The 57,199-nt window shown below is 70.9% G+C and carries 51 protein-coding genes, 1 tRNA gene, 1 other RNA gene and 3 pseudogenes (2 of these 56 only partly in view); 25 read left to right on the forward strand and 31 right to left on the reverse strand.

Annotation, left to right across the window (positions count from 1 at the left end):
- Positions 1–436, forward strand: partial view of a YciI family protein gene (locus tag ACFZBB_RS25045; protein WP_391126432.1) — the 3' portion only. 116 nt of this gene lie to the left of the window's left edge; only the last 436 of its 552 coding nucleotides appear in the window; the start codon falls outside the window, past its left edge; its stop codon occupies positions 434–436.
- A 75-nt stretch (positions 437–511) separates the two neighbouring features.
- Here the strand turns inward: ACFZBB_RS25045 and ACFZBB_RS25050 are convergent, their stop codons facing one another.
- The 3 genes from ACFZBB_RS25050 to ACFZBB_RS25060 form a co-directional block, all read right to left on the reverse strand.
- The gene (locus ACFZBB_RS25050; protein ID WP_391126434.1) at positions 512–1,132 is read right to left on the reverse strand and encodes a hypothetical protein; all 621 of its coding nucleotides are present in this window, start codon (positions 1,130–1,132) and stop codon (positions 512–514) included.
- 116 nt (positions 1,133–1,248) lie between these two features.
- On the reverse strand, positions 1,249–1,869 hold the full coding sequence (locus tag ACFZBB_RS25055) for a GNAT family N-acetyltransferase (RefSeq protein ID WP_391126437.1): 621 nt from the start codon (positions 1,867–1,869) through the stop codon (positions 1,249–1,251).
- A gap of 184 nt (positions 1,870–2,053) precedes the next feature.
- Positions 2,054–3,367 (reverse strand): ARMT1-like domain-containing protein, encoded by a 1,314-nt coding sequence (locus tag ACFZBB_RS25060; protein ID WP_391126440.1) that lies wholly within the window; start codon positions 3,365–3,367, stop codon positions 2,054–2,056.
- Between the two features lie 254 nt (positions 3,368–3,621).
- Here ACFZBB_RS25060 and ACFZBB_RS25065 point away from each other — a divergent pair, with 254 nt between their 5' ends.
- The 4 genes from ACFZBB_RS25065 (at position 3,622) to ACFZBB_RS25080 (ending at position 8,878) form a co-directional block, all read left to right on the forward strand.
- Complete coding sequence (locus ACFZBB_RS25065; RefSeq protein WP_391126443.1) at positions 3,622–4,503, forward strand: sensor domain-containing protein; 882 nt, start codon at positions 3,622–3,624, stop codon at positions 4,501–4,503.
- A 172-nt stretch (positions 4,504–4,675) separates the two neighbouring features.
- Positions 4,676–6,091, forward strand: a complete 1,416-nt coding sequence (locus tag ACFZBB_RS25070; protein WP_391126446.1) for a protein kinase — start codon at positions 4,676–4,678, stop codon at positions 6,089–6,091.
- 440 nt (positions 6,092–6,531) lie between these two features.
- Entirely contained in the window at positions 6,532–6,978 is a 447-nt protein-coding gene (locus ACFZBB_RS25075) for a universal stress protein (RefSeq protein WP_391126965.1), read from the forward strand.
- 97 nt (positions 6,979–7,075) lie between these two features.
- Positions 7,076–8,878 carry a prolyl oligopeptidase family serine peptidase gene (locus ACFZBB_RS25080; protein ID WP_391126449.1) on the forward strand — a complete coding sequence of 601 codons (1,803 nt, stop codon included), beginning with the start codon at positions 7,076–7,078 and terminating at the stop codon, positions 8,876–8,878.
- 270 nt (positions 8,879–9,148) lie between these two features.
- Here the strand turns inward: ACFZBB_RS25080 and ACFZBB_RS25085 are convergent, their stop codons facing one another.
- From ACFZBB_RS25085 to ffs, 10 genes are all read right to left on the reverse strand, one after another.
- The gene (locus ACFZBB_RS25085) at positions 9,149–10,036 is read right to left on the reverse strand and encodes an SURF1 family cytochrome oxidase biogenesis protein (protein WP_391126451.1); all 888 of its coding nucleotides are present in this window, start codon (positions 10,034–10,036) and stop codon (positions 9,149–9,151) included.
- A gap of 198 nt (positions 10,037–10,234) precedes the next feature.
- Positions 10,235–11,620 (reverse strand): hypothetical protein, encoded by a 1,386-nt coding sequence (locus ACFZBB_RS25090; RefSeq protein WP_391126454.1) that lies wholly within the window; start codon positions 11,618–11,620, stop codon positions 10,235–10,237.
- A complete protein-coding gene (locus ACFZBB_RS25095; RefSeq protein ID WP_391126457.1) occupies positions 11,617–12,294 on the reverse strand; it encodes a SigE family RNA polymerase sigma factor in 678 nt (225 codons plus the stop codon). Before ACFZBB_RS25095 ends, ACFZBB_RS25090 begins: the two co-directional genes overlap by 4 nt.
- A gap of 316 nt (positions 12,295–12,610) precedes the next feature.
- Positions 12,611–13,672: an aspartate-semialdehyde dehydrogenase gene (locus tag ACFZBB_RS25100; RefSeq protein WP_391126460.1), complete on the reverse strand. Its 1,062-nt coding sequence runs from the start codon at positions 13,670–13,672 to the stop codon at positions 12,611–12,613.
- Positions 13,669–14,991 (reverse strand): aspartate kinase, encoded by a 1,323-nt coding sequence (locus ACFZBB_RS25105; RefSeq protein ID WP_355335948.1) that lies wholly within the window; start codon positions 14,989–14,991, stop codon positions 13,669–13,671. The genes ACFZBB_RS25100 and ACFZBB_RS25105 overlap by 4 nt, the downstream gene beginning before the upstream one ends.
- 233 nt (positions 14,992–15,224) lie before the next feature.
- Positions 15,225–15,890 (reverse strand): DUF5063 domain-containing protein, encoded by a 666-nt coding sequence (locus tag ACFZBB_RS25110; protein ID WP_391126968.1) that lies wholly within the window; start codon positions 15,888–15,890, stop codon positions 15,225–15,227.
- 85 nt (positions 15,891–15,975) lie between these two features.
- Positions 15,976–16,575 carry a recombination mediator RecR gene (recR, locus tag ACFZBB_RS25115; RefSeq protein ID WP_355335946.1) on the reverse strand — a complete coding sequence of 200 codons (600 nt, stop codon included), beginning with the start codon at positions 16,573–16,575 and terminating at the stop codon, positions 15,976–15,978.
- 55 nt (positions 16,576–16,630) lie between these two features.
- The gene (locus ACFZBB_RS25120; RefSeq protein WP_391042507.1) at positions 16,631–16,963 is read right to left on the reverse strand and encodes a YbaB/EbfC family nucleoid-associated protein; all 333 of its coding nucleotides are present in this window, start codon (positions 16,961–16,963) and stop codon (positions 16,631–16,633) included.
- Positions 16,964–17,275: 312 nt separating this feature from the next.
- Entirely contained in the window at positions 17,276–19,618 is a 2,343-nt protein-coding gene (locus tag ACFZBB_RS25125) for a DNA polymerase III subunit gamma and tau (protein WP_391126464.1), read from the reverse strand.
- Positions 19,619–19,677: 59 nt separating this feature from the next.
- An RNA gene (ffs, locus tag ACFZBB_RS25130) (signal recognition particle sRNA small type) lies at positions 19,678–19,768 on the reverse strand.
- A gap of 76 nt (positions 19,769–19,844) precedes the next feature.
- On the opposite strand from ffs, the gene ACFZBB_RS25135 reads away from it, so the two are divergent.
- A tRNA-Ser gene (locus ACFZBB_RS25135) sits at positions 19,845–19,932 on the forward strand.
- 317 nt (positions 19,933–20,249) lie between these two features.
- Entirely contained in the window at positions 20,250–20,741 is a 492-nt protein-coding gene (locus ACFZBB_RS25140; protein ID WP_391126466.1) for a DUF4265 domain-containing protein, read from the forward strand.
- Between the two features lie 851 nt (positions 20,742–21,592).
- On the opposite strand, the gene ACFZBB_RS25145 is transcribed toward ACFZBB_RS25140, so the two are convergent.
- The 3 genes from ACFZBB_RS25145 to ACFZBB_RS25155 are packed head-to-tail and all read right to left on the reverse strand — an operon-like array spanning position 21,593 to position 24,974.
- The gene (locus ACFZBB_RS25145) at positions 21,593–22,258 is read right to left on the reverse strand and encodes a hypothetical protein (RefSeq protein WP_391126469.1); all 666 of its coding nucleotides are present in this window, start codon (positions 22,256–22,258) and stop codon (positions 21,593–21,595) included.
- Between the two features lie 35 nt (positions 22,259–22,293).
- On the reverse strand, positions 22,294–23,226 hold the full coding sequence (locus ACFZBB_RS25150; protein ID WP_391126472.1) for a hypothetical protein: 933 nt from the start codon (positions 23,224–23,226) through the stop codon (positions 22,294–22,296).
- Positions 23,223–24,974 carry a hypothetical protein gene (locus tag ACFZBB_RS25155; RefSeq protein WP_391126475.1) on the reverse strand — a complete coding sequence of 584 codons (1,752 nt, stop codon included), beginning with the start codon at positions 24,972–24,974 and terminating at the stop codon, positions 23,223–23,225. Before ACFZBB_RS25155 ends, ACFZBB_RS25150 begins: the two co-directional genes overlap by 4 nt.
- An 85-nt stretch (positions 24,975–25,059) precedes the next feature.
- Here ACFZBB_RS25155 and ACFZBB_RS25160 point away from each other — a divergent pair, with 85 nt between their 5' ends.
- The 5 genes and pseudogenes from ACFZBB_RS25160 to ACFZBB_RS25180 all read left to right on the forward strand — a co-directional run bounded on the left by ACFZBB_RS25160 (position 25,060) and on the right by ACFZBB_RS25180 (position 28,928).
- Positions 25,060–25,782 carry an NUDIX domain-containing protein gene (locus ACFZBB_RS25160; RefSeq protein WP_391126478.1) on the forward strand — a complete coding sequence of 241 codons (723 nt, stop codon included), beginning with the start codon at positions 25,060–25,062 and terminating at the stop codon, positions 25,780–25,782.
- An 851-nt stretch (positions 25,783–26,633) separates the two neighbouring features.
- Positions 26,634–27,143 (forward strand): HAD domain-containing protein, encoded by a 510-nt coding sequence (locus ACFZBB_RS25165; protein WP_391126481.1) that lies wholly within the window; start codon positions 26,634–26,636, stop codon positions 27,141–27,143.
- A gap of 88 nt (positions 27,144–27,231) precedes the next feature.
- Positions 27,232–27,618: pseudogene (locus tag ACFZBB_RS25170) on the forward strand (type II toxin-antitoxin system RelE/ParE family toxin).
- Entirely contained in the window at positions 27,615–27,947 is a 333-nt protein-coding gene (locus tag ACFZBB_RS25175) for a helix-turn-helix domain-containing protein (protein ID WP_391126485.1), read from the forward strand. The pseudogene ACFZBB_RS25170 and the gene ACFZBB_RS25175 overlap by 4 nt, the downstream one beginning before the upstream one ends.
- 588 nt (positions 27,948–28,535) lie before the next feature.
- A complete protein-coding gene (locus ACFZBB_RS25180) occupies positions 28,536–28,928 on the forward strand; it encodes a DUF4234 domain-containing protein (protein ID WP_391126488.1) in 393 nt (130 codons plus the stop codon).
- An 81-nt stretch (positions 28,929–29,009) separates the two neighbouring features.
- Here the strand turns inward: ACFZBB_RS25180 and ACFZBB_RS25185 are convergent, their stop codons facing one another.
- The 3 genes from ACFZBB_RS25185 to ACFZBB_RS25195 form a co-directional block, all read right to left on the reverse strand.
- Positions 29,010–29,912 (reverse strand): transcriptional regulator, encoded by a 903-nt coding sequence (locus ACFZBB_RS25185; RefSeq protein ID WP_391126491.1) that lies wholly within the window; start codon positions 29,910–29,912, stop codon positions 29,010–29,012.
- A 160-nt stretch (positions 29,913–30,072) separates the two neighbouring features.
- Positions 30,073–30,300 (reverse strand): cold shock domain-containing protein, encoded by a 228-nt coding sequence (locus tag ACFZBB_RS25190; protein ID WP_391126494.1) that lies wholly within the window; start codon positions 30,298–30,300, stop codon positions 30,073–30,075.
- 15 nt (positions 30,301–30,315) lie between these two features.
- The gene (locus ACFZBB_RS25195) at positions 30,316–30,951 is read right to left on the reverse strand and encodes a hypothetical protein (RefSeq protein WP_391126496.1); all 636 of its coding nucleotides are present in this window, start codon (positions 30,949–30,951) and stop codon (positions 30,316–30,318) included.
- A 519-nt stretch (positions 30,952–31,470) separates the two neighbouring features.
- Here ACFZBB_RS25195 and ACFZBB_RS25200 point away from each other — a divergent pair.
- Entirely contained in the window at positions 31,471–31,755 is a 285-nt protein-coding gene (locus ACFZBB_RS25200; protein ID WP_391126499.1) for a hypothetical protein, read from the forward strand.
- Positions 31,756–32,082: 327 nt separating this feature from the next.
- Here the strand turns inward: ACFZBB_RS25200 and ACFZBB_RS25205 are convergent, their stop codons facing one another.
- Positions 32,083–32,730, reverse strand: a complete 648-nt coding sequence (locus tag ACFZBB_RS25205) for a TetR/AcrR family transcriptional regulator C-terminal ligand-binding domain-containing protein (RefSeq protein WP_391126502.1) — start codon at positions 32,728–32,730, stop codon at positions 32,083–32,085.
- A gap of 229 nt (positions 32,731–32,959) precedes the next feature.
- On the opposite strand from ACFZBB_RS25205, the gene ACFZBB_RS25210 reads away from it, so the two are divergent.
- The 3 genes from ACFZBB_RS25210 (at position 32,960) to ACFZBB_RS25220 (ending at position 36,341) form a co-directional block, all read left to right on the forward strand.
- Entirely contained in the window at positions 32,960–34,216 is a 1,257-nt protein-coding gene (locus ACFZBB_RS25210) for an alpha/beta hydrolase fold domain-containing protein (RefSeq protein ID WP_391126505.1), read from the forward strand.
- A 14-nt stretch (positions 34,217–34,230) separates the two neighbouring features.
- Positions 34,231–35,325 (forward strand): zinc-binding dehydrogenase, encoded by a 1,095-nt coding sequence (locus ACFZBB_RS25215; RefSeq protein ID WP_391126508.1) that lies wholly within the window; start codon positions 34,231–34,233, stop codon positions 35,323–35,325.
- Between the two features lie 353 nt (positions 35,326–35,678).
- A complete protein-coding gene (locus ACFZBB_RS25220; RefSeq protein ID WP_391126511.1) occupies positions 35,679–36,341 on the forward strand; it encodes a hypothetical protein in 663 nt (220 codons plus the stop codon).
- Here the strand turns inward: ACFZBB_RS25220 and ACFZBB_RS25225 are convergent.
- Entirely contained in the window at positions 36,330–36,560 is a 231-nt protein-coding gene (locus tag ACFZBB_RS25225; RefSeq protein WP_391126514.1) for a hypothetical protein, read from the reverse strand. The genes ACFZBB_RS25220 and ACFZBB_RS25225 overlap by 12 nt on opposite strands.
- A 330-nt stretch (positions 36,561–36,890) precedes the next feature.
- On the opposite strand from ACFZBB_RS25225, the gene ACFZBB_RS25230 reads away from it, so the two are divergent.
- Entirely contained in the window at positions 36,891–37,277 is a 387-nt protein-coding gene (locus tag ACFZBB_RS25230) for a DUF4440 domain-containing protein (RefSeq protein ID WP_391126971.1), read from the forward strand.
- 212 nt (positions 37,278–37,489) lie between these two features.
- Here ACFZBB_RS25230 and ACFZBB_RS25235 read toward each other — a convergent pair whose 3' ends face one another.
- The 5 genes and pseudogenes from ACFZBB_RS25235 to ACFZBB_RS25255 form a co-directional block, all read right to left on the reverse strand.
- A complete protein-coding gene (locus tag ACFZBB_RS25235) occupies positions 37,490–37,630 on the reverse strand; it encodes a hypothetical protein (RefSeq protein ID WP_391126994.1) in 141 nt (46 codons plus the stop codon).
- Positions 37,631–37,710: 80 nt separating this feature from the next.
- Positions 37,711–37,962 (reverse strand): annotated as a pseudogene (locus ACFZBB_RS25240) (DIP1984 family protein); the annotation flags it as partial.
- Positions 37,963–38,063: 101 nt separating this feature from the next.
- On the reverse strand, positions 38,064–38,447 hold the full coding sequence (locus tag ACFZBB_RS25245) for a Rid family hydrolase (protein WP_391126517.1): 384 nt from the start codon (positions 38,445–38,447) through the stop codon (positions 38,064–38,066).
- Positions 38,444–39,571 (reverse strand): enolase C-terminal domain-like protein, encoded by a 1,128-nt coding sequence (locus ACFZBB_RS25250; protein ID WP_391126520.1) that lies wholly within the window; start codon positions 39,569–39,571, stop codon positions 38,444–38,446. Before ACFZBB_RS25250 ends, ACFZBB_RS25245 begins: the two co-directional genes overlap by 4 nt.
- A gap of 154 nt (positions 39,572–39,725) precedes the next feature.
- Positions 39,726–40,484, reverse strand: a pseudogene (locus tag ACFZBB_RS25255) (creatininase family protein); the annotation flags it as partial.
- A 41-nt stretch (positions 40,485–40,525) separates the two neighbouring features.
- Between ACFZBB_RS25255 and ACFZBB_RS25260 the strand changes: the two are divergent.
- Positions 40,526–41,497 (forward strand): ROK family protein, encoded by a 972-nt coding sequence (locus ACFZBB_RS25260; protein WP_391126523.1) that lies wholly within the window; start codon positions 40,526–40,528, stop codon positions 41,495–41,497.
- A 116-nt stretch (positions 41,498–41,613) separates the two neighbouring features.
- Here ACFZBB_RS25260 and ACFZBB_RS25265 read toward each other — a convergent pair whose 3' ends face one another.
- The 5 genes from ACFZBB_RS25265 to ACFZBB_RS25285 are packed head-to-tail and all read right to left on the reverse strand — an operon-like array spanning position 41,614 to position 46,868.
- Positions 41,614–42,438 carry an ATP-binding cassette domain-containing protein gene (locus tag ACFZBB_RS25265; protein ID WP_391126526.1) on the reverse strand — a complete coding sequence of 275 codons (825 nt, stop codon included), beginning with the start codon at positions 42,436–42,438 and terminating at the stop codon, positions 41,614–41,616.
- The gene (locus ACFZBB_RS25270) at positions 42,435–43,391 is read right to left on the reverse strand and encodes an ATP-binding cassette domain-containing protein (RefSeq protein WP_391126529.1); all 957 of its coding nucleotides are present in this window, start codon (positions 43,389–43,391) and stop codon (positions 42,435–42,437) included. The genes ACFZBB_RS25265 and ACFZBB_RS25270 overlap by 4 nt, the downstream gene beginning before the upstream one ends.
- On the reverse strand, positions 43,388–44,296 hold the full coding sequence (locus ACFZBB_RS25275; RefSeq protein WP_391126532.1) for an ABC transporter permease subunit: 909 nt from the start codon (positions 44,294–44,296) through the stop codon (positions 43,388–43,390). The genes ACFZBB_RS25270 and ACFZBB_RS25275 overlap by 4 nt, the downstream gene beginning before the upstream one ends.
- Positions 44,293–45,297 carry an ABC transporter permease gene (locus tag ACFZBB_RS25280; RefSeq protein WP_355335820.1) on the reverse strand — a complete coding sequence of 335 codons (1,005 nt, stop codon included), beginning with the start codon at positions 45,295–45,297 and terminating at the stop codon, positions 44,293–44,295. Before ACFZBB_RS25280 ends, ACFZBB_RS25275 begins: the two co-directional genes overlap by 4 nt.
- Entirely contained in the window at positions 45,294–46,868 is a 1,575-nt protein-coding gene (locus ACFZBB_RS25285) for an ABC transporter substrate-binding protein (protein ID WP_391126536.1), read from the reverse strand. Before ACFZBB_RS25285 ends, ACFZBB_RS25280 begins: the two co-directional genes overlap by 4 nt.
- A gap of 54 nt (positions 46,869–46,922) precedes the next feature.
- On the opposite strand from ACFZBB_RS25285, the gene ACFZBB_RS25290 reads away from it, so the two are divergent.
- The 7 genes from ACFZBB_RS25290 to ACFZBB_RS25320 form a co-directional block, all read left to right on the forward strand.
- Entirely contained in the window at positions 46,923–47,843 is a 921-nt protein-coding gene (locus ACFZBB_RS25290) for an IclR family transcriptional regulator C-terminal domain-containing protein (protein WP_391126539.1), read from the forward strand.
- Positions 47,844–48,001: 158 nt separating this feature from the next.
- Positions 48,002–49,012 carry a serine hydrolase gene (locus ACFZBB_RS25295; protein WP_391126974.1) on the forward strand — a complete coding sequence of 337 codons (1,011 nt, stop codon included), beginning with the start codon at positions 48,002–48,004 and terminating at the stop codon, positions 49,010–49,012.
- 104 nt (positions 49,013–49,116) lie between these two features.
- The gene (locus ACFZBB_RS25300; protein ID WP_391126542.1) at positions 49,117–49,410 is read left to right on the forward strand and encodes a hypothetical protein; all 294 of its coding nucleotides are present in this window, start codon (positions 49,117–49,119) and stop codon (positions 49,408–49,410) included.
- A 132-nt stretch (positions 49,411–49,542) separates the two neighbouring features.
- On the forward strand, positions 49,543–54,246 hold the full coding sequence (locus ACFZBB_RS25305) for a DUF6531 domain-containing protein (RefSeq protein ID WP_391126545.1): 4,704 nt from the start codon (positions 49,543–49,545) through the stop codon (positions 54,244–54,246).
- A gap of 25 nt (positions 54,247–54,271) precedes the next feature.
- Entirely contained in the window at positions 54,272–54,733 is a 462-nt protein-coding gene (locus tag ACFZBB_RS25310) for a hypothetical protein (RefSeq protein ID WP_391126548.1), read from the forward strand.
- A gap of 154 nt (positions 54,734–54,887) precedes the next feature.
- Positions 54,888–55,139 (forward strand): GrpB family protein, encoded by a 252-nt coding sequence (locus tag ACFZBB_RS25315; RefSeq protein WP_391126551.1) that lies wholly within the window; start codon positions 54,888–54,890, stop codon positions 55,137–55,139.
- A 390-nt stretch (positions 55,140–55,529) separates the two neighbouring features.
- A protein-coding gene (locus ACFZBB_RS25320; protein ID WP_391126554.1) for a choice-of-anchor P family protein crosses the window boundary here: on the forward strand, positions 55,530–57,199 show its 5' portion. 28 nt of this gene lie beyond the right edge of the window; 1,670 of the gene's 1,698 nt are visible here — the first part of the coding sequence; the start codon lies at positions 55,530–55,532; its stop codon lies beyond the right edge, outside the window.

Genomic DNA, 57,199 nt, shown 5'->3' on the forward strand with positions numbered 1-57,199 from the left:
GCCGACGATGGCGGGGGACGGGGAGACGCCGACGGGGAGTGTGCACATCGTGGAGGTGGCCGACGCGGGGGCGGCGCGGGCGTTCGCGTTCGATGAGCCGAATTACCAGGCGGGGGTCTACCGGGATGTGCTGCTGCGGCGCTGGCGGAACGCGTTGGGGCGGACCATGTGGGACTTCGCGGGCGGCCGGACCGGCGGGAAGCGGTTTTTGGTGATCGGGCTGGGCGAGGGGGAGGCCGTGGACCTCGATGTGCCGTCCGGGCAGGAGGAGTTGATTGCGTACGGGCCGCTGCTGTCGGACGACGGCGAGCAGTGGCTGGGGACGGCGGCGCTGCTGCGGGCACCGGACGCGGACGCGGCGCGGGCCGTACTGAGCGTGGAGCGGTACACCGATGTGGAGGTCCACGACTGGCAGTTCGGCGGCCGGCCTTCGTGACGGCGGGAGCGGGTGTCCGAATGGTGCGATAGGGGTGCCGAGTTGACGGCCCTGCGCACTCTCAGTCCCGCGCCGCTATGACGTACGCGCGCCGCCCGCGATCGCGACTCTGACGACGGTGACGGTGTCGAAGGCGTCGCCCAGGGAACACAGCACGTCACCGTCTATTGCGTGCAGTTCGAGGCGGTGGACCTGACGCGTCGTGCCGCCCTGGCCGATGGCGACGGAGTCCTCGCGCTCGACGACGCGGATGTCCGGCCAGGGGTGGACGTCGATCCGGGTCGGGCGGGTGATGACGATGCCGCCGTCGAAGACGTGCAGCCGCGGGATGCGGTTGTCGCGGCGCTTCTCGTAACGGAACGCGGTGATCGGCAGCGCGAGGGCGAGGACGAGGAAGGTGACGCCGATCGAGGTGACCACCGGGTTGTACGGGTGGAGGACCAGGCCGATGCCGGGCGCGAGCAGGACGACCGCGAGGCCGAAGGCGACGCAGCCGACGTCACCGCCGCCGAGCGCGTGGACGGCGCGGGAGTCGCCGAAGCCGTGCCTTTGGGCGAGTCGGGCGACTTCGCGCAGGGTGGCCGGGCCATTCGTCCCCGCCGCGTCCCGCGAACCGCCGCCCCCGGCGCCCGTATCCGTACCCGTACCCGTATTCGTACCCGCATTCGTACCGGCTGCCGCTCCCGTGTCCGACATCACCCCGCCGCCTCTCCCCCGCGCCCGACCGCGTACCAACGGCCGTGCCTCTTCTGCTCCTTACCCGCGGGCAGGGGTGCCGTACCTCCGCCTAGGAGGTACGGCTACCGGCACGCCTATACGGCCGCGGCGCGCGGCTCGCGCCACATCGGCCACATGTGAGGCCCGTCCGGGAGGTCGATCGTGCGGCCGGTGAAGACGAAGCCGAGCCGCTCGTACAGGCCGCGGCTGCGCTCGCTGCTGGCCTCCAGATACGCGGACAGGCCGTCGCGGTCGCAGCGTTCGAGGACGGCGGAGATCAGTTCGGTGCCGCGGCTCTGGCCCTGCAACTCCGCGTCCACGGCGATGAGCAGCAGGTATTCGTGGGCGGGGCCCGTGGGATGGCCCTCGCCGAGGATGCGGGCGATCTGCTCGACGCGCTCGTTGGCCGGGTCGACCGCCTCGCGGAAGGCGGCGGGGTCGTCGTCCGCGTGCGCCTGGGCGTCCTCGGGCGCGTCGGTGGTCGCGGGTATCGACATCCACAGGGCGACCGCCTTGCCGTCCTCCGTCATGTCGACGTAGCCGTCGGCGAGTACCTGGTCGGCGAAGGCGCCCATCAACGACGCGTGCTTGCGCAGCCGGTGCTCCGGGTCGGGGAAGACCCAGCTACTCACGGGGTCGTTCCTGAACACCTTGTCCAGCACCCCGACCACGACCTCCCGGTCGTCCGCCCCGGCCCTCCGGATCGCCACACCCATCGCCCTGTCCGCCCTTCACGTCGTCGTCCTGTGTCGTCTCACGTTGTCGGTGCGCGCTGCACCGCACGCGTCCGGTCAACTGATCATGCGCGTGCGGCGGTTGCAGCCTAGAGGGTGCGGCCCCGCGTGTCCGGGCGTGCCGTGGAAGTGGGCGGAGACGGTCCTTCCCCGCGGGTCCGGAGGTTCAGACCGTACGCACCTGGACGACGGCGTACGTCCCGCTCGTACGCCAAGCCCCGCCGTTCGCCGCGCTGTTGGCGTCGAGCGCGGCGACCGTACCGGCGTCGAGGCCGACGATCACATCGGACTTGAGGGTGCGCAGGGCGGCCAGCGGACTCGGGAAGTAGCCGGTGGGCAGGGAGAATGCGGTCGTCGGGGGCCACAGGCGGTCGCCCACCAGGCGGCGGTAGTTGAGGTCGCCCTTGAGCACCGTCAGTGTGGCGCGGCCCAGTTCGGCCCGCAGATCGGCGGGCATGTCGGCGTACGGCAGCGGCGCGCAGGCGAACGGGTGCGCGCGGACGGCGAGTCGGCCGGTGCCCAGCGCCGACCACAGCCGCGCGCCGGTCTCCCGCGCTCTGCGGCCCGGCGCCTGTCCGATCCGGCGCAGGCAGTCGACGACGTCCGAGGTCGTCGCGTCCGAGACGAAGTACGGGTACGGCTTCACGTGCAGGACCGCGGTGGCGGCGCGGCCGGTGTGCAGGAGATGGTCGATCAGGATCAGGTCGGGGATCAGCTCGCGGCCCGCGTTGTCGGCGATCACGGTCACCGCCGCGGTGCCTGGCGGGGCGGCGGCGAGGTGCCGCCAGAGGGCGGCGCTGTCGTCGGCGAGGAGGTCGTCGGAGGGGGTGCTTGTGGGGGCGTTGGTGGAGGACGCGTTCGCCGTAGAAGCTTCTGCCGAAGGCGCTTTCGTGGAGGACGCGTTCGCCGTAGACCCGTTCGCGGAGATGCGGAAGCCGAGGTCCGCGCGGTTGCCCCACAGGGCGCCTTGGAGCACGGCGCGGTCCCGGTCGTCCGGGGCGAGGTCGTCGAGCGCGTCGAGGGCGGCCAGTTCGTCGGCGACCTCGGGCCCGGTCAACTCGGCGCGCTTGAACGGCGCGAAGGGGTCGACGCCCTGCCACGGCCCCGGCCCGAAGTAGCCGACCGCGTCCAGCAGCCGGCGGTAGAAGTAGCTCTCGGCCCACAGAAAGGGCACCTCGTACCACGACATACGGCCGACGTACGCCTCCGCGCCCCATTCGGCCCACCGTCGGACGTCGTCGGCGCGGGTGCGGGTGTCGGGGCCGGTGTTTGTGTGGGTGTGGGTGTGGGTCGACAGCGGGCCGATCGGCGGGCCCGACGTCGCGTCGGCCGAGGCGGGCGCGGCCGTCTCCTCCACGAGCGCGTCGAGTGCGCGGCGCTGCTCGGGCGGGTACGGGAAGGCGTCCGCGACCTGCCTGATCAGCGCCGGGTGGCGGTCGGCCAGCACGCTCCTGGCGAAGGAGCCGGGCGTACCGCTCATGACGACGGGGGCGACGGGGGCGGCGGGGGCGGCAGGGGCCGCGGGGTCTGACGGGCCGACGGGGTCCGACGGGCCGGATGGGCCGGATTCGGGCGGGACGTCTCCTGTTTCGCGCACCGTTCAAGAATGGCAGGGGGTGGGGCTGGCCCCACCCCCGACCGGCCGGGCTGCCGGATGCCGCGAGAGGGGTGCCGAGCGGGATCGTCTAGGCATCAGGACGGAACGGTCCCCACCGCGATGATTCGAGGCCAGCGATGACCGCCAGCACATTCCCCCACGCCACTCAGACCGCCGCCGCTCAGGCGTCCGCCACTCAGACCGCCGCCGCTCAGGCGTCCGCCACTCAGACCGCCGCCGCTCAGGCGTCCGCCGCGCAGCCGCGCTCCTCTCATCCCGCCGCCGCGTCGCAGGCCCGGCCCGGCCTGCTGTCGGCTCCGGACGCCGAGCATCCCGCGTACGGTTCGCCCGCGAAGGGTCCAGGGCCCGGCCGCGTCCCGCCCGGCTTCTGGCGCGCGCCCTTCTCCGCCGTCACCTTCCGCGAGGTCGGTTACGCGCTCACGTCGCTGCCGATCGCGATCGCCGGATTCGTCTTCGCCGTCACGATGTTCGCCGTCGGCACCAGCCTCGCCCTCACCGCGATCGGGGTGCCCGTCCTGGCCGCGATGCTGACCGGGGCCCGCGCGCTCGGCGGCGCCGAACGTGCCCGCGCGGGGAGCCAACTCTCCCTCCGCGTCGGCGAGCCCGCCCCCGTCCCCGCGCCCCGTACCCCCGGCCGCTGGGCCGCCATGACCGCCAGACTCCGCGACGCCTCGGCCTGGAAGGCCCTCCTCTTCCAGGTCCTCCTGTTCCCCTGGCGCGTCGCGAGCTTCGTCCTCACCCTGACCTTCCTCCTCACCGGCTGGACCGTCGCCCTCTACCCCGCCTACGCCTGGGTCTTCCCCCGTTACGTCGACTGGCCCGGCTACCGCCTCTTCGAGTACACCTCCGGCGGCGTCCACCACGCCTACTACCTCTCCTCCCCCCTCCAGGTCGCCGGCGCCTCCCTCCTCGGCCTCCTCCTCGTCTTCCTCACCCCGCCCCTCGTCCGCGCCCTCACCACCGTCGACCGCGCCGCGATCCGCTCCCTGCTGTCGTAGGGCGTGTCCGCAAATTCCCGCCTGGCCGCCACCGCCCCTCACGCAAGAGACCAAGTCCCAAAGGGGCGCGGGTGCGTGGCCCGCACCCGCGCGAAATGGGGGACCGCACCCCGCAGAGGGACCGTCATACTGGGCGCCTGGCCAGACGGGGGACGCGAGGAGGCGGCTGGGCGTGCAAGGCCCGAACGACACGAGCGGCACGAGCGATACGAACGGCACGAGCGCCTCGAACGGCTCCAACGGCTCCAACGGCACAGCGACAGGCGCCGACGCGAAAGCGACCCGCATCGGAAGCTACGTCGTCGTACGCAAGCTCGGCGAAGGCGGAATGGGCCTGGTGTACCTGGCCCGTTCGCGCGGAGGCCGCCACGTGGCGGTAAAGGTGGCGCGGCCGGAACTCGCCGCGGACCCGTCCTTCAGGGAGCGCTTCCGCGCCGAGGTCGCCGCGGCGCGCATGGTGGGCGGTTTCCACACGGCGCCCGTGGTGGACGCGGACCCGGACGCGGAGGCCCCGTGGCTGGCGACGGCGTACGTGCAAGGTCCGACGCTCGGCCAACTGCTCGCCGCGCGGGGCCCGATGGGCGAGGAACAGCTCAAGGCGCTGGGCGCCGCCCTCGCCGAGGCGCTGGAGGCGATCCACCGCTGCGGTCTGGTGCATCGCGATCTCAAACCAGGCAACATCATCATGGCCGAAGACGGCCCGCGCGTACTGGACTTCGGCATCTCACGCGCCGTCGAGAACACCCGGATCACCACCACGGGCACCTCCTTCGGCACCCCCGGCTTCCTCGCCCCCGAGCAGGCCGAGGGCCGTGACGTGGACGGCGCCGCCGACATCTTCGCGCTCGGCGCGGTCCTGGTGGCCGCCGCGGGCGGCAGCGCCTTTGGCGGCGGCACCCCTGTCGCCCTGATGTACCGCTCCGTGCACCACGAGGCCGATGTCTCCGCCGTCCCGGAAGCGATCCGCCCGATGGTCGCGGCCTGCCTCACGAAGGAGCCGTCCCACCGCCCGAGCACGGACCAACTCCTCGACTGGTTCGGCGATTCGGGTACGGGCGAGGCGGGTACGGCCGACGCCCCGCACCGCACCGGGGACGCGGCCCCCCGCACCTCGGACCCGCGGCCTCCCGTGCCCACGCCTCCTCCGGCCACCGCCAACCCGTACGCCCCAGGGGCCGTTCCGCCGCCTCCCTCGTACGCGCCCGGCGTCCCCGGTCCGTCGATCCCGCCGTCGACCTCGCTGGCCACGGCCTACCCGGCGCATTCGCCCGCCCCGGTCCCGGGCACCCCGGCGTGGTCGCCGGAGGACGACGTCCCCGAATTCCTGGCGATGGACCGGAAGAACGCACTACTTGCGGACGATTACGGCATCTCCCTCGGCGAGAACGGCCAGACCGTCGACCTCCCCTGGCCGGTGATCCGTTTCGCCGAGTGCGTCGTGGAGGACCACGAATCCGTCTTCCGGATGGCCGTCGTCCTGACGAACGGCACCATCCGCACCGGCCGCGTGTCCAGCCGCAGCCTGGCCGAACTGACCGAGTGGGCCATGCGGTTCACCCTGGTCCGCGACCGCTACCTCCGCCAGTAGCCGTTTCCCACGGCCACAGCGGTGAGCCGCGCAGGCGCCAACTCCGTATCCAGCGAAAGCGGCGCGCGCCTCCGCGTCCACGACGGTGCGGGCCGCGCGCGCCGACCCGGCCGGAGAGCCGGACGCGTATCCGACGCGCACCGCCGACCGCCCGAAATGCCCCGCCACGCACCGCTTGTCGCGCACGCTTGGCGTGTGGGCCGACCGTATCCGGGGTCGGACGGGCAAGCGAGGCGAGGGAGACGGCCATGAGCGAGGCGGCGCGGGACACGGGGACGGGCACGGCAGCGGGCGCGAACGCAGGCGCGGGCGCGGGCGCGGGCACGGGCACGGGCGCGGGCACGGACGCGGGCACGGGCGCGGACGCGGGCACGGGATCAGGCGCCGATTCCGGCACGGGCTCCGGCACGGGCTCCGGTACCGGCACGGCCGCGGGCCGGATCGTCGTCGGGGTCGACGGTTCGGAACCGTCGATCAAGGCGCTGCGCTGGGCCGCGCGGCAGGCGGCCCTGACCGGCGACGCGCTGGAAGCGGTCATCGCGTGGGAGATGCCGTCGGCGTACGGCTGGGCCGGGCTGCCGGGGCTGCCCGACGACGTCGATCTGGAGGCCAACGCGGACCAGATCCTGGCGCGGGCCGTCGAGGCGGCCCTCACCCCGGAACAGGCAGCGACCGTCACCCGCCGTACCGTGCTCGGCAACCCGGCCCAGGCCATCCTCGACACCGGAGAGGGCGCCGACCTGATCGTGGTGGGCGTTCGCGGCCACGGCACCTTCCGCTCCACCCTCCTCGGCTCGGTCAGCCACACGGTCACCGTGCACGCCTCGTGCCCTGTCGTGGTCGTACGCGGCACGGCGGACACGGCCCCCGCGCGCGGCGCGTCGTGACGCCGCCGCGATGATCCGCGGCGGCCGGGCACGGAGTTATCCACAGGCTGTGAAGAGTGGGTGCCCGAATGTGGTCGGGGCGGAGCATCATGGGGGCATGAACGAGATCACCGGATCCCCGGCGGGATCCATGCCGGAGTGGGAGAAGCGCTTTCGGGCGCCGCGGGTCGGGCTGCCCGAGTGGGCCGAGGACGCCCCGGACCGAAGCCTGTTCGTGTCGAACGTGACGGGGACGTACGAGCTGTACGCCTGGGACCGGGCGACGGGCGGGCGACGGCAGGTCACCGACCGGCCGAACGGGACGACGGACGGCACGCTGAGCCGGGACGGCGCGTGGGTGTGGTGGTTCTCGGACACGGACGGGGACGAGTTCGGGATATGGATGCGGCAGCCCTTCGCGGGCGGTGAGGACGTACCGGCGGCGCCCGGCCTGGAGGCGTCGTACCCGGCCGGTCTCGCGCTGGGCCCCGGCGGCCTGGCCGTGGTCGGGCGGTCCACCGACGACGAGGGCACGTCGGTGTACGTGGTGCGGCCGGACAGCGAGCCGGTCGAGGTCTACCGGCACGCGGAGTCGGCGAGCGTCGGCGACCTCTCCGAGGACGGCACGCTGGTCGTGATCGAGCACACCGAGCACGGCGACGCGATGCACAGCGCGCTGCGGGTGCTGTCGGTCGCGGACGGCTCGACGGTCGCGGAGCTGGACGACACCGACGGCGGCCGGGCCGAGCTGGGCCTGGACTGCCTGGGATTCGCCCCCGTCGTCGGCGACACCCGCCTCCTGGTCGGACACCAGCGGTCCGGCCGCTGGCTGCCGATGATCTGGGACACCGCGACCGGCGTGGAGACGCGGCTGGCCATAGACCTGCCAGGCGATGTGCACGCCGAGTGGTATCCGGACGGCTCGGCGCTGCTCGTCGTCCACGACTACCAGGCGCGCGGCGAGATGTTCCGGTACGACCTGGCGGCCGGCACCCTGGCGCGGCTCGACACCCCGCCGGGTTCGGTCAGCGGCGCCACCGCCCGGCCCGACGGGACGGTGGAGTATCTGTGGTCGTCGGCGCAGCGCCCGCCCGCGGTGCGGTCCACGACCGGCGCCGTCGTGCTGGAGGCGCCGGGGCTGCGGGCACCGGAGTCGGTGCCGGTGGAGGACGCGTGGGTGGAGGGTCCCGGCGGCCGGATCCACGCGCTGGTCCAGAAGCCGGTCGGCGAGGGCCCGTTCCCGACCGTGTTCGAGATCCACGGCGGTCCCACCTGGCACGACTCGGACTCCTTCGCGGCGGGTCCTGCGGCCTGGGTCGACCACGGCTTCGCAGTGGTCCGGGTCAACTACCGCGGTTCGACCGGCTACGGCCGGGAGTGGACGGACGCGCTCAAGCACCGCGTCGGCCTGATCGAGCTGGAGGACATCGCGGCGGTCCGCGAGTGGGCCGTGTCCTCGGGCCTCGCCGACCCGCGGCGGCTGGTCCTGTCCGGCGGCTCCTGGGGCGGCTATCTGACCCTGCTGGGCCTCGGCACCCAGCCGGAGGCGTGGACGGTGGGCATAGCGGCGGTCCCGGTCGCCGACTACGTGGCCGCGTACGCCGACGAGATGGAGGCCCTCAAGTCGCTGGACCGCACCTTCTTCGGCGGCTCCCCCGAGGAGGTCCCCGACCGCTTCGAGGCGTCCTCCCCGCTCACCTACGTCGAGCGCGTGGCCGCCCCCGTCTACATCAGCGCGGGCATGAACGACCCGCGCTGCCCGATACGCCAGATCGACAACTACGTCGAGCGGCTGCGGGAGCTGGACAAGCCGCACGAGGTATACCGGTACGACGCGGGGCACGGTTCGCTGGTCGTGGAGGAGCGGATCAAGCAGGTCCGTCTGGAACTGGCCTTCGCGCTGAAGCACGCGGGCGAGTAGGCGGTAGGTCGGCAGGGCGGTAGGGCCGGTGGTCAGCCGGGGTTGGACCGGGCCGGGTCCGACCCCGGGGCGCCCCCGGGCCTCCGGCCGGCGGGCGGGCGGATGGGCGTACGGCTGGACGGCTGGACGGCTGGACGGCTGAACGTGCGGCTCGACACCCGGACAGGCGTCAGGACGGTCGTCCGGGTTCGCGTACGGCTGAACGTGCGGCTCGACGCAGGCCAGTCGTCGGGCTGGACGTGCGGCCAGAGTGCGCCTCGGCGTACGGCTCTAGGCGTCGGCGGACGCGGACGCGGTGACGACGGTGTCCGCCCGGTCCGCGCCGGAGGCGTCCGGCCCGGGCCCCGGCTCGTCGTCACCGTCGTCGGGGACGAGACCCAACTCGGCGTCGGCGCGTGTCTCGGCCTCGCGGCGGGCCAGCCGGAACCACATGAAGACGACGAAGCCGGCGAAGACGAACCACTCGCCGGTGTAGCCGAGGTTCTGGAACGCCTTGATGTCCAGACCGCTGTTGGGGGCCGCCGCCGGGGGCACCGCCTTCAGCGGCGCGGCGGGGTCGCTCGCGGTGATCCAGCCGCTGTAGACGGGGTAGGGCAGCACATTGACCAGCGAGGCGGCGCTGATCATGCCGAGCTGTCCGGAGGGCAGCGCGCCGTTGGACTGCACGCCGTCGGTGCCGGTGCTCTCCGGGTACTGGAGGGCGCCGGTCACGGTGACCTCGCCGGTCGGCGCGGCCGGTACGGCACCGGTACGCGCGGCGGCGGAGGCGTCGCCCGGCAGCCAGCCGCGGACGACGGGCAGGGCGGCGCCGTCCGCGCCGACCCGCAAGGGGGTCAGTACGTAGTAGCCGTCGTGGCCGTCGAGGGTGCGGCCGGGGACCAGGAGCTGATGGGAGGAGTCATAGCGGCCGGTCGCGCTCACCGAGCGTCCTGAGGCGCCGTCGGGCACCTGGGTGCGCGGCTGCGGCAGCAGTGTCGCCAACGGCACCGCCGCCTCGGCGACGGCCTTGCCCTGGGCGTGCTCGGCGCTCTTGTGGGAGTCGACCCGCAGCTCGAACCGGCTCAACTGCCAACTGCCCATGAAGACGCAGAACGGCACGGCGAGCAGCGACAGCACGCTGACCGCCAGCCAGCGCGGGGTGAGCAGGAACCGGTACACACCACAACGGTACGGGGGGCCGTTCGCGGCCCAGCAACCGGGGACCCGCACCGGCCCGGAGCCGACGCCGGGCGCGCGGCCAGGCGCAGCGCTCGGCCCCGGTGGCCAGGAGCACCGGCCCTGGTCCCGCGAGGTGCGGGGAGGTAGTCCGGGGAGAGTTCCCCGAAGTCGCCGAAGTCCCCGGAGTACCCGGAGGCCCTACGAGCCGGAGCCGGTCGCTCCCGAGTCGGTTCCGGTGCCGCCGCTCGTCCCCGTACCGGGGGTGGTGTTGCCGCTGGTGGTGCCGGGGAGCGCGGCCGTCGTGTAGAGGGTGCCCGCGCAGGCGTTCTGGATGACAGGGCCCTCGACGACGGGGGCGCCCGCGGCCGGGGTGTGGTTGAGGGCGACGCTGCCGGGGGGCGGGCTGGTCGGCGGGTCACCGCTGCCCAACTGGGTGGAGGTGCCGTTGCTGCCGCTGCCACCGTCCGTGCCGCTGCCCGGGTCGGAGCCGGTGGGGCCTCCGGTGCTCGCGGGGTCGCTCGACGTCGGCGTGGGCGTCGGGGTGGTCGGCGCAGTGGTGGGCGTCGTGGGGCAACCGCCGGTGCCGGTGCCCGCGGGAACCCACGCGAACTGCACCTCGTAGGTGTCGCCCGGTGCGAGCACCACGGGTCCGTCGACGCCGGAGGGCAGCCTGCTCGCCGGGTCGCCCGGGGTGTGGCCGACGACCTGGATACGGGAGGGGTCGGCCGAGCCCTCGGCGAGCACCTGCACCTGCCCGCTGCCGGGGACCGTACAGGGGACGCCGGAGACGTTGGCGACGCGGAACCAGCCGTAGACGCGGCCGGAGGAGTCCGGGGAGTCGGCGGAGCTGGTGCCCTGGCCGAGCTGGGCGCTGGAGCAGTCGGGCGCGGAGACCGCCGCCGAGTCCGAGGGGGTGGTGGTCGCGGGCGGCGGATCGTCGGTGGGGCTCTTCGACGAGGTGCCCGCGCCGCCGGTGCCGGTGGCCGCCTGGCCCGAAGAGGGGCCGCCCGCCCAGTAGTTGGTGTGGCCGTCCTGGCCTGGGGCGGAGGCGTGGGTGCTGGAGACGTTCGCCGGGAGGGCGTTGGTGCTGCTGGAGGTGTCGGCGGCGTGGATCAGCGCGGGCACCGCCATGCCGGCCAGCACCACGGCCGCCGCGGCACCGGCCAGCGCCTGCCGACGGTGCTGCCTGCGGGCCGGGATCGCGCGCCGCAGGTGGTCGAGCGCCTCGGGGGACGCCTCTATGCCCTGGACGGCGTTGTGCAGCAGCGCACGCAGCGCCGCCTCTTCCGGGGTGTGCTCGACGCCGTCGGCACTGTCGAGGTCGAGTTCGAGACTGGCGAAGTCGAAGCCGCCGTCGAGGCCGAAGATGCCGTCGGAGCCGGAGCCGGAGCCGGAGCCGGAGCCGGAAGTGCGGTCGGCGCCGGAAGTGCGGTCGGCGCCGGAGCCCGAGGCGTCAGCGGCGTCGGGGGAGCCGAAGCCCAGGTCGCGGACCCGGTCCTCGCCGTGGTCCGCGCCCTTGCCCTGGTCCTGATCCTGGTTCTTGTTCTGGTCTTCCATACCGTGCGCGTCGTCGGGGGTGGTCATGCCGTCGCCTCCATCGCGACGCGCAGCGCCGCGATGCCTCGCGAACCGTACGCCTTCACCGAGCCCAGGGAGATACCCAGGGTCTCGGCGACCTGCGCCTCGGTCATGTCGGCGAAGTATCGCAGCACCAGCACCTCGCGCTGCCTGCGCTGAAGCGTACGCATCGCGGCCTTGAGCTGGTCGCGCTCCAGGATCTCGTACGCGCCCTCCTCCGCGCTCGCCATGTCGGGCATCGGCTTGGAGAGCAGCTTCAGGCCCAGGATGCGGCGGCGCAGGGCGGAGCGGGACAGGTTGACGACCGTCTGGCGCAGATAGGCCAGGGTCTTCTCCGGCTCGCGGACCCGGCTGCGGGCGGAGTGCACCCGGATGAACGCCTCCTGGACCACGTCCTCGCAGGAGGCCGTGTCGTCCAGCAGCAGCGCGGCGAGGCCGAGCAGTGAACGGTAGTGCGCGCGGTAGGTCTCGGTGAGGTGGTCGACCGTGGTGCCTACTGCCATCGCCGAGTCAGAGTCCTCGCCTTCCGCGGCCGTGACCCGCACGACCGGCCAGGGCGCGATCACCGGGATGCCACCGGAGAGCGCACCGGACACCGACGTGCGTGGACGCGGCAGCCGGGGCGGCGCGATCGTCCCGTGCCGTCCGAATGCCGCCTCGATACCCAGTGCCTCCGCCACGACTGTTGGACACGCATCCCCCCCTCAGGGTTGTACGCGCAAGACACGCCGCTCGACGGAGCGTCAAATATCCCCATGCGTACCAGCTCTTCCTCAACGCCCTGTTTGCACCGACGCTTCCCCCCGGACCACGCTCGGTGTGCAGCACCTTAGGGACCAGACCATAGGGCAGTGCGCTGACACAAAGACGCTCCCCCGAGCGAGTCGGTTCCCGCGGGGGAATGCAAAGTCTCCAACGTTCGGGTACGTGAGTTCAAGTGGTCCAGACCAGCAACTTCGTCCCCGGGCACATTGCCGAGGACGTGTCCGAGCGGCCTCAGACGGCGATGTCCGCCGCCACCACCTCGGCGATCTGGACGGCGTTCAGCGCCGCGCCCTTGCGCAGATTGTCGCCGCAGACGAACAGTTCGAGGGCGCACGGGTCGTCGAGCGAGCGCCGTACGCGCCCCACCCACGTGGGATCGGTGCCGACCGCGTCCGCGGGTGTCGGGAACTCACCCTGCCCCGGGTCGTCGGAGACCACGACACCCGGCGCGTTCCGCAGGATCTCGTGCGCCCGCGCGACCGTCACCTCGTTCTCGAAGCGCGCGTGCACCGACAGCGAGTGGGTCGTGATCACCGGGACCCGTACGCAGGTCGCCGTCGCCCGCAGATGGGGCAGCCCGAGGATCTTGCGCGACTCGTTGCGTACCTTCATCTCCTCCGACGACCAGCCGTCGTCGCCCGCGAGCGAGCCCGCCCACGGCACCACATTGAGCGCCAGCGGCGCCGCGAACGGCCCGAAGTCGCCCACCGTGCGGCGCAGATCGCCCGCCTGCGTGCCCGCCTCCGTCCCAGCGACCTTCGTCATCTGGTCGCGCAGCGCCGCGATCCCGGCCTGCCCGGCGCCCGAGGCCGCCTGGTACGACGAGACGATCAACTCGGTCAGTCCGAACTCGGCGTGCAGCGCGCCGACCGCCACGATCATCGACAGCGTCGTGCAGTTGGGATTGGCGACGATGCCGCGCGGGCGCATCCGTACCGCGTGCGCGTTGACCTCGGGCACCACGAGCGGCACCTCGTCGTCCATCCGGAAGGCGCCCGAATTGTCCACCACGACCACGCCCTTGGCCGCCGCGATCGGCGCCCACCGCGCGGCCACCTCGTCGGGCACGTCGAAGAGCGCGACGTCGATCCCGTCGAAGGCCGCCTCGTCGAGCGCGACGACCTGCGCCTCGGTGCCGCGCACCGGCAGCAGCCGCCCGGCCGAGCGCGCGGAGGCGACCAGCCGGATCTCCCCCCAGACGTCCCGGCGCGTGCTGAGGAGTTCGCGCACCACCGTGCCGACCGCCCCCGTCGCCCCCACCACGGCGAGCGACGGTCGCGGCGCGGCGCTCATCGCCCGGTCCCCCCGTAGACGACCGCTTCGTCGCTGTCGCTGTCCAGACCGAACGCCGAGTGCACGGCCTGCACGGCGGGCTTCACGTCGTCGACCCGGGTGACCACCGAGATACGGATCTCGGATGTCGAGATCAGCTCGATGTTGACGCCCGCGTTGGACAGCGCCTCGAAGAAGGTCGCCGTGACGCCGGGGTTGGTCTTCATGCCCGCGCCGACCAGCGAGATCTTGCCGATCTGGTCGTCGTAGCGCAGCGAGTCGAAGGCGATGACCGTCTGCGCCTTGGTCAGCGCCGCCATCGCCTTCTGGCCCTCGGCCTTGGGGAGCGTGAAGGAGATGTCGGTGAGCGCGGTGGCCGCGGCCGACACGTTCTGGACGATCATGTCGATGTTGATCTCGGCGTCCGCGATGGCCCGGAAGATCGTCGCCGCCTCGCCCGGCTTGTCCGGCACGCCGACCACCGTGATCTTGGCCTCGGACGTGTCGTGCGAGACGCCGGAGATGATCGCCTGCTCCATCGGACTGTCTCCCTGTGCTGACTCGTACGCGGCACGCGCTTGCTGCGGTCGCGGAAGGTTCGCGGGCCGTTCGCTGCTCACCCAGGTGCCGGGCAGCCCGGAGAACGACGACCGTACGTGGATCGGGATGTTGTAGCGGCGCGCGTACTCCACACACCGGTGCAGCAGGACCTTGGAGCCGGAACTGGCCAGCTCCAGCATGTCCTCGAAGGCGATCCAGTCCATCTTGCGGGCCTTCTTGACCACCCGCGGGTCGGCCGTGAAGACGCCGTCGACGTCCGTGTAGATCTCGCACACCTCGGCGTCCAGCGCCGCCGCCAGCGCCACCGCGGTGGTGTCCGAGCCGCCGCGCCCGAGCGTGGTGATGTCCTTCTTGTCCTGCGAGACGCCCTGGAAACCGGCGACGATCGCGATGTTGCCCTCGTCCAGCGCCGTACGGATACGGCCGGGCGTGACGTCGATGATCCGCGCCTTGTTGTGCACCGAGTCGGTGATCACCCCGGCCTGGCTGCCGGTGAACGACTGCGCCTCGTGCCCGAGGTTCTTGATCGCCATCGCCAGCAGCGCCATCGAGATGCGCTCACCGGCGGTCAGCAGCATGTCGAACTCGCGCCCCGCGGGAATCGGTGACACCTGCTCCGCGAGATCGATCAGCTCGTCCGTCGTGTCGCCCATCGCGGACACCACGACGACCACTTGGTGGCCCGCCTTCTTGGTGTCGACGATCCGTCGGGCGACGCGCTTGATGCCTTCGGCATCGGCGACGGAGGAGCCGCCGTACTTCTGCACGACAAGGCCCACGTGCGCTCCTCGCTCAGGGATTCCCAGGGGGTGCCGGGGGATTTCCAGGGGTTGTTGCGGTCGGCCCAGTTTAACGAGCAGGCACGATCCGCCCCGCACGTATCGCATGGTGAGATACGTCGCCCGAGGCGTGATCAGCCGCAAGTTTTACGGCCGGAGGCGCGGGGGCGGTGAGTGCGGTGGGCGTCGTGGGTCCGGTGGGTACGTGGGCGCCGCGGTCGCCCGGGGGCGTCCTACGTCGCCGGGCGCAGTCCCAGCGTCCCCAGCTCGGCCTCCATGACCTTGCCCGCCTCCTCGGCCAGCTCCTCCTCGTCGTCCCCGTCGCCGCCGGTGTCCAGGCCGTCCAGCTCGTCCAACGGGCTGTCCAGCCGTACGTGGGCCACGAGCGACTGGAGCGCGCGCAGGCTGGCACTGGCCGTGGAGCCCCAGTTGGACAGGTACGAGAACTGCCACCACCACAGCGCCTCGGAGATCCTCCCGGCCCTGAAGTGCGCGAGGCCGTGTGTGAGATCGGCCACGACATCTGCCATGTCGTCGGAGATACGGCAGGCCACCGGCGTCGACCGCGGCACGTACGGGTCGAAGACCTCGGAGTAGACGTCGATCGGTTCGAGGAGCGCCGCGAGCCGCTGCCGCAGGTCGTCCTCGTCCGGCTCGGGACCGACGTCCGGCTCGTACCGCTCGTCCGGGACGATGTCCTCGTGCGCACCGAGCCGGCCGCCGGCCAGCAGGAGCTGCGAGACCTCCAGCAGCAGGTAGGGGACCGCGCTGTCCGGGTCGTCGCCCTTGGCGACCTCGCGGACCGAGAGGATGAAGCTCTCGATCTGGTCCGCGATCTGTACGGCGAACTCGTCCGGTTCCTGCTCCTTGCCCGCCACGTCCTGTGCCCGATCCCGCATCTGGTCCTGCTTCTGCCTCCGGTCCTGCTTCTGGCCCTGCGCCTGAGCCTGCTTCTGGCCCTGGTCCTGCTTCTTCGTCACGGTCTCAGACATCCAGCAACCGCCTCCCTTCGAAGGCCCGCCCCAGCGTGACCTCGTCCGCGTACTCCAAGTCACCGCCCACAGGGAGGCCGCTGGCCAGTCGTGTGACCCGCAGTCCCATGGGCTTCACCATCCGGGCCAGGTACGTCGCTGTCGCCTCGCCCTCCAGATTCGGGTCCGTCGCGAGGATCAGCTCGGTGACGGTGCCGTCCGCGAGACGGCTCAGCAGCTCCCTTATCCGCAGGTCGTCGGGGCCGACGCCCTCGATCGGGCTGATCGCGCCGCCGAGCACGTGGTACTTCCCGCGGAACTCGCGGGTCCGCTCGACCGCCACCACGTCCTTCGGCTCCTCGACCACGCAGATCACCGAGGGGTCGCGGCGCGGGTCACGGCAGACCCGGCACTGCTCGTCCTGCGCGACATTGCCGCACACCCCGCAGAACCGCACCTTCGCCTTCACCTCGGACAGCACGTGCGCGAGGCGCCGTACGTCCGCCGGATCGGCCTGAAGGATGTGGAAGGCGATCCGCTGGGCGCTCTTGGGACCCACGCCGGGCAGCCTGCCCAGTTCGTCGATCAGGTCCTGGACCACGCCTTCGTACACGCCGACGAGCCTTCCTCACGGTTTCCGCGGTTCTCCGGTGGGGTTTCCGGAGGGGTCAGAACGGGAGGCCGGGCATGCCGCCCAGCCCCTGGGCGAGCGGGCCGAGCTTGGCCTGCTGGATCGCCTGCGCCGCCTCGTTCGCGTTGTGCACCGCGGCGACCACCAGATCGGCGAGCGTCTCGGTGTCGTCGGGGTCGACCGCCTTGGGGTCGATGACCAGGCCGCGCAGCTCACCGGCGCCGGTCACCTTCGCGGTGACCAGGCCGCCGCCCGCGGAGCCCTCGACCTCGGTCTCGGCCAGCTCCTGCTGGGCCGTGGCGAGGTCCTGCTGCATCTTCTGGGCCTGCTGAAGCAGCGCCTGCATGTTCGGCTGACCACCGGGAATCACGGTTTCACTCCTGACTGGCGTCTGCGGTGCGGTGCCACCTTTTTCGTGACAGGGCGAGCCTACGTGTTCGTACGGCCCAGCGCCCTACGCCGTACGGAGGATCGGAACCGGGCGGGGACCACCCGACGGGAGTACAACGCGTCCACCAGCGGTGGGGTGCCCGAATCCGGTGGTGAACTCGGCCGGGGACGGGTCGGGTCCTGGGCCGGGTCCTGTGCCGGGTCCTGTGCCGGGTCCTGTGCCGCGGACGCGGTTGTGCCCCGCGCCGTGCGTTCAGCCGCGCACCCGCGCCGTGCCCTGTGCGCCGCGCCCTCAGTCGTGCGCGATCTCCTCTATGACCGTGGCGCCCAGCTCCCGTACGAAGAGGTCGTGGCCGCTGAGCGCGGAGTCGACGAGATCCGGGTCGTCGTCCTCGGGGACGTCGTCCTCCAGCGGCGGCGGCATGTCGTCCATGGGGGGTGGCCCGGACTGGTAGGACGCGGACGGTGACTGGGGCGAGGAGTGGGACTGGTACTGACCTTGGCCCGGCCCCCGGTCTTGCCCGTATCCCTGTCCCTGGCCCTGGGACGAGGGGGGGCCGGCCTGGAAGTCCGGTCTCGGGGCGCCCTGGGGGCGGTCCTGCCCGGGGCGACCGGCCGGCGGCTGCGGCGGGCCCGAGGGGCGGGGGGCGCCACCGCCGCCTCCGTAACCGCCGCCTCCGCCCTGCCCGCCCGCGCTCCCGGCGCCACCGCCCCCGTTCGGGGCCACGATCGCCTCGATCTTCCACTGCACGCCGAGCGCGTCGCTGATGGCGGCCTTGAGTACGTCCTCGCTGCCGCTGTTCGCGAAGCTGTTGCGGGCGCCGGGGTTGTCGAAGCCGACCTGGAGGGTCTCCCCGTCGAAGCCCGCCACCTGGGCGTTGTTGAACAGCAGCATCCAGGTCAGGCGGCGGCGGTTCTTGACCGCCTCCAGGATGTCCGGCCACATCTGGCGCACCCGGCTGGGGTCGCCGAGCGAGGCGGTCGGGGCGGGGGCCTGCGCCTGGGTCTGGGCCTGGGCCGGTGGGGCCTGCGGCGCGGCGGGCGGGGGCGCCTGGGCCGGGGGTTGCGCCGGGGTCCGGTTCTGCGGCTGGCCGGGCGAGGCGGCGGACGGCCAGGCGCCGGGGCGCTGGGCGGGAGGTGCCTGGGCGGGCGACACCTGGGCAGGGGGCGCCTGGGCGGGGGGCGGCGGCACGGGCGGTGCGGCGGGCGCGGCGGCCTCGGCGGCGGGTGCCTCCGAGGGTACGTACGCGGGTACGGCGGGGGCCGGGGGCTGGGCCTGCGGTTGGACCTGGTGCGGTGCCTGGGCGGGGGCGTACGCCGTACCGTTCTCGCCCGAGGTACGGCCGCCGCCGAGTGCGGCCCTGGCGGCGGCGGGTCCGACGGCCTGCGGGGCGCCCGTATCCGTACCCCTACTCGTACCCGTGCCCGTGCCGCTGGACGGGCCGCCGCCCTGGGCGAATCCGGCGGAGACCCCGGCGGCGACGCCCCGCTCCAGCCGTTCCAGGCGGGCCTGCAACGAGCGCTCGTCCTCGTAGGCGGCGGGCAGCAGCACGCGGGCGCAGATCAGCTCCAGTTGGAGGCGGGGCGAGGTGGCGCCGCGCATCTCCGTCAACCCCGTATTGACCAGGTCGGCGGCGCGGCTCAGCTCGGCGGCGCCCAGCACGGAGGCTTGCGCCTGCATCCGCTCCACCACGTCGCGCGGCGCGTCGATGAGGCCCTTGTCCACGGCGTCCGGGACGGCCGCGATGATCACCAGGTCCCGTAGCCGTTCCAGCAGGTCGGCGACGAAACGGCGCGGGTCGTGCCCGCCCTCGATCACCCGGTCGACGATCTCGAAGACCGCCGCCCCGTCCCCCGCGGCGATCCCGTCCACCACCTCGTCGAGCAGCGCGGCGTCCGTGTAGCCGAGCAGCGCGGTCGCCATGGCGTACGTCACGCCGTCCGCCGCCGCGCCCGCCAGCAACTGGTCCATGACCGACATCGAGTCACGTACCGACCCGGCCCCGGCCCGTACGACCAGCGGATACACCCCGTCCTCCACGGCGATGGCCTCGCGCTCGCACACCTGCGCCAGGTAGTCGCGCAGCGTGCCGGGCGGCACCAGCCGGAACGGATAGTGGTGCGTACGCGACCGGATCGTGCCGATGACCTTCTCCGGCTCGGTGGTCGCGAAGATGAACTTCAGGTGCTCCGGAGGCTCCTCGACCACCTTCAGCAGGGCGTTGAAGCCCTGCGGGCTGACCATGTGGGCCTCGTCGATGATGTAGATCTTGTACCGACTGCTGGCCGGGCTGAAGAACGCCTTCTCCCGCAGATCACGGGCGTCGTCCACACCGCCGTGCGACGCCGCGTCGATCTCGATCACGTCGATCGACCCCGCGCCGCCCCGCGCCAGGTCCACGCACGACTGGCACACCCCGCACGGCGTCGGCGTCGGCCCCTGCTCGCAGTTCAGGCACCGCGCCAGGATCCGCGCGCTCGTCGTCTTCCCGCAGCCTCGCGGTCCACTGAACAGATACGCGTGATTGACCCGGTTGTTCCGCAGCGCCTGCTGCAACGGGTCAGTGACGTGCTCCTGTCCGATGACCTCGGCGAAGGACTCGGGACGGTAGCGGCGGTACAGAGCAAGGGACACGCCTACGAGGTTATCCGGGCCCACCGACATCCGGCCCCGTCATCCCCGCCGGCCCACGCAAAGACCCCCCACGCACCCGCCAGAGCCCACCTACCCTTGCTGCCTTCCGGCCCTGGGGGAGTTCAGCGAGATAGCGCCACGTGAGGGGCTGCCGCCCACCCTACCCGATCCCCCACCCCCCCATCGAGTTCGCAACCACCCCTCCACGCCCTGTACTGTTCCTCCCGGAGGATTCGCCTAGTGGCCTAGGGCGCACGCTTGGAAAGCGTGTTGGGGGCAACCCCTCACGAGTTCGAATCTCGTATCCTCCGCCATTGCTCTCACCGGGCAATACACCGTTGGCCCCCGCTGCTCGCAGCGGGGGCCAACGGTGTCTTCTCAGCCCTCGTTGTCCTGGTTTTTGTCCACAGGGGTGCAGCGGGGCGCCCCCAGATGGCTTCGGCGATCTTCCGCGCGACGTCCTTGAGCATGGCGTCCGGCACGTGGAGGTACCGCGACCTCATGCTTGCCGACGCTCGTTCCAAAGTCCGGGCGGAGCAAGAAGGCGGGCAGTAGTGGACCACCTGATCAGCTTCGCCGGCCGAGGCCGTGGGACGATCTTCGCCGAGATGAGCTGGCAGAGGCGGTGGAGATGAAGTACATCGTGCACGAGGACCCGGTCGGTCGGGCTGAGAGCAACTACATCGCCCAGGCCGATCTGGCCCCCTTCGGCCTCGACGGGCAGATCGAGCAACTATGGTTCCGGCCCAAGGAGGACGGTACATATGCGGTGACCTGCATCCCCTTCATGACCTACGGCCTCGCCCTCGGAGACCGGGTCCGCCTGTCACCGGCAAATCGTGTGGTCGAAGTCGCCCAGACGAGCGGACACCGCGTCCTGCGCACACTGCTTGAGCCGAGCGCGGACGCCGAACGACTTGGCCGCAGCATCGGCCACATCAAGAACTCGATCAAGGAATCCGGCCTACTCAGCGAATGGCACGGGGAGCGGTTCGTCGCCATCGACGTCCCGCCCGGCACTGACATGAGCCCGTTGTTCGCCCTTCTGCAACGGGAAGTCGACGAAGGGGGCGCCTTCTGGGAATGGGCCGACGCCACGCCGTTCTCCACCACGCGCAACTGACCACGCCGCGACCGGTCTTGGCACAAGCCAATTCCCGAGGCCACTTCAGAACGTGCAGGAAGCAACAAGACCTTGACCGTCTGGGGCCGCTGAACGACGTCACAGCCACTACCGCGGGCGGCGGCGGACGACGAGAACAATCTGTGGTCCGGCCTGGGAGTCTCCGTCTCAGGGTGCCGCCCTCATCAACGCTCGCCAACCCGCGTCGTGCCGTTACTCGACGCCCGCTGCCAATGCCGTCGCCATCGTCAGCCCTCGCCGCTTTCCGCTAGGCGTCCGGGCGCCAACTGCCAGAGCCTCTGGCTCACTGTAGGGCGGGGCCCAGAGGCCCGCAGTCGGTGACTTGCAGTCGCCTTCTGCCGGTTGATGGCACCCGCGGCGGTTTCCGCTCGTCGGCGGCGGCGAACGCTGGCGTCGCAGATCCCCATGGGGGTGCGGATGCTCCCGGGCTGTCAGTAGGTGCGGTCGGTTGCCGCAGCCTCGGAGAAGCGATGGGGCTCTACACGCATGAGTGCTGACATCTGCGTGAGTCGTGCGAATCTCCCGCATGCATGAACTAACTCATGACTCTACTGACGCTATGCCAGGGGCCATCCCCGCGGGCGCGGGGAGCAAATGAGGGCACTGGCGGACGGCCTTTGGGGGCGCGGGTCCGCCTCCGCTCGCGGGAGCGACTCATTATGCCCCTGACCTTCTTTCGGGCCCATAGCGCGTGTCCTGAGAGCGGCAGAATTAGCGCGTCGCGCCGGATGTTGGGTGGCGCGGAAGTCGACGGTAGGTGCCTGCTGCAGGCAGTCCGGCCGGCGAATGGTGGCGCGCTCGCTGTGCCCTGTGGCCTCAGGACAAACACTTCAGGCCTGGGGCGCGGGGCGAGCGGGGAAACTGTGTATCCACGCTATGTCGAACTGCTGAAGGGCGATGGAGTACAAGAGACCGGGCGCCCGGACGTACAGGCAGGGAGAGTTCCTGCCGTGGGTGGAGCTGCTGTAGAAGGTCAGGAAGGCGGCTCGGTCTGTCGCGATCACTCGGCAGGTGTTGGGCAGGTTGAACTCGCGGAGTTCAACATTGCTTTGCGTGGAGGTGACGTGGGCGAGGTATTCCAGGTTCGTCCGCACCTGGTTTCTGAGTAGGTTCGGGGTGTAGCCGGCATCGAAGCGCTCGACGTCGTACGAGCGCCGGTCGAGCCAGGAGTCCGCTCGGGTGCGGGAGTCGGGCAGCAGGACCTGGACGGAGTCGGGTGACAGTTCGCCGGACCACACAGGGGAGAACGCCTCGCGGGTGAGCACGTTTCCGCGTCCTGCGAGGACTTTGATCCAGCGGGCGCGGCCGAGGTCACGTGCGATGTCCTGCTCGGCGGACGATTGGTGACGGTAGACGCGGCGGAGCCCGGTGCCGGTGAACGAGGAGCACCAGGCGATCAGCCACCACAGGGGGCGCGAACCGCGTAAGAGGCCCAGGCCGAGCGCGATCGTGCTGGCTGCCAGCGAACTGACTATCCCGAGCAGAAAGGGAGTCATGCGAACCATCTCCTGTGACTGGACGGTGTCGAGTTCTAGGTAAGCGGCGAACAGATGTAGGGAAGGAGACGTCGTAGGATGTGCGCGGCGTTGCGGGCCGCGAGCTCGTGGTATCCGTGTCCCTTCCCTTCGTCGGCGTTGTCGGACACGCCTCTGACGACGATCCAGCCAGGGTTGTCTCCGCCGTGGACGGAGTTCTCCTGCCAGTACTGGCTGAGCCCCCCGGCTTCCATGTCCACGGCCAGAACCTTCTCGTGGTAGTTCTTGAGGTAGCGCCGGATTTCGTTTTTCCCGTCGGCGATGACGGCTTCGCCCGACCCGATCACCCCCGGGTAGACGTCAAATTCTTCCGAGGCGTGAGTACGGAGTTGGCCGTGGATGCGTGCCGGGGTGCCACTGTCGGTGAAGAAGGCGTTCACGGCGTGGACCACCGGCGCAGGTGCCTGGCGGTGCTCCCCGCGACGGCGGACGTCACCGTGCGGATTGATCTTGCGGTTTTCGTAGTAGACGACGTCGGTGGAGACGATGACGTTGCCGATCCGGGCATGCTCGGTGTCAAGACCGCCACCCACGCCGACCAAGGCCCACAGCCGCGGCGCATAGTAGCGGCGCAGATTTTCCAGGGCCGCCATCGCCGACCGCTGACCCTGGCTCTGGCTCTGAGTGGCCACGACGCGGACAGTTGATTCCGAGGTGGTATGGCTGCCCCGGTAGAAGTAGAGACCGCCGGGCTCCTTATAGCGATGCAGGTCCAACTCGTCTATGACGGCGCGTAATTCCTCACTGAGGATGGTGACCACTCCGATGTCCCACGTGGGCACGCCCCCACCGTCGCTGCCGTCACCGCTTGGCGAGTCGCTGACGTGGGAGGGCGCAGCACCTCCGAAGACCTTGGCGTGCTCTCCGATGGCATTGCTGTTGAAGTTGTTGTTGTTTCCGTGACTGACGATGCCCCGATTAGTGGTCACTGGTTTCCTCCTCCGCTGGAGTTGCTGGAAGCAGCTGGCTGGTTCCCTGCGACACTGGCCTGAGCCGCGTCGCCCACTGCGTTGTTGTTGAAGCTGTTGTTGTCACCGAAGTTGAAGATTCCGCTGTTGATAATATTCATAGCGCGGTCGGTGAATTCGGATATCTCCACGCCCTTGGAGGACAGGAAGTCACTGGCGGCACGCAGCAATCTCCGCTCAATAGTCTTCATCTGGCCCAAGATGTCACTTTTCTCCAGTTGCACCTTGGACCACGCCTGGCTCGACTCCTCTCTTATGCTCACCCGGCTTCCTATGAGGACATTGAGGATCGGGTCGCTGGTGAGGTCGCGGGGAAGCACGACTGCCTTCCCCAGGGCGTAGAGGTAGCGGACGGCTCGCCACGACCTCTGGATCTCCTGCGGCAATGCGACGAGCTCTCGAAAGGCGGACAAGACCACGGCGATGGCACCGTGCTGTCCGAATTCCTCGGTTCGCTGGAACGAGCGCGGTGTGTGCGCGAGGACGCACGCCGCCATGGAGATGCTCAAGGTCCGTCCCTGGACACTGACGTGCAACAAGACAGTTGCGACGTATTCCGATCCGGCCGTGGGAGTGGTGACTTCGAGGAAGTGGTGCCGTCTGCTTCCTGGGGTGTTGATGACGGTGCGGAGCTCGGCTTCGTCCAACGTCTGGGCGAGGAGGGACGAGTCTGTCGCTACGTCGGTCTCGGCCACGTAGACGCGGTCACAGACCTGTATGGGGAGTCGGACGTCCTGGCTGTCAGTGTCGAGCGGACGGACCGAATCGCGTAAGTAGTCGACCAGTTCATGCGCCCGGAAGGGGGGCACCGAGTGCTCGAGTTCATGGAGCGTGGCGTCCTTCTTCTCACTTGGACGCAGCAGCTGGATGCTCATGGGCGGGTTCCATTGATAGACGAGTTCACCGGCTCCGATGAAGGGCGACTTGTCCCCGAAGAGCGTGAAGACGGTGAGATCTTCCTCCTCGCCGTCGTCCTCGCTGTGACGCGGGCGGCGGTAAACCGCGCATGCCTGCCGCTGCTGCAGGTCCGCTACCCGCTGCCGGCCAGACAGGTGTGCGGGCCGGAGATTCGGTGCCCGGTGGATGCGGTTGAGCATCAACTGGCGTGTGGCTCCGACCCCGAGGCACATGACCGACATGCCCGTAGCCACGACCAGGGCCATGAGGGCCTGACCCGGATCGGAAATCGCCACGGCCGCACCGACCGATGTTACGGATAGTGCGACGACGCGGAGGCGTCGGAACGTAAGCGCCTTCTGCGTCTTCCTCCGGGGAAAGAGCAGCCCGAAGAAGTGCCGATTGCTTATCTCCCGCTCCAGGTCGCGACGCTTCGATTTCCGTTTGGCCTCCCGGTCGCGATCGGCCTTCCGCAGCACCATCGCGACACGGAGCATCCAAAGAAGAGCGAGGCCACACGCGACGAGGACGGTGCACGACAGAAATCCCACCAAGGCTGGAACGACCACCGCTCCGACCAGAACCGCACGGAGAAGCGCGGCCAGCGCCGCGGCCCGCCACGCGTGGCGCATGACAGGAACGATGTCGAAGCCGTAGGAGGGGGCGACCCGTCGGTACGGAGCAGTGCAGACCTCGTCGATCACAAGGTCACGGAACCGTTCGTCAACGTACATGCCAGCGCATAAGTGGCGGGTGGCTGCGGTGGGTTCGCCGACCACTTCCTTGGCCGGTAGCGCATGTGAAGTGATCATGCCGTGCCCCTACCTTACGAGGTTAAGGTCTATGAGACCATAAGTGCCGAGGAGCTTTAAGTCAATATGACCTTTAGGAGTTCTGGTGGACGACTGGCTGAATGACTCCACTGAGGTGGAGCCGTCGTGGGTGACCGTGGATCTGGCGATCTTCACCGTCAGGAACGACCAGCTGATGGTGCTCTTGATCGAGCGCGGGCTGGAGCCGTTCCTCGGCCGGGCCGCGCTGCCCGGCGGCTACGTCCAGAAGGATGAGACCTTGCGCGACGGTGCCTTGCGCGAGCTACGGGAGGAAGCCGGGATCGACGGCAGCCAGTTGCACTTGGAGCAGCTCGGCGCATACGGCGATCCGCCGCGCGACCCGAGGGGAAGAGTCGTCACCGTCGCCTACCTCGCCTTGGGGGCGGACCTTCCCGTGCCCGTGGGAGGCACCGACGCCGAACGCGCCTACTGGGCCCCGGTGTCAGAACTCGCGAGCGCCAAGGAGGCGCTGGCGTTCGACCACGCCGCCATCCTCGCGGACGCCCTTGAAGAGGTCCGCAGCAAGCTCGAATACACCGCCATTGCCACAGCCTTCTGCGGCGAGTCATTCGCCTTGAGCGAGCTGCGTGCGATCTACGAAGTGGTCTGGGGACAATCCCTGGACCCGAGCAACTTCCGCCGTAAAGTGCTCAACACGGTGGGCTTCGTGCAGCCCACCGGAGAACAGCGGCTGCCCCCCACCGGTCGCCCGGCCGCCCTCTACCGCCGGGGGGACGCGTGGCTGCTCAGTCCGCCTTTGCTGCGGAGCAATGGGCACAGCGCATAGCTGGCCCGCGATCGACTTGATCGACCACTTCACCTGCAGTGCGAAGACGGCACGCCCGCGCCAGCATCTGCGGCGCCGGACTTTCACATCTCTCAGGTCCGCTCCAGCAGCCGAACGGCCAGGGTGGGTGCATCTTGCAGTTACGGCGAGCAGTTCGGTGTGGCGCTCGTTCGCCACAGCATGGTGGATTCATCCCCGCAGGCGCGGGGAGCAGGTACGGCCACGGTCGATGGCGATTCCGGCGTTGGGTCCATCCCCACTCGCGCGGGGAGCAGTCTGATTGGCCTGCGGTCTCCTATGAACCTAAGCCGTGCAGAACCAACTTCAGAGAAGCCACAAAAGGCGCATCCCGTCCTCGGGGCGAGATCCACCTCCCCAGCGAACAGAGTAGGGCCGACAAGGAAAGTATCCAGCGCTTGCAGAAGAGAGAGCACCCCGGGCAGCACCGCATCAACATCACCACGCGGCGCCGCCGCCCACGCTCTCTCCGCACGACCCCGGCTTCAGGAACCGCACGCGCAACACCGAACCACTGGTCCAACAGGGTCAGCACCCTGCACCCCGGAGGGTTGCAATTCGGGTTGCATTCACCCCCGTTCACGTGCATCCACAGGACACGCCAGCCCGCACTGAGCCCCAGCTCAGGACGGTGACGAACCCCGGCGTACGCCGGAACGGAGAGTTGGAAAGCGTGTTGGGGGCAACCCCTCACGAGTTCGAATCTCGTATCCTCCGCCAGTGCCTCACCGGGCACGATGTCGTTGGCCCCCGCAGCTTGCTGCGGGGGCCAACGTCGCATGTGGTCCCGATTGCTGTCGGCGAAGCGCCTGCGTGGCACTTACGGTGCTGCCGTGATCCCTTCCACCCAGCATCCGCTGCTGTTCCTGGACGTTGACGGTCCACTCATTCCGTTCGGGGCGACACGGGAGCCGTACCCGGAGGGCTATCCGACGTACCGGCCGCAGAAGGCGGGTGCGAACCCGCTGCTGGCCAGGGTCGATCCGGCGCTCGGGCCGCGGCTGCTGGCGCTGCCGTGTGACCTGGTGTGGGCCACCACGTGGGAGTCCGAGGCAAACGACTGCCTCGCGCCACTGCTGGGTCTGCCGCAGCTCCCCGCGGTCACCTGGCCGGACCCGTCCGACGAACCCGAGCCAGCCGGCCTCCACTGGAAAACCCGCACACTCATCAACTGGGCCACCGACCGCCCCTTCGCCTGGCTCGACGACGAGATCACCGACAACGACCGCGTCTGGGTGGAGGCACATCACCCCGCTCGAACGCTCCTCCACCGCATCGACCACCGCTACGGCATCACGGATGCGGACTTCACCGCTCTCGAGGCTTGGCTACGGAAGACGTAGCCGCCTCCTGACGGCATACGCGTAGCCGGTAGAGCACATCAGCCGCCTACGCTTGTCGATACACTTAACTATCTATACAGTCGACTATATGGGCGATGGCTGGGAGATCGAGATCGAACCGGAAGTCCGGCACTGGCTGGACAACCTGTCCGACCGCGACTAGCTCGTAGCCGAGCATGCGGCTGAACGCCTGCTCGACGCGCCGACCACGCTGTCCGAGCCGTACGCCCGACACCTGGGTGAGGGCTTACGCGAACTCCGATTCAGCCTCGGCCACGACGGCAACGCCGTCCGTCTGACGTACTGGCTCGCCCCCGATCGCCGGATCGTGCTGCTGACCGTGTTCCGCAAGACGCGGATGCGGGAGGATGCGGAAGTGGATCGGGCCAAACAGGCCAGGAAGACGTGCGAAGCCGAGCGGCACAGCGCGCACGACGAGTTCACTCGCGATGTCATGAAGGGAGCGGACCTGTGAACCACGCTCAGTGGAAACTCGCCCGCGAGCGGAAGACCGCGGAAGGCCACACCGAGCCTCCCGAGGTGGCAGCGATGCGCACCGAGATTCGGATGGCCTTCGACCTCGGACAAGCGGTGTACGACCGCCGGACCGAACTGGGGATCTCCCAGACCGAACTCGCCAAGCGAGCCCGCATGACACAGCCCCAGGTGTCGAAACTCGAACTCGGCGGCACTGTCCCCACCCTTCCGCTCCTCGCCCGGCTCGCCGAAGCCCTCGACGCTTCACTCAACATCGCTCTCGACGGCGATACCTCCACCGTCGAGTTCGTCGCGCACGCCGCCTGAGGGTCACTGGTCTTAGTTCTGGTCTCATTCGCCGGCGTCCAGCGGCGTCCGGCCACCCGTCCGCCGACCAGTCCACCGCAGGTCGGTACGTACCCGTCCACCGGCGGTCGACAACGTGACCCGTTGGAAAGCGTGTTGGGGGCGCCCCCTCACGAGTTCGAATCTCGTATCCTCCGCACTTGCTCTCACCGGGCAATACGTCGTTGGCCCCCACCGTTCGTGGTGGGGGCCGGCGGTGTCTTCTCAGCCCTCGTTGTTCTGGTCTTCGTCCACAGGCGGTGTCTCCGTGGGCTGTTACGACGACGAATTCGGTTGCGCCACATGCTTTGAGCCGGCGAGTCTCCGGTCCAACTCCGTGCCGACCTGAGTTCCCCAGGGCATGCGATGCGCGCACACCAGACATAGTCTGGTAAGAGCATCTTTCGATCCAGGGAGTTTCCCATGGACGATTCAAGGGCCGCTGCCGCGCACGGCACGCCAGTGAGCCCAACGGCAGTCCCACCCGGCTATTCACTTACGCCAACGCCGGGGACAACAGAGGATCCGTCCCTCGGAGCGAGTGGTTCCGCGATGAAGTACCGCGGATCCGTGGTGGTTTGGCTGCTCTGGCCGCTCCTGACCCTCGGGATCTACCATCTGGTCTGGTATTTCAAGATCCACAAGGAGTTGAAGCAGTACGACCGCCAGCAGGTCAGGTTGAGTCCTGCGGGCAGCACTTTGGTCATGCTGCTTCTCGGCTGGACGATCGTCGCGCCGCTGATCTCGTACTACAACACCGGGGAAGCGATCGCGAAGGCCCAGCGCCGAGCCGGTATTCCTGTGACGTGCAGCCCGGTGATCAGCATGCTGCTGTGGTTCGTTTTCGGGCTGAACGTCTTCTACATCCAGCGGCAACTGAACCTCATCGTGGACGCGTACCCCGGTGCCCAGCCAGGGCAGACGGTCGCACTGCCGACGAATGATCACCCCGGAGCCCTGTAGCGCCTGTGGTCAAGGGGGACCTTGAGGATCGCAGTCCGGGTGGCATTCACCCCGGTTCAGGAGAGCCCTGGGTATCAGTCATCAGGTCGCGAGCGCCTCGCCGATCCTGGGGTGGGCGGCTCCGGGAAGGGCTTGGCGCAGGGTCTCGGCTCGCGTTCGGAGGAGGCCGTCTCGGTACGCCTCCGGCAGGCGCTTCCAGATGGCGACCGCCTTGTCGGCTGCCGCGGCGGGGGCGCCGTCGGTGCGAAGGCAGATTGCGGCGTCCATCTCCAGCAGTGCGCGGGTCATCACGGACGGGGAGCGGGTGAGGGCGAGCGCTGCTTCCTGCTCGGTGTACGCCTCGCGCGTACGGCCCAGGATCGTGAATGCCTGCGACAGGTGGACGTGGTGGTTTTGCGCCGGATACCCGAACCAGGTGTCGGCGGCTTGGGTTCCGTCCAGGTGCTCCGCGATGAGGCGCGCGGTGGCGACGGAGCGGAGTGCTCCCTGCTGGTCTCCGATGGCGGCGAGGGCGCGGGCGTTGACGGCCGCCGCCAGGGCCGCGGCGGCGGACGGACTCTGCCCGGCTTCGGCCCGGGCCCGGCCGGCGAGATCGGCGGCGGCCTTCGGGGCACCGTAGTTGAGGGGGACCATCGCGTGACGGGCCAGTGCCCAGGCGAGCGTCTGCCGGTCGCCGGACTCGCGGGCGGCCCGCTCGGCGGTGGTGAACCAGCCGTGCGAGTCACGCTGGTCGCTACGGTCGGGCTGGATGATCGCCACAAGCCCCGTGATCCCGGCGGCGGTTCGAGCGAGGTCCGCTCGCGCCGCGGCGGCACACGGCCGGCCGAGGACGTCACGCAGCAGGTCGAGGTCATCCCGCATCTGCGTCAGGACGACGGTGGGAGGACGACCGCGACAGCCGCCGCGGTGCCGCTCGAAGGCACCGTCGAGATGGGCGAGATCGTCGGCATCGGAGCCGGTCAGTGCCGCGTTGATGAGCTCCACCGGGCGTGGCATGGCCGAGCAGCCGCCGTCGCACATGCCGACGACGGCTGCTGAGGCGTGACGCAATCCACAGGTCCCGCCCGATCCGTTTCGTCGGAGCGGTCCCGACGGCCCGCGTGAACGGGGTGTGAGCCCGGGGAAATTCCCGCAGTTATGCGGATTACGTTTCCGGTGTCTCAAGGGTGATGCGTTCGGCGAGGTAGTCGTACCCGTCCTGAGGACCGTCGCCGATGGTTACCCAGACCTGCTGACCTTCGTGGAGTTTTGCGAACCCTGGCATTTCGATCGCGGCGAAACCGGCCCAGCAGCCGCCGGGAGCGGATGGGGAATCAATGACTCCCCATCCTTCGTCGTCGAGCCAGAAACGGACGACACCACGCTCGGGCATGAGGAACGTCGCCTTTCAGCAGGAAGTCGGCGAGCAGGGATAGGCGGAAAGCTTGAAGTGGCCATAGTACTGCAGGGTAGCGACGCCTCCGCCGGGAACAGCCCAGGTGATGACGTCGGAATACGCGATGCTGTTGTTGTCGCGGGCCGGATTGTAGGTGCCGTGGAAGACGTACCGGCAGATGACGCCGGGATGCGGGGCCTGCTTGGGCTTGGTGACGCCGTTGAGCGCCCAGATCTGGCCGGCCTCGTTGACGGTTCCCGCCGCGGTCGCGCAGGCCGTCGTGCTGAGACGGTACGACCAGGAGGCGGTCGCGCCGCCGCACGCGTGCTGCACGGTGTAGGTGCCGTTGGCGTCGATGAAGGTGTTCTGTGTGCCGCAGGGCAGCACCTGCCCGGTGGGCTGGCCTGCGGGGGTGACCCCGGCGTGGCCGGCGTCGAGGCTGATCCGCTTCCCGTCGACCGTCAGGACGGAATGGAAGTCGGAGGCGGTGGCCGGTGCGGCCGTCGGGCTGTCTGCATGGGCCGCAGAGGCCGCAGAGGCCGCAGAGGCCGCAGAGGCCGCAGAGGCCGCAGAGGAGAATCCGATCATCGTCCCCGCGGTAATCACGGCGGACACGAGAAGTGTACGTAATTTCATGGAGAACCCCACCCCTGGATACTGCGCCGTCCGAAAACGACATGGCACGTCAAATTAACTACCGCGTCCACGCATGTCAAACAATTTTTCCAGTGGCCGACACAATCAGATTCTGTACAGCACGTGGTTTTACTCGGCACGCTTTCAGTCCGGCAGAAAACGGAATACATTCCGCGTACCGCGTTCGTACGGCTGAGGCGGACGGCCGGGTGCGCCCCGCCCTTTTTAGGCGTCCCGGAGGCACAGGCTCCGGGCGTGTGCGCTGGGGATTCGCCCCGCGGCGACTTCGGCCGCCTGTCGGGGCGCGGCGGTTCGGACGGGCGAGCGGAAGGGGCGGGCCGCGGTTCTGTTCCGGACGGGTCTGCTCGCAGGGGCCGACCCGCCACCGTGGCCCAGAAGGACGTCCTGCGGCGATCCGCCCGGTCGTGCGCCGATCCGCCCCGGCGGGTGGATCGGCCGATGCGATGGCCCGGCTCTGCGCACCGACTCCGGCGTGAGCGCCACTCGCCGCCCAGGGGTGAGGCTGACGTGGTGACGTCTCCGATGACCCTGGTCGAGGCGCACGACGGCAGGACCACCGAGCAGCGGTGGGACTGGGTGCTCTCCCGGCTCAAGGTGGCTGACGTCGGAAAGGAAGAGGCCCGCCGGGCCCGCCGCCTCCTGGCCGACGCCAAGCTCCATGGCCGCAAGTACGCGATCGACGCAGTGCTCGCCGTCATCGCGCGACAGCAGAGGGGACAGGTCACCGTCTTCACCTCGGACGTCGACGACCTGGAGAAACTGGTCCCGGACACGATCGTCGTCAAGCAGGTGTGACCCGCCCGCCCCCGTCTCAGCCCTGGTCTCATTCGTGCCCGTTCATCGGCGTCCGTACGCCTTTCGCCCGACCACTCCATCGCAGGTCAGGACGTCCCCGCCTCTCCCTGGATACCAAGGCGACCCGTTGGAAAGCGTGTTGGGGCAACCCCTCACGGGTTCGAATCTCGTATCCTCCGCCAGTGCCTCACCGGGCACGATGTCGAAGGGCCCCATCGTCCGCGGTGGGGGGCCAACGACGTTGCGTACGTGCCCCGGTGGCGCTGGGCGGCTCCGGGTGGCCGGGGCAGGCGTCGGCGCCGGGTAGAACCATGCGAGCGCCGCTTCCTAGCGGAGCCCAGGCGTTGCTTGCGCCGGACCGCCTCGGCGGCCACGAGCCGGCGGCGGTCCCGCGTTCGTGCTTGCCAGGGCGCGCAGGACGTGGGCGATGAGGGTGTCGAGGTAGTCGGGGTCCGGCATGCCGAGGTGGAGGGCCATGCGGTGGTAGAGCGGGCCGTACAACAGGTCCAGTGCCACGTCGAGGTCCGCGTCCGCCGGGAGTTCGCCCGCGTCCTGAGCGCGGCGGATGCGCTGTTTGAACGTGGCGATGCGCGGCCGGATGAGGCGTTCGCGGAGGTCGTTGGCGAGGTCGGCATCGTGCAGTGCCTCGGCGATCAGTCCGATGGCGGGTGAGGTGAACGGCGGGGTGAGGATGCTGATGACCTCGGCAAGCAGGGCGTGCAGGTCGGCGGCCAGGTCTCCGCTGTCCGGCGGGTCGGCTGCGACGTTCGCGGTCTGGTCGAGGAGGTCCAGCACAATGGCGCCTTTGGACGGCCACCACCGGTAGATGGTCATCTTGCCCACTCTGGCACGCGTGGCGATTGCCTCGATGGTCAGCCGCCCGTAGCCGTTCTCCCGGCAGATCTCCTCAGTGGCGGCGAGGATCGCCCGGCGGCTGCGCTCGCTGCGGCGCGCCGCGTCCGGCTCCTTGGGCATGCGCTCAGCATAGACGAACTAGACGGAACGTCTCGTCTTGACACTGCGTCGGTTCCTCGGCCATGCTCCAGCGATACGAAACGTATCGTCTCATCCGTGCATCGAGCCGGACCAAGGAGGACGGCGTGACCGCCGGAGCAGCCGCTCTCGACCAGGTCACACCAGCAGCCCTCCGTTCACACGCATGTGGTTGCGATCCTCGGTCGGGGTCCACGTCCTTGGAGGTTTCGTGCCCGTCGGCTATCTGATCACCGTGGCGCTCATCGCCTGGTGCACCTTCTTCGCCGTTGTCTCCCCGCGTCGGCCCGGCCCGGTGGCGAGCATGAGCTTCGTCTTCGGTCTGCTCCCCAACGAGTTGCCGTTCGTGGCCATATACGCCCTCGTGGCCTCCACCGCACTCGCCGCGGCCCAGGGTGACCTGGGGTCGACGGGCGCCCGGGCGGTGGTCGGGGTGGCCGCCGCCACCGTCATCGGGCTGGCCGTCGCCGCCTGGCGCGGCGTGCGGTCGGACCGGGCCGTCGGGCAGGCCCTCCGGGAAGGGCTGGGGGCCGACTGGCGGGATCACGTGCAGGCGCCGCCGCGCCGCCACCGGGCCTGGGCCCGCATCCTGCTGCTGCCGCCACCGGGCCTCCTGCGACCGCGCGGCGTGGAGCGGATCGCCAACATCCGCTACGGGGACGCCGGGCGCCGCAATCTGCTCGACCTCTACCGCCGCCGCGACGCACCGGACGGCGCTCCGGTCCTGATCTACTTCCACGGCGGCCATTACTCCAGCGGCGCGAAGAGCCGCGAGGGGCGTCCCCTGCTGCACCGGCTCGCCGGACAGGGATGGGTGTGCATCAGCGCCAACTACCGACTGCGGCCCCAGACCACCTTCCCCGGCCACCAGATCGACGCCAAGAAGGTCATCGCCTGGGTCCGCGAGCACGGCTCCGGGTACGGCGCCGATCCGTCGAGGGTGTTCGTGGCGGGCGGCTCGGCCGGCGCCAACCTGGCGGCTCATTGCGCGCTCACCCCGAACGACCCGGCGTTCCAGCCCGGCTTCGAGGACGCCGACACCTCGGTGAGCGCAGCGATCTGCTTCTACGGCTACTACGGCCACTTCTTCGGCGAGCAGCCCGACGAGACGCCGCCGCAGGAGCAGCCCTACCGGTACCTCAATGCCGGCGCGCCGCCGTTCCTGGTCGTCCACGGCACCAGGGACCCGCTGGGCACCGTCGAGGGGGCCCGGAGCTTCGTCGGCCGGCTGCGCGACGTATCGCACAACGCCGTGGTCCTCGCCGAACTGCCCGGCGGACAGCACGTGATGGACCTCTACCACTCGCCGCGCTCCGAGGCGATCGTGGACGGCGCCGAAGCCTTCGCCGGCTGGGTGCTGTCCTCGCCCAGGTCGCCGGGCCGCACCCCGCACACCGCCACCGCCGATGCCGCCATCGCGACCGGCCCGCACGCCCGGAAGCCGGCCTCGTCGGCCGGCTCCTCCTGAAAGGCGCAACACCCATGTACGCAGTCAGGCTCCACGAGTACGGACCCGCCGAGAACCTCCGGTACGAGCAGGTCACCCCACCGGTCCCCGGCGAGGGGCAGGTCCGCATAGACGTCCGGGCCAGCGGCGTCCACGTCATCGAGACGAGGCTGCGGTCGGGCCGCGGAATCGGACCTCATCCCGCCCCTGCGCTGCCCGTCGTGCTGGGCGGCGAGGTCGCCGGCGTCGTGGGCGCGCTGGGCCCGGGCGTGGACGAGAGCTGGCTGGGCCGCTCGGTGGTCGGCACCCTTGATGCCCACGGCGGTTACGCCGAGCAGGCGGTGGCCGCGGTCGAGGCTCTGCACCGCATCCCCGACCGGATGGCGGCGGACACCGCGGTGGCGATGATCACCACCGGCTCGACCGCGCTCGGACTTCTCGATGTCGCCGAGGCCGAGCCCGGGGACGTCGCGCTGGTCACGTCGGCGGCCGGCGGCGTCGGAGCCCTGCTCATCCAGGCGCTGCACCGCCAGGGCGTCACCGTCGTCGGCGTGGCCGGCGGCCCGGAGAAGGCGCGGCAGGCCACGTCACTTGGTGCCGACATTGCCGCCGACTACCGTGACCCGGACTGGCCGCACGCGGTCCACGATGCCCTCAGCGACAAAGAGATCAGCATCGTGTTCGACGGCGTCGGAGGGACCACCGGCCGCCAGGCGTTCGACCTTCTCGGCCCCGGGGGGAAGTTCCTCCTGCACGGCTGGTCATCGGGCACGGCCACCCAGCTCACCACCGACGACATCATCGGGCACGCGAGCACCGTGATCTGGGCGATCGGCCCCCAGTTGCTGCGACGCGCCGGCACCATGAAGGAACTGCAGGCCCGCGCGATCCAGGCAGCCGCCGACGGCGGACTCGAACCGCTGGTCAAGCGCTACCCGCTCGATCGCGCCGCTGACGCCCACGCCGATCTGGAGGGCCGCCGCGCGGTGGGCAAGATCGTCCTCGTCCCCGCCGCGACAGCCGCCGACTCCCCGGCCGACGCGCAGGCCGACGCGCAGGCCGGCAGCGCCACGATCGCTGGAACGAGCACGGTTGGAGACGCTGCGCGCCCCGCCACTTCACCAGCCTGACCTGTCCGGGGGTCGTCCCGCGGGCGGCTCGGTCCGGTCATGGGTGCGGCCGGTAACATTCCGAGCCCACAGGCCACTTGGCCCGCATCGCTTCACCGGTAGCGCAGGGGTGGCCGTCACCTTTGGGGCCCGTGCGGCGCTGTCGGCACGGGGCGGCGTCACTGCCGGACTCGGCGGCGGCGCCGACGTGGGCGACGAGTACAGGAGGGACCCGAGTGATCACCGAGCCTGAGTTGACCGGCGCCGCGGACCCGGCATCCGAGCACGCCGGGGGTGGCCCGCCGGCGAGCGACCGCCTGCCTGGCGGGGCACCGCCGGTCCGCTCGGCGCGGCGACGGATATGGACGGGAGTGGTGGTCTCGGTCGTGGCGACCTCCGCGGTCTGGGCGGCGGTCCTCGCCGGCATCGGACAAGGCCGCGATCACTCCCCGGACCTGCACGGATACCGCGTCCTTGGCAACACGTGCACCACAGCGAACCTTGAGCCGTTCACCGAGGCCCTGGCACTCCAGCGGTACGACGTGGATCCCGGCTCGGTACTCAGGGGGCCGACCCTCGATCATGCGTCGTGCGTGCTGTCCGGGACGACCTCCGCGGGCGACGGCTGGACCACTCGGTATGCCGCCACGGTGACGGTCGACCTGCACAAGAAGACCGATCCCCGCCCCGAGTTCGAGGACGCGGGCCGCGTCCAGAGCCCCGGGAACGTCGTCGCCGGGCCGGGCACCTACGCGTCGCCCACCGTCTCCGGCGTCGCCAGGCCGGTCACCGGCCTCGGCGACCTGGCGTTCTCCGTCCTCAGCGACACCCGCCAGACCGTGCGCGTCCTGGACGGCGACGCGGTCCTCTCCCTGACCATCGACGGCACCCGCCAATGGCAGGGCTCCGGGACACCCCCGGCCACCGACGGCGCCCTCGTGCGCCCGGTCGAGGCGAACACGACGTTCCTACGGCCGATCCTCGTTCCGACGATGCGTCAGCTGATGACCGCGCTGACGTCGAATTCAGCGTCCTAGGCGCGATGCCGGGCCGCCGAGGCCCTGGGGCTCGGGGGTGGTGGCGATGGGGGTCATGGGGGTCATGGCCGGGTCGGGCATGTCTGCGGCGGCGTGGTCGAGCATGGCGCGGCAGGCCGCCACCATGGCCGCGCTGGACCGCGGTACGGATGCGGCGAGCGTGTCGAGCAGGGCTCGCAGCCGGCGCTGGACCTGAAGCGAACCGGCGCTGTGGAGCACGACCTCCGCGAGGGCCAGGTCCAGCAGCCGCTCCCGGTCGGGGCGGGGGACGGTGCCGCGAGCGGTGCCCGGCGTCCGGCGACATCCGGCACGGCGACGTGTCTGCCGCTCCGCCGCAGGTCCATACGTGCCCGTCCCTCCACGATCGACGCCGTGCCTCGTGGCAAAGCGTGTTGGGGGCACCCCCTCACGAGTTCGGATCACGTATTCTCCGCAGGGCTGGCCGGTCAGGACGCGAGTCCGGCCACGTCGGGGCGGGGCAGGTCTCGCATTGGGTGAAGGCGTGTGCCGTCGCCTGGCAAGGCCAAGGCAAGGAGGACGGGGATGGGGATGGACCAGGGGGCTCTTGAAGCCGCGCTCCACGATGCCGAGCAGAGGCTGCAAGCCGCTGTTCGATCAGGTGACGCACGGGCATTGGACCTGCTCCTGGACGATCGTGTCGTCTACACAGGGCCTGACGGCAGCACCGTGACGAAGGAGGAGGACCTGGGAGCGCACAGGTCCAGGACCCTGGCCGTCGAGGTCTTCGACCAGCAGGACCTGGACGTGACCGTGGTGGACTCCACCGGGATCACCCGCGTACTGGCCGGGCTTGAAGGCACCGCCGGAGGACATCCGTTCAAGGCACGCCTTCGCTACACCCGCACCTGGATCCACGCTGACGGCACCTGGCGCGTCCTCGCCGCCCACGCCAGCGCCGTCCCGGACCTCGGGTAAAGACTTACGGATCGGCCACGCACGCGGGCGAGGCGCCCTCGTCGGACCCCGCGCAGAGGGTGTGGCAGGCGTGAACGACGCTGCGGCCCGCAGGAAAGCGCGTTGGGGGCAGCCCCTCCCGAGTTCGCATCCCATGTCCTCCGCCATCGCTCTCACCGGGCAATGGGACGTTGGCCCGTCATGGCAGGGCAGCGGAACCGCGCGGCGCTTGGTCAGTCGGTGATGTTCGAGGCGAGGCGGTCGAGGGCCGCGGAGACGGCGGCGAGTTCGGCGGGGGTGAATCCGAGTCGGAGGCGGCGGTCGAAGTCGACGGCGGCGTCGCGGAGTTGGAGGAAGAGCGCGCAGTGACCCACCGGCAGCGGTGAGCGCCGCGTCGGACCGTCCCGAGACGACCTTCGCCACCCGGGCGAGATGCATCCCGAACGGCGGGCCCTGCCGCGTCCGCCGCAGCGGTGGCAACGGAGTGGCGCAACCGCAGGACATCGCGGCGGGCGAGGGCGTCGGTGAGCGTACCGTCCTGACCCATCTCCACCGCGGCGTTGGTCCGGTTGATCCGCCGGATCAGCGATTCCAGGGCGTCCAGCACCTCGCCGGTCTCGGCCAGCAGTTGCGCCGCGTCCTCGGCCGGCGTCTCGCCTTCCTGGTACCTCGCGCTGCTGACGACGCGCGCTCGCAGTTGTTCCACTGGATTTCCGACCGCCGGCGCCCCGGACGGTTCGCCGCGGCCGGGGCAGGGATCCCCGTACAAGCCGCGAGGAACCGCGGAGAACCGTCGGAGCGGGTGGCTCAGTCGGTCGGGAGGACGGCGACGACGTCGATTTCCACGAGGATGTTCATGAGGTCGGAGCCGACGGTGGTGCGGACGGGGTAGGGGGCGGTGAAGAAGGGGCGGTAGGCGGCGTCGAAGGCGGCGAAGTCGCGGTGGAGGTGCTGGAGGTGGACCGTGACCTTGACGACGTCGTCGAGGGTGAGGCCACGCTCGGCGAGGACGGCGGTGAGGTTGCGGAGGACCTGGCGGGTCTGGTCGCCGACGAGTTCGGGGACCTCGCCGGTGAGGGGGTCCTTGGGGCCGAAGCCGGCGGTGTGCAGGAAGCCGCCGGCGACGACGCCCTGGCTGTAGGCGCCGGCGGGCTGGGGCGCGTGGGCGGTGTGTACCGCTTCCTTGGTCATTTGGTCAGATCCCCGTCCCGCTCGTTGGCCTCGGCGAAGTGGCGCAGCTTGTCCTCGTCCACGCTGACTCCCAGGCCGGGCCCCGTGGGTACTCGCAGACGGCCGTCCGCGAGGTGCAGCGGCTCGATGATGTCATCGGCGTGCAGGTAGTACATGCTGTCGATCGCACGGGAGAGCACGGGGGTGCTGGAGACGACCGCGAGATGCGCGGCCGTGGCGATGCCCAGCTCACCGCCGCTGTGCAGGTTCATGCCGAGCCCGAACGTCTCGCAGTGGGCGGCGAGCGCCTTGGTGGCGGCGATACCGCCCCACTTGTAGACGTCACCGTGGATGACGTCGACCGCGTTGAGCCGCATCGCGGGGGCGAAGTCCTCGAACCGTACGACGCACATGTTGGTGCACAGCGGTATCCGGACCTTCGCCTTCACCTGGCTCATGCCCTCGATGCCGACGCAGGGGTCCTCCAGGTACTCGAGGTCCAGCTCCTCGAGGGCGATCCCGGCGCGTACCGAGTCCGGTACGGACCAGGCCGCGTTCGGGTCCACCCGCAGATTGACGCCGGGCAGGGCGGTGCGCAGTGCCCGCAGGATGGCCACGTCGCCCGCGACATCGGTGGTGCCCTTGAGTTTGACGGCGCTGAAGCCGCCCTCCTCGACCACCCGTGTCGCGTGCTCGGCGAGCTGTCCCGGCAGGGTGGCGGCGCTCGCGCCGGGCGCGTCGGCGCGGGTCACCAGGGCGGTGATCGGCACCTCGTCGCGTACGGGACCGCCCAGCAGGTCGGTGAGCGACTGGCCGGTGGCCTGGCCCATGGCGTCCCAGCAGGCCACGTCGAGAGCGGCGATCGCCGCGTACCCGAGGTAGCCGTGGAAGAAGGGCACCATGTGCTGCTTGCGGTGGAAGCTCTCCAGGGCGAACGGGCTGGTGCCGATCAGATCGTCGGCCATCGCCCGGACGATCGCCGCGACGGGCCGGCCCCACATCGTCTCGCCCCAGCCCTCGACACCGTCGTCGGTGCGGATCCGCACGACCGTCCTGGTCTCCCCGGTCTTGGTCTCGAAGGAGCTGGTGAACGGGTTGAGCAGGGGCAGATTGACCACCCATACGTCGACGTCAGTGATCTTCATTCTTCTCCTCAGCTCGGATGGTGGCCGCGTCGGGAACAGCGGTGGCGTCGGGGACAGCGGTGGCCGCGTCGGGAACAGCGGTGGCCGCGTCGGCCGCGGGGACAGCGGTCACGTCGTCGGCCGCAGGTACGGTGACCGCGTCGAAAGCCCCCGCAGTCGCCTCGTCAAAAGCCCTGATCGCCCGCGCGAGCCCCACCGCCCGGTCGGCCAGCAGCCGGCGCCCGGCCCCCGCGTCCGCGCCGGAGGCGTCGTCGGTCGATCCGCCGACCCGCGCCCACTCGCCGTGGCGCTCCACGGTCAGGCCCGGATACGGCGGGTTGTCGAAGAGCGGCGGCGGATCGACCGGGGCGCGGGCGGCGACCGGGGTACGTACGAGCTCCGGGTGGGCGGCGAGCATCAGGGAGGTCTCGAACCAGCCCGCGTGCCCCGGGGTCACCTCGGGCCTGCCCCCGTCGGGCTCGTCGTCACCGGCCGTGACCGTCCAGTACGAGCAGGCCGCGACGGTGACGTCGGCGCGCAGCGCGAAGCGCTTCACGGCCAGCCGCATGATCTCGTCGTTGCCGCCGTGCCCGTTGACGACCATGATCCGCCGGTAACCGCTGGTCACCAGGGAGTCCAGTACGTCGTCGAGTACGGCGCCGAGCGTGGCGGCGGACAGCGAGACGGCGGCGGCGAACAGGTGGTGCGGGCTGTGGCCGAACGGGAGGGCGGGCAGCCGTACGAGCTCCGAGGGCGTCGGGTCCCGGTCGAGCAGCGCGGCGGCGGCGTCGAGGACGGCCTCGGCGAGGAGCGTGTCGGTGCCCATCGGCAGGTGGGCGGCGTGCTGCTCCTGCGATCCGATGGGCAGCAGGGCGATTCCGGTCGCCCCGGCCCCGCGGACTTCGCGCCAGGTCAGCCGGGTCAGATCTCTCACAGCGCTACCTCCCGGAAACCGTGTCGTGGCAGAGTCGGCGCATGGTCCATGAAGGTTCTCCGTTGCGGCTGGTGCCCGAGCCCGCGCCGGGGACGGTCGCGCCCCGGCCGCCGCGGACGCTCGGAGCTGTCGAACTGGTGCCCGGACGGGTCCGGGCGGCGGTGCTGACGATGTCCGGCGCGGTGCTGCGCCGGGCCGAGGCGTCGTACGACGCCGCCACGGCCCTGCCCGCCGACATCGACGCGGCGCTCGCGCTGGCCGCCGAGGTCTTCGCCGGGTACGACCCGGTCGGGGTCGGGGTGGCGGCGGCCGGGATCGTCGATCCCGGCGCCGGTCTGATCACCGAGGTCAACGACGTACCGGCGCTGCACGGCTATCCGGTGACCGCCCGGCTCGCGGCGCTGACCGGCGCCCCGGTACGGGTCGAGCACCGGGCCAGGCTCCAGGTGCTCGGCGACCGCTGGTTCGGTGCCGGGCGTGGCCGCCGTACGTTCGCGTCGGTGTCCACCGGTGAGGTGCTGGGCGTCGGCATCCTGTACGACGGCCAGGTGCTGGCCCCGGCCGGCGGGCGCAGCGGCGCCCATATGACGGTGTCGGCCAGCGGCGAGGCGTGCACCTGCGGCGGGCGCGGCTGCTGGAAGACGGTGGCCACCACCCGCTGGCTGCGCGAGCGCGCGCGGGCGGCCGGGCTCGGCGACGGCGCCACGCTCGCCGCGCTGGTGGAGCGCGACGACGAGGCGGCCCGCCGGACGGTCGAGGAGTACGCGGAGAACGTCGCCCTGGGGCTGATCAACGTCCAGCACTTGTTCGCGCCCGGGCTGTTCGTCCTGCACGGCGAGGCGCGCGAGGGCGGTGAACGGTTCCGGACGCTGATCGAGGAACGGCTGCGCTCCGATGTCGCCTCGGCGGGAGCCTCCGCGGGAGCCGAGCTGCCGCAGGTGCTGGTGAGCGGCGCGGCCGTGGACGATGTGGCGCTGCTGGGCGGCGCGGGGCTGGTGCTCTCCCACCTCTAGGCCCACCGCCGGTCCCGCCGCGGAGTCCACCACCGGTCCCGCCGCCGCGTCCACTTCCGGATCCACTTCCGGATCCACTTCCGGCCCCGTATCGAGTCCCCTCCTCGGCCCCACCTCTAGACCGCCTCCGTACGGGGGCGGGACCGCGTACGGCGGGCGCGGCGCGGGTCGGGTACGGGCACGGCGTCCAGCAGCTGCCGGGTGTACGGGTGCTGCGGATCGCCGAAGACATCGGCCGCGGCACCGACCTCCACCAGCTTGCCGTGCCGCATGACGGCGACCCGGTCGGCCACCTGCCGGACGACGGCGAGGTTGTGCGAGACGAAGACATAGGTGAGGCCGAGGCGCTGTTGCAGCTCCGCCAGGAGGTCGAGCACCTGCGCCTGCACGGAGACGTCGAGCGCGCTGGTGGGTTCGTCGAGCACCACGAGCCTCGGTTCGAGGGCGAGCGCGCGGGCGATCGACACGCGCTGGCGCTGACCGCCGGAGAACTCGTGCGGGTAGCGGTCCTGGATCGTCGCGGGCAGCCCCACCGACTCCAGCAGCTCGCCCACGCGTTCGCGGGTACGTGCCCGGCCGCGTCTGCCGCGGGCGTCCGGATCGTGGGTGACCAGCGGCTCGGCGACGATGTCGGAGATCCGCATGCGCGGGTTCATGCTGGAGTACGGGTCCTGGAGGACGACCTGCATCTGGCGCCGTACGGACCGCAGTTGGGCCGAGGAGAGGGCGGCGAGATCCTGGCCGTCGAACCGGACGCTTCCGGCGGTCGGCTCCATCAGCCGGAGCAGCAGCCGGGTCAGGGTGGTCTTGCCGCAGCCCGACTCGCCCACCAGGGCGAGGGTTTCGCCCTCGGTCACGGTCAAGGACACGTCGTCGACCGCCACATGGACCGGCCTGCCGCCGAACTCCTTGCGCAGTCCGTCGAGTTCGAGCAGCGTCATGCCGACTCCAATCGTGGGGTGGCGTCCAGCAGCCGCCGTGTGTAGTCCTCGGCGGGGTGGTCGAAGACGTCCATGACGTCCCCGCTCTCCACGACCCGGCCCGCGTTCATGACCACGACCCGGTCGGCCGTCTCCGCGACGACTCCGAGGTCGTGGGTGATCAGCACGACGGCCATGCCGTGCTGTTCCTGGAGTGCGACGAGCAGGTCGAGGATCTGCCGCTGCACGGTGACGTCGAGCGCGGTGGTCGGCTCGTCGGCGATGAGCACGCGCGGCCGTCCGACCAGCGCCGTCGCGATCATCACGCGCTGGCGCAGGCCGCCGGACATCTCGTGCGGATACTGCCGGTAGCGCCGCTCGGGGTCGGGGATGCCGACCTCGTCCAGCGCGGCGACGGCCGCCTCCTTGGCCTCGCCGCGGGAGACGCCCCTGTGGTGCCTGAGCACTTCGGCGACCTGGGCGCCGACCCGCTGGAGCGGGTCGAGGCTGGTCATCGGGTCCTGGAAGATCATGGCGATGTCGTGGCCGCGGACCGCGCGGAGTTCCTTCTCGCTCACGGCGAGCAGGTCGCGTCCCCCGAAGCGGATCTCACCGCCCGCGTACACGCACGGCGGCTCGGGGTTGAGGCGGAGCACGGACAGCGCGGTGGCCGTCTTGCCGCTGCCCGACTCCCCCACCACGGCGAGGGTTTCGCCCGCGCCGACCTGGAGGCTGACGCCCTGGACGGCGTGCACGGTGGAGCTGTCGAGCCTGAAGTCGACGCTCAGATCGGTGATTTCGAGTACGGGTTCCGGGCGGGCGGGTGCGCCTCCGCCCGAAGCGGCCTCTCCTGCAACGGACTTGGCCGCTCCGACCTCTGCCGGTACGCCCCCGGCCCGTGTCGTACGGTCGGTCGGCTTCGTACGGTCGGTCGGTTTCGTGCGGTCGGTCGGCCTCGTGCGGTCGGTTGTCATCGGCGGTACGCCTTCGGGTCCGCGACGTCGCGCAGGGCGTCGCCGGTGATGTTGACAGCGAGCGAGGTGACCATCAGGGCGATGCCCGGGAACACCGCGACCCACCAGGAGGTGCCGAGGTAGAGCTGGCCGTCGGCGAGCATCGAGCCCCAGGTGACGGTCTCCTTGGGCACGCCGAGTCCGAGATAGCTCAGCGACGCCTCGGCGACGATGGCCGCCGCGATGTGCAGCGTGCCGATGGTGGCCAGCGGCGCCATCACGTTGGGCAGCAGGTGGCGGCGCATGATGGCGCCGTCGGTGACACCGATCGCGCGGGCCTCGGTGATGAAGTCGCGCGAGCGCAGCGACATCACCTCGGAGCGCACGACGCGGGCGTACGAGACCCAGCCGGTGAAGCCGAGCACGAGGATCACGTACCAGAGCCCGGAGCCGAGGAAGCCGACGACGGCCAGGGCCAGCAGGATGGAGGGGAAGGCCAGTTGGACGTCGGCGAGCCGCATGAGCACCCGGTCGAGCCAGCCGCCGAAGTAGCCGGAGGCGAGTCCGACGGCGGTGCCGATCACTCCGGCGAGCAGCGCCGCGCCCGCGCCGACCAGCAGCGAGATCCGGGTGCCGTAGATGACGCGGGAGAGCATGTCGCGGCCGAGCTGGTCGGTGCCGAGCAGATGGGCGCCACTGCCCCCGGACTGCCAGGCGGGCGGCTTCAGCCGGAGCAGCAGGTCCTGGGCGTTGGGGTCGTGCGGGGCGATCAGCGGTGCGAAGACCGCGAAGACCAGCATGACCGTGAGTACGGCGAGCGCGACGACGGCGAGCTTGTTGCGCAGCAGGGTCCGCAGGGCGGCGGCGCGCGGGCCGGGCCCCGCCGTCGTCGCCGGTGCGGCGACGGCCGGTGATGTGACGGTCATCGGGACGTCCTCACCCTCGGGTCGAGGAAGCTGTAGGAGAGGTCGACGAGCAGGTTCACCACGACGAAGGTGGCGGCGAAGAACAGCACGGTGGCCTGGACGAGCGGGAAGTCGCGGTGCGAGATGGCCTCGATCGTCAGCTGTCCGACGCCGGGCCAGGAGAAGACCTGTTCGGTGAGGATCGCGCCGCCCAGCAGGCTGCCGACCTCCAGGCCGACCACGGTCACCACCGGCAGCGACGCGTTGCGCAAGCCGTGGGTGAGCACCACCTTGACCGGGCCGAAGCCCTTGGCGCGGGCGGTGCGGATGTGGTCGGAGGACAGGACGTCGATCAGCGAGGAGCGCAGCAGCCGCGCGACGACGGCGACGGAGTACACGGCGAGGGTGACCGCGGGCAGCACGAGGTTGGCGAACGTGCCGTAGCCGGAGGCGGGCAGCGCGTGCAGTCCGACGGCGAAGACCAGGATCAGCAGGATGCCGACCCAGAACGGCGGGGTCGACTGGCCGAGCAGCACGCCGGTCATCACGGTGCGGTCGGAGGCCCTGCCGCGGCGCATCGCCGCGAAGATGCCCGCGGGGACCGCGACGACGAGCGTCACCACCAGTGCGGCGGCGGCCAGTTGGAGCGTGGCGGGCAGCCGGTCGGCGAGCACGGTGCGTACCGGCTCGTTGTAGAAGAGGGAGTTGCCGAAGTCCAGGCGCGGCAGCCCCCACAGGAAGTCGAGGTACTGGGTGAACAGCGGCCGGTCCAGGCCCAACGACCCGCGCAGTACGGCTTCTTGCTGGGCCGTCGCGTCGGGCGGCAGCAGCAGCTTGACGGGGTCGCCGGAGAGCCGGACGAGGAAGAACGAGACGGTCGCCGTACAGAGCAGGACCAGCAGCGCGGTGCCGAGCCTGAGCAGGACGGTGCGCAGCAGCCGCAGTCCCGCGCGGTCGCGGGTACGTTCGCGCGGCTCGCCGTCGGCGGCGGACGGCCGTCGCTGGAGGGAGATGTCGGTCATCGGGAGACCTCCGCGCTCGACATGTCGAGGACGCCTGCGGGGCCTGGCTTCCAACGCGGCCGTCGGTTGCGGGCGTAGATGTTGTCGAGCTGGTAGAGGAAGACGAACGGCGCTTCTTGTTGCATCAGCCGTTGCAGGTCGGCGAAGGCCTGGGTGCGCTTGGCGGGATCGACGGAGAGTTCCTCGATGTCGACGAGGCGGTCCGCCTCCTTCGAGTGCCAGCGGCTCTGCCTGCGGTCGCTGCGGACGTTCGACTGGATCATGCTCTCGCCGTCCAGCGTCCAGATGGTGCTGGCGGCCAGGTACATCGGGCCGAGCGCCGAGTGGTTGGTGGAGGTGAGCCGGCCGGCGTACGTGCCGGGGTCGAGAAGGCTGACCTTGGCGCGTACACCGGCCTTGGAGAGGAGTCCGGACAGGGCCTCGGCGACGTTGGAGTCGTTGTTGGAGGCGGTGAGCGTGGTGCTGAAGCCGTGCGGGTATCCGGCGTCGGCGAGCAGCGCGCGGGCGGTCTCCACCGAGCGGGTGAACGGCTTGACCGAGGGGTCGAAGCCGAAGGCGCCGTGCGGGATCATCGCGGGCACCTCGCGCGCCTTGCCGCCGAGCACCGCCTTGATCAACAGGGGTACGTCGATGGCGTGGTTGAGGGCCTGGCGCACCCGCCGGTCGCTGAGCGGCCCCTTCTCCAGGGTGTTCAGGGACAGGTACGAGGTGCGGATGCCGGTGTAGGCGTCCAGGGTGACGCCGGGGTAGCCGTCGAGCTGTTGCGCGGCGTCGGGGGTGAGTCCGGCGACGAGGTCGACGCCGCCGCTCTGGAGGGCGGCGAGCGAGGACGAGGCGTTGGGCGCCGGGCGGAAGACCAGTTCGTCCACGTGCGGGCGGCCTGACCAGTGCTTCGGGTAGGCCCGCATGCGCAGTTCGTGGTCGCGCTGCCAACTGACGAACGTGAAGGGGCCGGTGCCGACGGGGTGGGCGGCGAAGCCCCGGTCGCCGACCTCCGCCAGATAGCGCGGCGGCACGACGACGCCGCCGAACAGGGAGAGTTTGTCGGGCAGGATCGGGTCGTGCAGCGTGGTGTGGACGTCGACGGTGAGCGGGTCGACCACCGAGACGCTCTTCACGTACCGCAGTTCGACGATCGGTGACTTGGTCTTGGGGTCGAGCAGCCGCTCGATGGAGAACTTGACCGCTGCCGCGTCGCACACCTCGCCGTTGTGGAACGTCACGCCGGGGCGGAGCGTGAACCGCCAGGTGCGCTCGTCGCGCGCCGTCCACGTCAGCGCGAGCCGCGGGTGGAGGGTGTTGTCCTGCCCGCGGGTGGTGAGGGTGTCGAACATGTTGATCAGGGCGTTCATCGAGACCATGTCGCCCTGCTTCTGCGGGTCCATGGTCACCGGGTCCCCCGGCTGCGAGACCCGCAGGACGTTGCCCGCGCCGCTCGCCGGGTTGGCGCCGCATCCCGTCAGCAGCCCGGGCGCGGCGATGGCCGGCACGAGCAGGCCGCCGAGGCGCAGGACGTCGCGACGGCGCGGACGGCTGCGGTCCACGGCCCGCCCTTGACGTATTCGTTCCATTGAACAACACATCCGTTCCGGCAGATGGAATGCGGTTGGGTTAAGCTAAGCGACATGTCGAAAGCGGTCAACACCCGAGCCAGCGAGCAAGAGCCCGCGAAGGGTCCCGTCGACAAGGCGATGGAGGTGCTCGAAGCGCTCGTACAGACCGGTGGCCCCCACCGGTTGGGCGATCTCGCACGACGCACAGGACTGACCAAACCGACCGTCCACCGCCATCTGAGAACGCTGGCCGAGTACGGCTTCGCCCAGCCCGCCGAGGGCGGCAGCTACCGCGCCGGACCCCGGCTGCTGGGGCTCGCCGCCGCCGCGCTGCACGACAGCCGCGACCTCGCGCTCGCCCGCCCGGTCCTGGACGACCTGCGGCGGCGCACCGGACTGCTCGCGCAGTACGCCGTACGCCACGGCGACGAGGCCGTCCTGCTGGCGGAGTCCGAGCCCGCCAGCGAGTACCGGATGAGCGGGCGGCCGGGCGGCCGGGTCCCGCTGCACAGCAGCGGGGTGGGGCTCGCGATGCTCTCCGCGCTGCCGCCGCACGAGACGGCGGCGCTGCTGGACGCCGGGCCGCTGGCCGCGCGCACCCCGCGCACCCTCACCGAGGCCGCGGAGCTGCGCGCGCTGCTGCGGGACGCGGCGAGCACCGGTTACGCCGTGGACGACGAGTACGACGAGCCGGACGTACGGTCGGTGGCCGCGCCGGTCCTCGACGGCGAGGGGCGGGTGGTGGGCGCGATCGGCGTGCGCGGCCTGACCTTCACGCTGGACGAGCGCAGTGTGGAGATGTTCGGTCCGATGGTGCGGGCGGCGGCTCGTACGGTGTCGGGGGGGCTGGGCGGTGTGGGCGGCTCGGGTCGCGTGGGCGGCTCGGGCGGTGTGTTGGGCAGGGGCCCGGTCGGCGCGGCGGGAGGCATCTTGGGGAGCGTGCCCGCGACGCCGTTTCTTGTGGTGGACACCGAGGCGGGTGAGCTGGCGTGAGCGGGGTCGGGGGCGGGGCTGGCGTCGAGGTCGGGGGCGGGGCCGGAGTCGGGGGCGGGGCCGGAGTCGAGGTCGGGGCTGGCGTCGGGGCCGGAGTCGGGGCCGGAGTCGAGGCCGGACTCGGGGCCCGGGTCGGGGGCGGGAGCGCGCTCGGGGAGATCGTCGCCGCCGGGCGTACGCGCCGCGCGTACTCGGGCGCCGCCTGGTCCGTCGGTACGTCGGCGGGTCCGCTGGACCGCGGCTGGACCGGCACCCGCGCCTGGGACGGACCCGCGCTCACCGGCGACGAATTGTGGGACCTGGCGTCGGTGACGAAACCCGTCGTCGGCCTCGCCGTGATGGCCCTGGTCGACCGCGGCGCGCTGGACCTCGCGGGCACCGTCGGACGGTATCTTCCGGCCTACCGGGGCGGCGACAAGGCCGACCTCACCGTACGGCAACTACTCACGCACACCTCGGGGTTGCCGGGCCAGGTCCAGCTCTACCGCGAACACCCCACGCGCGAGGCCCTGTTGGAGGCGCTGCGCCTCCTGCCGCCGCGCTCGGCGCCCGACACCCGGGTCGAGTACTCCTCCCAGGGCTTCATCCTGCTCGGCCTCATCGCCGAGAGCGCGGCGGGCGAGCCGCTGGACGAGCTCGTGGACCAACTGGTCTGCGCGCCGCTCGGGTTGAAGGACACCGGCTTCAACCCGGACGATGCGGGCCGCGCGCGGGCCGTCGCCACCGAGGACTGCCCCTGGCGCGGACGCGTGGTGGTGGGCGAGGTGCACGACGAGAACGCCGTGGTCCTCGGCGGAGTCGGCGGCCACGCCGGGCTGTTCGCCCCTCTCGCCGACGTGGAACGGCTCGGCCGGTCGCTCGCGGGCGGCGCGCGCGAACTGCTGCGCCCCGAGACCTTCGCCCTGATGACGGCCCCCCACACCGACCACCTCGCCCTGCGCCGCGGCCTCGCCTGGCAGGGCCAGGACCCGGTCGGCTCACCCGTAGGCACCTCCCCCGGCCCCGACTCCTTCGGCCACACCGGCTTCACCGGCACCAGCCTCTGGATCGACCCCGCCACCGCCCGCTACGCCGTCCTCCTCACCAACCGCGTCCACCCCTCCCGCACCGCCGACGGCATCACCGCCGTCCGCCACGCCTTCCACACAGCGGCGGCAGCGGCGGAGTGACGGGCCGTCAATTCCCTGGACGGCAGGCGCGATACGGACGGTCGGCGGGTCCGGTCCCGGCGTCCCCCGGCACCGCCGTCACGGGATGGCCCAAGGTGGCCCGCATGGACAGGTTGCCCCTGCTCTCCACCCTGGCCGGCGCCGCGATCGGCATCGTCGCCACCCTCATAGCCGACCGGAACCGCTGGAAGCGCGAGGACGACAAAGAAGCCCTCCGGCTGCGGCTGGACATCTACACGCAGTACACCAGCGCCGTGAAAGTGCTCGGCGAGACCCTGCGGGCCCTGGGTCGACCTGACGGGCCGTCACAGGGGTGGTGGCCCCGCCGATACCGGGGCCACCACGCCTTCCCCATGCTACGGAGCGACCGGCTCGGGCCGGGGCGCCGGGAACTATGAGTTGCCCGTGGGACGTCGGAGTGAGCAGGGGCGTCTTTCGAGGGCTGTGGGGCCGTTGGAAGGATGGGGGCGTTCACCGAGGCTGACGACGGGGGTGCTGGCGGGGTGACGGGGCGTCCGACGGATTGGGATGTGCTGGATCTGGACCGGGATCCGGTGCCGGGTGATCCGTTCGAGGTGAGGGAACTCGCGCGGAAGCTGGGGGATTTCGCCGATGATGTCGCCTCGGCGTTGCGGTCCGTACGCGGCCTGAGCGGTGACACCGTGGTCCAGGAGTGGGCGGGGTTGTCGGGGGACGCGTACCGGCAGCAGTTCGGGGACCTTCCCGGTGAGCTGGACAAGCTGGAGCGCTCCTACCGTCTGGCGTCGGGTGCGTTGGATGATTACTGGCCGAAGCTGGAGACGGCGCAGGGTGACGCGGACCGGGCGCTGGCCCAGGGGCGCACCGCGCGGCAGGAGCTGGACACCGCCAAGTCCCAGCTCACGAACGCCGACGCGTGGGTGAAGCGGGCGCAGGACAAGTCCAAGTCGTATCAGGACGACCCGAAGCCGAACGTGCCGCCGCCGTCGGCGGAGGAGGTGCGTGCGGCGGCCCGTAACGCCACGGACGCTCAGAGCGCCCACACCACCGCGTCCACCGCCGTCCACAGCGCGCAGGCCAAGCTCGACGCGGCCAAGCAGCTCGCGGCCGACGCGGCCCAGTTGCGGGACGACGCGGCCTCGACGGCGCAGCACGCGCTGCATGAGGCGTCGGATGCGGGGATCAAGAACAAGCACTGGTGGGAGAAGGCGGTCGACTGGGTCGCCGACCACTGGGACGACATCATCGCGGTCTGCAAGGTCATCGTCGCGGTCCTGGGCATCGTCGTCCTGATCATCGGCGGCCCCCTGGCCTGGCTCGTCCTGGCCGCGGCCGTCCTCGTCCTGGCCGACACCGTCATGAAATACCTCAAAGGCCAGGCCAGCCTCTGGGACGTCCTGTTCGCAGCGCTGGACTGCATCCCCATGTTCAAGGGCCTCACCACCGCCGGCGGCCTCCTCAAAATGGCCCGCGAACTCCCCGCCCTCCTCAAATCCGGCAAGGCCCTGGAGAACATCGCCAACAGCATCCGCAAGGGCGCCAGCGGCCTGAAGAACGTCGCACAGGACATGAAGGATCTCTACAAGGGCCTTCGTTCCGGGGCTGAGAACGAGGCCAAGGCCGGCAAGGCGATGAAGGGCCGGTGCAAGGGCGGCGATCCCGTCGATATGGTCACCGGCGAGATGCTGATGTCGCATACGGACGTCAGCTTGCCCGGCCTGCTGCCCCTGATGATCGAACGCCATCATGTGTCGAGCTTCCGCTCCGGGCGATGGTTCGGCGCGGCGTGGATGTCGACCTTCGACGAACGACTGGAACTCGACAGCGATGGCGCCGTGTGCGCGCACGCGGACGGCATGCTCCAGACCTATCCGGTGCCTCGACCGGGACAGCCGGTGCTGCCGAGTCATGGCCCCCGTCGCCCCTTGGCCTGGGACGGAACTCCCGGCGGTGCGGTCACGATCAGCGACCATCTCACCGGGGAGACGCGGCACTACGGCCCCCCGCTCGCACCGGACTCCGCCGGCACCGACCGCGCGGCAGTCGTCGTGCTCCCGCTGCGGGCCGTGACCGACCGCAATGGACACCGAATAGACATCGACCGCAGCGATGACGGCGCGCCCACCGCCGTACGCCACTCCGGCGGCTATCACCTCGCGGTCGACACGGCCGAGGGTCGCGTCACCGCCCTGCGTCTGCTGCCGTCGACGGAAAGCCAGGTCGGCAGGCCGGCCAGCGGCGCGGTTGCCGGCCCGGATGACAGTTCCGTCGCCCCCGAGGCCGAGACGGACACCGACCACGGCACCCTGCTGCGCACCTACACCTATGACGGCCCGCACCGTCACCTCACCGGCGTCGCCGACTCCGCGGGCCGTCCCTACCGGCTCACGTACGACGAACGGGGCCGCATCGCGTCGTGGACCGACCGGAACGACCGGTGGTACCGCTACGAGTACGCGGGCTCGACCGACCGCGTGGCACGCGGGATCGGCCAGGACGGCGCGATGTCCGCGGAATTCACGTACGACGACGACCGCCGGACGACAACGCTGACCGACAGCCTCGGCCATCGCACCGAGTACCACTACGACGAGCGGCTCCACCTGACACGCGTCGTGGACCCGCTGGGCTTCAGCGTGCACACCGAGCACGACACGTACGGGCGACTGCTCTCGCGTACCGACGAGCTCGGCGCCACCACCCGCTTCACCCTCGGCGAGCACGGCCAGCCGGTGCGGGTGGACCGGCCGGACGGCACCAGCGTCCACGTGGCTTACCACGACGGCCTTCTGCCGATCGCCGTCACCGAGGCCGACGGCGCCCGCTGGGAGTGCGCGTACGACGACCGGGGCAACCTCCTCACCAGCACCGACCCACTCGGCGCGGTGAGTTCGTACACCTACGACGAGCGCGGGCACCGGATCAAACAAGTCGACGCGCTGGGCAGCACATTCCGGTTCGAGACCGACCGCGCGGGGCTTCCGGTGCGGGTGCTCGATCCGCGCGGCAGCGTCGTCCGGATGGACAGGGACGCGTTCGGGCGGGTCGTGCGGATCGAGAACTCGGTCGGCGGCACCGTACGTCAGAAGTGGAGTCCCGAAGGGTTGCTGCTGTGGCGCGAGGACAGCGGCGGGGGCCGCGAGTCCTGGACGTACGACCCGGAGGGCAACCTCGTATCGCGGCGCGACCCCGGCGGGTACGTCACCGCCTTCGAGTACGGCCCCTTCCGCCTGCCCAGCGCCAGAACCGATCCGGACGGCACGCGTTACCTGTTCACCCACGACACCGAGCTACGGCTCACCGCCGTGACCAATCCGCGAGGTGACGTGTGGAGTTACCACTACGACGCCGCAGGGCATCTCACCGGGGAGCGCGACTTCAACGGCCGCGCGCTCACCTACGTCTGCGACCCCGCCGGTCGGCCGGTCGAGCGGACCAACGGCGCTGGCCAGACGACCCACTTGACCTTCGACGTCGCGGGCCGGGTCGTGGAGTCGCGCACCGGCGAAGGCGCGGTCACCTCGCTGCGTTATGACCCCGCCGGACGGATGGTGGAGGCGGTCGGGCCCGACAGCGCCGTGGCCTTCGGCTATGACACGGTGGGCAGGATCGTCGCCGAGACCGTGGACGGCCGCACTGTCACCAGCGCATACGATGCGCTGGGCCGACGGGTACGGCGCACCACGCCGAGCGGCGCAGCCTCGGACTGGTCCTACGACGCGGCGGGGTTGCCCACGTCGCTGGTCGTCGCGGGCAGTCGGCTGACCTTCACGCATGACGCGGCGGGCCGCGAGACCGCCCGCGGTCTGGGCGCCGCCGCAGTGCTGACGCAGAGCTGGGACGCCGGCCACCGGCTCGTCGAGCAGGTCATCCGGGCGGGGACCGCCAATGCCCTGGAGACCGGTGGGGGGCGCGTGCGGCAGTCCCGGTCGTACAGCTACCGCGACGACGGCCATCTGGCCGGGATCACCGAACTGCTCGGCGGCACACGTCGTTTCGACCTCGATCGCGCGGGCCGGGTCACCGCGGTGTCGGCTGACGGCTGGACGGAGTCGTACGCCTACGACGCGCTCGGCAACCTCAGGGACAGCGCCCATCCGGCCCCCGGCAGCCAGGACGCGCAGGGGCCGACGGAGCGCTCCGGGACAAGGATCACCTCAGCGGGCCGCACCGCCTACGAGCACGACGCCCAGGGGCGCGTGGTCCGCGTGATCCGACGGACGCTGTCCGGACTGCGCCGGATATGGACATACGCCTGGGACGCCGAGGACCGGCTCACCGAGGCGGCGACCCCCGGAAGCGGCGTGTGGCGGTACCGCTACGACGCACTCGGCCGGCGCGTCTCGAAGGTCCGGATCGGTGAGGACGGAGCCCCCGCCGACGAGGTCCGGTTCACCTGGGACTGCGCCAATCTCGCCGAGCAGCAGACGCTCCGGGACGGCATGACGGAGACCGACACCTGGGACTGGGAGCCGGGCAGTCACCGGGCCGCGTCACAACTGCGCAGGCAGTGGCGAGCGGACGCTCCGGACGAGGTCAGTCGGCAGTTCTACGCGATCGTCACGGACCTGGTCGGCACCCCGAGCGAACTCGTCGACGAGGACGGCACGATCGCCTGGCGGGCCGCCAACACCCTCTGGGGCAGACCGCTTGGGGGAAGCGACACCGGCGACAGTCTCTGCCCGCTGGCCTTCCCCGGCCAGTACCGCGACGCGGAGACCGGGCTCCACTACAACCTGGCCCGTTACTACGACCCGGACACCGCGGCCTTCCTGACGCCCGACCCGTTCGGGCTGGTCCCCGCCCCGAATCCGCACGCGTACGTCGACAACCCCTTCCGCTGGAGCGACCCGCTCGGTCTGGAGGGCGACAGCACCGAGCCGACCCGCGTCTACGACGACTCGGAGTACGACAAGCACGGTTCGAGCGGCGGCTCATCGGCCAAGGGTGAGGTCAGCCGCGCGCCGTCCAACGGTCAGGCGGCGCTCGACCGTTCCATCGACATGGATCCGAGCAATCCCAACGTCACCAGACGCCTCGGCGTCGACCATGTGAACGGCGAGATCGTGGTCCTGGACAGGCACCGGGCGATCACCGACGCGGACGGCAATATCATCAAGGAGATCTACCACGGCCATGTGCAGTCCACGTATCCGTCGAAGAGTGTCACGCAGGGCGACCTGACGAAGCTCAAGAAGGCGGGCATGATCGACAACATCAAGAAGCAGCGTGTGCTCCCGCCGCCCTGCGAATAGCCACAGCGAAGGTCCGGTATCCCCTATGGCCTCCGAATACGACTGGGACAGCGGCGAGGGCCTGTCGCGGATCGACGACCCCGCGGCAGTGGACGCCGCGTTCGAACGCGGCGAACGCCACTTGGGCACCGCGGTGGTGGGCCTGGCCTTCACCTGCCCGCTGGCTGAGTCGTCACCGCGGATCGTCAGGGCGACAGGGCTGCCGGACCCCACAGAGCGCCAGTTCGCCTTCACCGCGGCAGGCGTAGCGGCACGGGTCCACGGCGCTCTGACACCGGAGTTGTACGCCGCCCTGCGCGCGGAGGGTTCCAGCGGCTTCGCGGAGACCGCCATCGACGACGCCCTGACGTTCGTTCCGTTCCGGAAGCTGCCGCCATGGCTCAAGCGGCGCTGGCTGCTGACCGGCGCGCGGGACACCGCGCAGGGATGGTGGCTGCGCGCCGCAGACCTGGCCGACCGGGTGTGGCGAACCGTGCGGCGCGGATGAGGGCGGTCGACGAGGCGCGGGATGTGCCGCTGCTCGCGGCGAACGGCTTCCGGTGCCGTACAGAGCCGTGGAACCGCGTCGAGGTCTCGGGCGGCCGGACGTGCCGCAAGCTCGCCTTCGCGCCGCCGGTCGGCGCGCGTGCGGGCGTGCGGGCGTGCGGGCGTGCAATGTCCACCTGCGCGAGGCCGCCGGGCCCAACTCCCGTTTCGCGCTGCTCTTCCGGGACTATCCGCGCGCGGACGAGACCGCTCGCGGGGCGTGGGGCGCGTTCAAGCAGCGGCTGGCCGTGAGCGGGCCGGACCTGCTGGACGACGGCCAGATCAAGGCCCCCGCCGCGGAGGTGCTGATGGCGGCGCCCGAACGGTGGGCGGCGGAGACCGGCTGGAGCGCCGCGCGGGCGGGTTGACGGAGGCGCCGCCCCCGCCTGCCCCGTCCGGCGGCCCGCGCGACCGCCGGAACGGCTCGGCAAACCTCCCGAATCGGTCGGCCGGGCACAGACCGGGGGCTTGCGGCAGTACGCACCGGCTTGTGCGGCGTGCGGGACCTTGTGTGCATCAAGCGGGGCGGCGCGCGCCGATGTGCGCAGGGGCGGGGGCGGGGAGGGTGACCGCAGACGCGCAACGCGTCGGCGCGGCGGGCCTGTTGACGAGCGATCGGACGGCGCACCGGCGTGCCCGTACGAAGGAGATTGTCGATGAGAGGCTTAGGCCTGGCAGATACCGGTATCGACGGAAGACGGCGCGGCGAAGGGAGCGGCGGGGCCAGTGGCCGGGCGGACCGGCGGTGGCGCAGACGGGTGGCCACGGCGCTGTTGGGCGTGACCGTGCTGGCCACGGGATCGCTGGTCGGGGGCGGCCCGGCGCAGGCGAACACGCCTGGTCAGCCCGGTACGCCGAGCGCGCCGACGAGCGTGTTCACGGAGGACTTCGAGAACGGTCAGGGCCCGGCGGTGACGACGCTGCCGGACTACACGGGCGCGGCGCCGCTGGCGGAGACGTACACCGCCGATCCGGCGTGGCTGACCTCCTGCAACGGTCTGCTCGTCTCGCAGCAGGGACCCGCGAGTCCCCCGCCGGGCGTCAACTGCGCCGGTTTCTGGAACGCGAACAAGCAGATGGCCGTCGCGCTGGGCACGTGGGCGGGCGGCAACGCGGCCACCAACCACTCGCTCACCGCCTACACCTCGGGCGATCCGGGCGCGGGGCGCACCGAGTTGGAGACCGTACGGCCGATCCCGCTGAGCGCGAGCCACCGGTTCCTGACCTTCTCGGTGGACGCGGCGGCCCAGAACTGCTTCGCCAGCCACCCCCTGCTCGCCTTCTACCTGCTCGACGGCGGCACCGCGCGCGCCGCGTTCACCTCTCCCATCGACCCGTGCCAGAAACCCGGTTCGGTGATCGGCGGCACCTCGGTGGGTACGTACGCCAGCAACGGCTCGGTGCTGTTCAGCGGCGACTCGGCCGGTATCCGACTGGTCAACGAGCAGGCCAGCGGCAACGGCAACGACGGCGCGATCGACAACGTCCGTCTGCTGGACGCCACTCCGCAGCTCGACCAGGGCTTCGCACCGGCGCACCTGCCCGTGGGCGCGCCCACCACCCTGACCTTCACCGTCACCAACACCAGTGAGCTGGCCGCCAAGAACGGCTGGTCCTTCGGCGCCCAACTCCCGGACGGGCTACGGCTGGACGGCGGCAGCGCGACCACCGACTGCGGTTCGGGAACGGCCACCGCGAACGCGGCGGACGGCACGGTGACCGTGAGCGGGAACCTCGCCGCCGGTCAGCAGTCCTGCACCGCGACTGTCGAGCTCACCTCCAACTACGGTGGCACGTATCAGATCTGCGGCTCGTCGATCACCGACCCGGTCGGCGTCGACCTGCCGGGCTGCGCCTCGGTGACCTTCACCGCGCCCGTCTTCGACGCCCGCGCGCACGGCGTACGGCTCACCTCGCCGCTGCTCAACATCGGCCCGCTGGCGCCGTCCGCCCACTCCTGCACGCCGCTGCCCGGCAGCGACAGCCACTCCGTGGTGAGCGCCGGGCTCGGCACCGTCGGCAACCTCGGTGTCCTGACCACCGACGCCTCGGGAACCGTCGACACCGACGGGACCCGTACGGCCGCGGCCCACGCCCAGACCACCGGCATCAATCTCCTCGGCGGCCTGATCACCGCCGACCTCGTCGGCACCTCGGCCCAGGCACGGCAGTCCCTCACCGACACCGGGCCAGGACCGGTCTCCTCGACCGGCTCGACCGTCCTGACCAACCTCCGCGTCGCCGGTGTCACCGTCGCCGCCAACGCCGCGCCCAACACCACCATCGCCCTGCCGCTCGTCGGCTCCCTCGTCATCAATCAGCGGACGACCGTCGCCGGAGGCAAGGGCATCACCGTCACCGCCCTCTCGCTGACCCTCCTCACCGGCGTCCACGTCACGATCGCCCAGAGCACCGCCGCCCTCCTCAC

Origin of the sequence: Streptomyces sp. NPDC008139 (assembly GCF_042957025.1) — a bacterium.
In the GTDB taxonomy this organism is placed as follows: Bacteria; Actinomycetota; Actinomycetes; order Streptomycetales; family Streptomycetaceae; genus Actinacidiphila.

Coding starts and splice junctions, on each gene's coding strand:
- ACFZBB_RS25050 (WP_391126434.1), bottom strand. CDS start 1,132: ATGTCGGACACGGGAGCGGCAGCCGGTACGAATGCGGGTACGAATACG.
- ACFZBB_RS25055 (WP_391126437.1), bottom strand. CDS start 1,869: ATGGGTGTGGCGATCCGGAGGGCCGGGGCGGACGACCGGGAGGTCGTG.
- ACFZBB_RS25060 (WP_391126440.1), bottom strand. CDS start 3,367: ATGAGCGGTACGCCCGGCTCCTTCGCCAGGAGCGTGCTGGCCGACCGC.
- ACFZBB_RS25065 (WP_391126443.1), top strand. CDS start 3,622: ATGACCGCCAGCACATTCCCCCACGCCACTCAGACCGCCGCCGCTCAG.
- ACFZBB_RS25080 (WP_391126449.1), top strand. CDS start 7,076: ATGAACGAGATCACCGGATCCCCGGCGGGATCCATGCCGGAGTGGGAG.
- ACFZBB_RS25090 (WP_391126454.1), bottom strand. CDS start 11,620: ATGACCACCCCCGACGACGCGCACGGTATGGAAGACCAGAACAAGAAC.
- ACFZBB_RS25100 (WP_391126460.1), bottom strand. CDS start 13,672: ATGAGCGCCGCGCCGCGACCGTCGCTCGCCGTGGTGGGGGCGACGGGG.
- ACFZBB_RS25110 (WP_391126968.1), bottom strand. CDS start 15,890: ATGCGGGATCGGGCACAGGACGTGGCGGGCAAGGAGCAGGAACCGGAC.
- ACFZBB_RS25140 (WP_391126466.1), top strand. CDS start 20,250: ATGAAGTACATCGTGCACGAGGACCCGGTCGGTCGGGCTGAGAGCAAC.
- ACFZBB_RS25145 (WP_391126469.1), bottom strand. CDS start 22,258: ATGACTCCCTTTCTGCTCGGGATAGTCAGTTCGCTGGCAGCCAGCACG.
- ACFZBB_RS25155 (WP_391126475.1), bottom strand. CDS start 24,974: ATGATCACTTCACATGCGCTACCGGCCAAGGAAGTGGTCGGCGAACCC.
- ACFZBB_RS25190 (WP_391126494.1), bottom strand. CDS start 30,300: ATGCCCGAGCGTGGTGTCGTCCGTTTCTGGCTCGACGACGAAGGATGG.
- ACFZBB_RS25205 (WP_391126502.1), bottom strand. CDS start 32,730: ATGCCCAAGGAGCCGGACGCGGCGCGCCGCAGCGAGCGCAGCCGCCGG.
- ACFZBB_RS25215 (WP_391126508.1), top strand. CDS start 34,231: ATGTACGCAGTCAGGCTCCACGAGTACGGACCCGCCGAGAACCTCCGG.
- ACFZBB_RS25230 (WP_391126971.1), top strand. CDS start 36,891: ATGGACCAGGGGGCTCTTGAAGCCGCGCTCCACGATGCCGAGCAGAGG.
- ACFZBB_RS25245 (WP_391126517.1), bottom strand. CDS start 38,447: ATGACCAAGGAAGCGGTACACACCGCCCACGCGCCCCAGCCCGCCGGC.
- ACFZBB_RS25250 (WP_391126520.1), bottom strand. CDS start 39,571: ATGAAGATCACTGACGTCGACGTATGGGTGGTCAATCTGCCCCTGCTC.
- ACFZBB_RS25260 (WP_391126523.1), top strand. CDS start 40,526: ATGGTCCATGAAGGTTCTCCGTTGCGGCTGGTGCCCGAGCCCGCGCCG.
- ACFZBB_RS25265 (WP_391126526.1), bottom strand. CDS start 42,438: ATGACGCTGCTCGAACTCGACGGACTGCGCAAGGAGTTCGGCGGCAGG.
- ACFZBB_RS25270 (WP_391126529.1), bottom strand. CDS start 43,391: ATGACAACCGACCGCACGAGGCCGACCGACCGCACGAAACCGACCGAC.
- ACFZBB_RS25275 (WP_391126532.1), bottom strand. CDS start 44,296: ATGACCGTCACATCACCGGCCGTCGCCGCACCGGCGACGACGGCGGGG.
- ACFZBB_RS25280 (WP_355335820.1), bottom strand. CDS start 45,297: ATGACCGACATCTCCCTCCAGCGACGGCCGTCCGCCGCCGACGGCGAG.
- ACFZBB_RS25285 (WP_391126536.1), bottom strand. CDS start 46,868: ATGGAACGAATACGTCAAGGGCGGGCCGTGGACCGCAGCCGTCCGCGC.
- ACFZBB_RS25290 (WP_391126539.1), top strand. CDS start 46,923: ATGTCGAAAGCGGTCAACACCCGAGCCAGCGAGCAAGAGCCCGCGAAG.
- ACFZBB_RS25300 (WP_391126542.1), top strand. CDS start 49,117: ATGGACAGGTTGCCCCTGCTCTCCACCCTGGCCGGCGCCGCGATCGGC.
- ACFZBB_RS25310 (WP_391126548.1), top strand. CDS start 54,272: ATGGCCTCCGAATACGACTGGGACAGCGGCGAGGGCCTGTCGCGGATC.